Consider the following 56472-nt stretch of genomic DNA (forward strand, 5'->3'; position numbering starts at 1 on the left):
ATCTCGCCCTGCTGGAACGGCTCGAGGCCGTTCACGGTCTTGATCAGCGTCGACTTGCCCGAGCCGGACGGGCCGCACACGACCACCACCTCGCCTTTCTTGACCTCGGTCGTGCAATCGGTGAGGACCTGAAACTGGCCGTACCACTTGGAAACGTTCTTGATGGAAATCATCTTGTGACCTTTTTCTGGAGACCTTTGACGAGGGCAGACGCCACCGAGCAAATCACGAAATAGCATGCACCCGCGAACAGGACCATCTCGACGGTCGTGCCGTCGCGATCGCCGACGTTGGCGGCCGTGCGGAAGAAGTCCGCGAGACTGATCACGTACACGAGCGACGTATCCTGGAACAGGACGATTGCCTGCGTCAGCAGCAGCGGCACCATCGCGCGGAACGCCTGCGGCAGGATCACGAGGCGCATCGCCTGCGCGTAGTTCATGCCGAGCGCGAACGCGGCGTTGACCTGCCCGCGCGGCACCGCCTGGATGCCGGCGCGGATGATCTCGGAATAATACGCGGCTTCGAACAGCGAGAACGCGACCATCGCCGACGCGAGGCGAATGTCGATCGTCGGCGACAGCCCGAGCACGCCCTGCAGCACCTGCGGCACGATCAGGAAGAACCACAGCAGCACCATCACGAGCGGGATCGAGCGGAACACCGTCACGTACGCCTTCGCGAACCACGCGAGCGGCTTCACGCCCGACAGCCGCAGCAGCGCGAGCAACGTGCCCCAGACGATGCCGACGACGATCGCGATCAGCGTGATCTTGAACGTGACGATCGCCCCCGTCCACAGCGTCGGTATCGCGCCGGGAATACTACTCCAGTCGAACTGATGCATCACTTGCCTCCGATGTAGCCGGGCAGCCGCGTGCGGCCTTCGATCCAGCGCATGAACGCCATCACGACGAGGTTGATGATCACGTACGCGAGCGTGACCGCGATGAACGACTCGTAGGTCTGCGCGGTGTAGTCGACGAGCTGGCGCGCCTGCGCGGACAGGTCGAGCAGGCCGATCGTCGACGCGACCGCCGAGTTCTTGAAGATGTTCAGGAACTCGGACGTGAGCGGCGGCACGATGATCCGGTACGCAACCGGCAGCAGCACGTAGCGGTACGTCTGCCATTGCGTGAAGCCCATCGCGAGGCCGGCCGCGCGCTGGCCCTTCGGCAGCGCGTTGATCCCCGAGCGCACCTGTTCGCACACGCGCGCGCCCGTAAACAGGCCGAGACAGATGATCGACGAGGTGAAGAACTGCGTGGTCGGCGGCAACTGCTTGATCCAGGTGCCGATCGACGCGGGCAGCAGCTCGGGCACGACGAGGTACCAGATGAAGAACTGCACGATCAGCGGAATGTTCCGGAAGATCGACACGTACACGGTGCCGATCGCGGACAGCCATTTGTTCGGCACCGTGCGCAGCACGCCGAACAGCGAGCCGACGATCAGCGCGATGACCCAGGCGACGAGCGACACCTCGATCGTCACCCAGAAGCCGGACATCAGCCATCCGAAATAAGTCGTCGGCTCGCCGGTCGAGACGGGGCTCAGGAAGACGCCCCAGTTCCAGTGGTAAGACATGGGCAAGACTCCAGCAAAAAGAAACGGAAGAAGCGTGGCCTCTTCCGTTTCAGTAGCGTCATTTCTGCGTCAACGGCCGCGTGGTCAGTCGAGCGCCTTGTCGTTCGGGTTCGCGTACAGCTTCTTCATCGAATCGGACAGCGGGAAGTTCAGGTTCAGCCCCTTCGGCGGGATCGGGTTCTCGAACCACTTCGCGTAGATCTTCGCGGCTTCGCCCGACTTCTCGACTTGCGAGATCGCGTCGTCGACGACCTTCTTGAAGTCCGCATCGCCCTTGCGCATCATGCAGCCGTACGCCTCTTCCGACTGCGGCGTGCCGACGATCACCCATTCGCCCGGCTGCTTCGCCTTCGCGCGCTCGCCCGCGAGCAGCGCGTCGTCCATCATGAACGCGACCGCGCGGCCCGACTCGAGCGTGTTGAACGAGTCGCCGTGGTCCTTCGCGCTGATGATGTTCATGCCCAGCTGCTTGTCGTTGTTCATCTTGCGCAGCAGGCGCTCGGACGTCGTGCCGGCAGTGGTCACGACCGTCTTGCCCTTCAGGTCGGCGAAGTCCTTCACGCCCGAATCCTTCTTCGTCATCAGGCGCGTGCCGATCACGAAGATCGTGTCGGAGAATGCGGCCTGCTGCTGACGCTCCAGGTTGTTGGTCGTCGAGCCGCACTCGATGTCGACCGTGCCGTTCTGCACGAGCGGGATGCGGTTCTGCGACGTGACCGGGATGTTCTTGACCTGCAGGTTCGGCAGGTTCAGCTTCTTCTTCACCGCGTCCACGACCTTCAACTGGAATTCGCGCGAATAGCCGACGACCTGCTGGTTCTGGTCATAGTAGGAGAACGGAATCGACGATTCGCGGTGGCCCAGCGCGATCACGCCCGTGTCCTTGATCTTCTTCAGCGTGCCGGTCTCCTGTGCGTGCGCGCCGCTCGCGAACGCGCACAGCGCCGCGACCATCAGGACTGCCTTCTGGTATTTCATTTTGGTCATCTCCTTGGCTAAAACCCGCGCCAGTGTATCAAAGTAATATTTTTGAAAGTACTGGTTGTTAACCGCACTACGAATCGCGCTGTGCGAAGCCGTCCGCCCGGCTCCGGGCGCCCGTTTCGGCACCTGAATGCGCGCGCGGGCGATGCCGGATTCGGCATCGCCCGCGAGGGTTCATGCACGCAATCGGGTGGATTGCGTCATGCTTTGATCGTAGTCAACCGATCGGCGATCGGCAACGACCGATCAGGGGTACAGGCCGCGCATTTCGCGCGCCATCAGGATGCGCTTGCACGCGACGATGAACGCCGCCGTACGCACCGTCACCTTGTGCTCTTCCGCGACCGCCCACACGCCGGCGAACGCTTCGCGCATCACGCGCTCGAGACGGTGGTTGATCTCGTCTTCCGTCCAGAAGAAGCTCGAGAAGTCCTGCACCCACTCGAAGTACGACACGGTCACGCCGCCCGCGTTCGCGATCACGTCGGGGATCACGAGCACGCCGTTCGCGCTCAGGATGTCGTCCGCCGCCGTCGTCGTCGGGCCGTTCGCGCCTTCGACGATGATCTTCGTGCGGATCTTCGCCGCGTTCTTTTCGGTGATCTGGTTTTCCAGTGCCGCCGGGATCAGGATGTCGGTCTCGACCGTCCAGAACTCGTCGTTCGGCATCGGCTCGGCGCCTTCGAAGCCCGCGACGCCGCCCGTGCGTGCGACGTGGTCGAGCAGCTTGTTCGAATCGAGGCCGGCCGGCTGGTAGATCGTGCCCGTGTGATCCTGCACCGCGATCACCTTCGAGCCCGCTTCCTGGAACAGCTTCGCCGCGATGCCGCCGACGTTGCCGAAGCCCTGCACCGCGATGCGCGCGCCTTCGATTTCCAGGCCCTTCTTCTTCGCCGCTTCGGAGCCGACGACGAACACGCCGCGGCCCGTTGCTTCCTTGCGGCCGAGCGAACCGCCGAGCGCGATCGGCTTGCCGGTCACGACGCCGGTCGACGTCTGGCCCTGGTTCATCGAGTACGTGTCCATCATCCACGCCATCACCTGTTCGTTGGTGTTGACGTCCGGTGCCGGAATGTCGGTGTTCGGCCCGATGATGATGCCGATTTCGCTGGTGTAGCGGCGCGTCACGCGCTCGAGCTCACCACGCGACAGCTTGCGCGGGTCGACGCGGATGCCGCCCTTCGCACCGCCGTACGGCACGTTCACTGCGGCGTTCTTCACCGACATCCATGCCGACAGCGCCATCACTTCCGACAGCGTCACGTCCTGGTGGTAGCGCACGCCGCCCTTGCCCGGGCCGCGCGACACGTTGTGCTGCACGCGATAGCCTTCGAAGTGCGCGACGGTGCCGTTGTCGAGCTCGATGGGGCAGTCGACGATCAGGATGCGCTTCGGACGCTTCAGCGTCTCGAGCCAGCGCGACAGCGAGCCGAGGTACGGCGCGACGCGATCGACCTGCTGAAGGTAGTTGCCCCACGGGCCGAGATCGTCGGCGTGAAGGTAGGACGGGATGGACTGCAGTTGCGAAGACATGGACACTCCAACGTTCAACGGATTGCGCACATTGTCGAAAAACCCGTTTTTTTTATCCAATGCCGTTTGCTTATTCGATTATGCGTTTCTTGCATGATCGTGATTTTTCGCAAATCCGCGGTCGATTTGCGCAAGAACGCCCGCGATCGGCCGTGCATCGCGGGCGTGAAAAATCGTCGTGAAAGTCGCGGGACGCCCGCCGGACGGGCGTCCGACAGGCGCCGAAAGCGGCTCGTCAGTCGCTCGCGCCCGACCGGCCCGGTTAACCGCCCACGGTTAACCGGTGGTTTCGCGCAGTTCGTCGCGCACGACGTCCCACAGCGCGCGCACGAGTTTCTGGTGCGGATCGTCGCCCTGCAGCGCGAGCTTGTCGCAGTACAGGCGGATCTCCATCGTCAGCGTGAACGGATGGGTGCCGCCGCGCGCGGAACGGTCAAGCCGGATCAGGCGGCCGCTCGCCACCGCGTCCTCGACCGCGCTGTGCGGCAGGAACGCGACGCCGTGGCCCGCGAGCGCCATCGCCTTCAGCCCTTCCGCCATGTCGGTTTCGTAAACACGATCGAGGAACAGCGACGTCGGTGCATTCGCCACGATGACTTCGGTCATCCGGCCGAGATACGCGTTCGGCGTATACGACAGGTACGGCACGCGCGCCTCGGCCGTGCCCGGCAGCGTATAGCGCGGCCGGCCCGCGCGGCCCGGCGCCGAAAACGCGCTGATCGGCTCGCTGCCGAGCACCAGCATGTCGTAGCGGGCCGGGTCGAGCGCGACCGGGTGGCTCGGGTGGTGGTAGCCCATCACGAGATCGCAGCCGCCCTCGACGAGCGACAGCACGGCATCGTGCACGTTCAGCGCGCGCAGCCGCGTGTGGACCTGCCCCATCTTCGCCTCGATCCGCTGCAGCCAGCGCGGAAAATACGTGAGCGACAGCGTGTGCGGCACCGCGAACTCGATCGTCGGCACCGGCGCGCCGACGTGGCCGCGCAGCAGCGTGCGCGCCTCGTGCGCCTGCGACAGCATCGTCAGCGCCTGCTCGTAGAAGATCTGGCCGGCCTGCGTGAGCCGCGTCGGATAGACCGAACGATCGATCAGTTCGGTCGCGAGCCACGCCTCGAGCGCCTGGATACGCCGCGAGAACGCGGGCTGCGACACGTGCCGCAGTTCGGCGGAGCGGCTAAAGCTGCGCGTTTCCGCGAGCGAGACGAAGTCTTCGAGCCATTTCAGTTCCATGCAGGCGGGCGCGGCGGGCGGCGGTCGGGAAGAAGCCTGCATTCTACCGGCGGGCGGGCCGGCCCGGCGGCGTGGCGGGCGCCCCGGCGAGCCGGCGCGGGCGCCTGCCGGCAGGCCGGTCGCGCGCCGCCCGGGCGCCGGGCGCGTGCCGATCGCCCGCGGCGGCCGCGGCCGGACCGGTTCGGCCGGGATCGCCCCGCGGCGATGGTAAAATGCCGGATTCTTCCCCCCTCGCTCGACCCGGCCCCAAGGCCCGCCCGATCATGTCCGACACTCGTCCCGATACGCTTTTCGCCCTCACCGCGCTCTCGCCCATCGATGGCCGCTACGCCAGCAAGACCGAAGCGCTGCGCGACTGGCTCTCCGAAGCCGCCTTCATGCGCCACCGCGTCACCGTCGAGGTGCACTGGCTGATCGCGCTGTCGCGCGCCGGCTTCGCGGAAGTCCCGCGCTTCTCCGACGCGTCCGAACAATTCCTGCTGCAGCTCGCGGAGCGCTTCACCGCGCACGACGCCGCGCGCATCAAGGAAATCGAGCGCGTGACGAACCACGACGTGAAGGCCGTCGAATACTGGCTGAAGGAATCGGTCAAGGGCCAGGCCGAACTCGAGAAGGCCAGCGAATTCATCCACTTCGCGTGCACGTCCGAAGACATCAACAACACGTCGCACGGGATGATGCTCGCCGGTGCGCGCGAGCACGTGATCGTGCCGGCGCTGCGCACGGTCCACCAGCGCCTCGTCGCGCTGTCGCACGCGCTCGCCGAGCAGCCGATGCTGTCGCGTACGCACGGGCAGCCGGCCAGCCCGACGACGCTCGGCAAGGAGCTCGCGAACGTCGCCGCGCGCCTCGCACGCGCGATCACGCGCATCGAGAAGGTCGAGATCCTCGGCAAGATGAACGGCGCGGTCGGCAACTTCAACGCGCACCTGTCCGCGTATCCGGAATTCGACTGGGAAGCGTTCTCGCGCGACGTGATCGAGAACCGCCTGAAGCTCACGTTCAACCCGTACACGATCCAGATCGAACCGCACGACTACATGGCCGAGCTGTTCGACGCGGTTGCGCGCGCGAACACGATCCTGCTCGACCTCGATCGCGACGTGTGGGGCTACATCTCGGTCGGCTACTTCAAGCAGAAGACGAAGGCCGGCGAAATCGGCTCGTCGACGATGCCGCACAAGGTCAACCCGATCGACTTCGAGAACTCGGAAGGCAACCTCGGCCTCGCGAACGCGACGCTGCGCCACCTCGCCGACAAGCTGCCGGTGTCGCGCTGGCAGCGTGACCTGACCGACTCGACGGTGCTGCGCAACATGGGCGTCGCGCTCGGCTATTCGCTGCTCGCGTACGACTCGCTGATCCGCGGCCTCGACAAGCTCGAAGTCAACCCGCAGCGCCTGAACGAAGATCTCGACAACTGCTGGGAAGTGCTCGCGGAGCCGGTGCAGACGGTGATGCGCCGCTACGGCATCGAGAACCCGTACGAACAGCTGAAGGAACTGACGCGCGGCAAGGGCATCACGCGCGAAGCGCTGCAGGAATTCGTCGCCACGCTCGCGATCCCGCAGGATGCGAAGGACCGCCTGCTCGCGATGACGCCGGCGTCGTACATCGGCAAGGCCGTCGAACTCGCGAAGCGGATCGCGTAAGCGCCGCCGTCGCCGGACGGAAAAAAGCCCGATGCGAAATTGCTCGCATCGGGCTTTTTCTTTGGCGGCTCGCGCGCGCTCGACGAAAAAAGGCGCCCCGAGGGGCGCCTGTCTCACTGCGGCATCACGATTGCCGCGAATCGCGCTCAGTGCGCGTGGCCGATCTTCGCCATCACCTGATCGACGATCTGTTCGGGCGTCAGCTCGATGCTGACCTCGATCGCCTCGTCCGGGCCCGGCTCCTCGAGTGTGTCGAGCTGGCTCTTCAGCAGCGACGGATCGAAGAAATGGCCGGTGCGGCTTTTCAGGCGCTCGTGCAACACCTCGAACGAGCCCTTCAGATACACGAACCGCACGTCGGTGTCGGTGCCGCGCAGCACGTCGCGGTACGACCGCTTCAGCGAAGAGCACGTGAACACGGCCGTCTCGCCGGCACGCTGCTTTTCCTCGATGGCCGCGCGGATCGTGCGCAGCCACGGCCAGCGGTCGTCGTCGGTCAGCGGAATGCCGTTGTGCATCTTTTCCTTGTTCGCCGCGCTGTGAAACGCGTCGCCGTCGGTATAGCTGCACGACAGGCGTTCTGCCAGCATTTCGCCGATTCGCGATTTGCCCGCGCCCGACACGCCCATTGCGATCAGAATCATTGACTACCCCTTGTTACAAAACCACGCTCAGCAGCAGCGTAAAGCTCAGACCGAGCACCGAGATGATGGTTTCAAGCAGCGACCAGGTCTTGAACGTCTGACCAACTGTCATCCCGAAGTATTCCTTGATCAGCCAGAAGCCGCCGTCGTTCACGTGCGAGAAGATCAGCGAGCCCGAGCCCGTCGCGAGCACCAGCAGCTCCGGACGAACCGCCGCGCCCGACGCCGCCGCGATCGGCGCGACGATGCCGCAGGCCGTCGTCATCGCGACCGTCGCCGAACCCGTCGCGAGACGCATCAGCGCCGCGACGAACCAGCCGAGCAGCAGCGGCGACAGGTGCGCGTGCTTCGCGGTCTCGACGATCTGCTGCGAGATCCCGCTGTCGCGCAGGACGCCGCCGAAGCCGCCGCCCGCACCGACGATCAGCGTGATGCCGGCGATCGGCGCCAGGCACTCGCCGCAGAACTTCTGGATCTGGTCGCGGTTGAAACCCTGCAGCTTGCCGAACGTGAAGAAGCTCACCAGCACGGCGATCAGCAGCGCGACGTCGGAGTTGCCGGCAAAGCGCAGCAGGCTGTTCGGCAGCGACTTCGGCGTGAAGATCAGGTCGGCCCAGCTGCCGACCAGCATCAGGATCACCGGCAGCAGGATCGTGAACAGCGTGATGCCGAAGCTCGGCAGTTCGCGCTGCTTGCCTTCCGTGTGCGATTCGACGAACTGCGCGGCGAGCGGATTGTTCTCCGGCAGCTTGACGAACTTCGAGATCATCAGCGCGAACAGCGGGCCCGCGACGATCGCGGTCGGCACGCCGACGATCAGGCCGAACGCGATCGTCTTGCCGATGTCGGCACCGTATTGCTGGACGGCCAGCAGCGCGGCCGGGTGCGGCGGAATCAGCCCGTGCACGACGGACAGGCCCGCGACCATCGGCAGGCCGACGACGAGCAGCGACTTGCCGGTGCGCTTCGCGACGTTGAACGCGATCGGGATCAGCAGCACGAAGCCGACTTCGAAGAACACCGGCAGGCCGACGATGATCGCGACGAACATCATCGCCCAATGGATGTTCTTCTCGCCGAACCAGTCGATCAGCGTGGTCGCGATCCGCTCCGCGCCGCCCGATTCGGCCATCATCTTGCCGAGCATCGTGCCGAGGCCGACGACCACCGCGATGTGGCCGAGCGTGTTGCCGTTGCCGGTCTCGAACGACTTGACGATCTTGTCCATCGGCATCCCGACCACGAGGCCGAGGCCGAGCGACACGATGATGAGCACCAGGAACGGATAGATCTTGAACCGCGCGATCATCACGATCAGCGCGACGATCGCGATCACGGTATAAATGAGCAGCATGCTGCCTTGGACAGCCCCCATGTGGCACTCCTCCTAGGATTGTTCGAACCGGGCGAGTTGTTGCGAGTATGCTCGGCTATGCAGGTCTCCGAAACACGGGGGTTCCCACCCCGCGAGGACGCTGAATTTTACTTATCTTTACGGTCCGCGGATAGAACCGGTTCCATCAGCAAAAACCCTCGGTAAAACAAGCACTAAGCGCTCGCTTACCGAGGGTCAAACGTTCGTTTCGTACAAGTCTTAACGGGGCAGCTGGCTCGCGGCTTGCGCGAGGCGCGTGACTTCGGCCCAGTCCTGCGCGGCGAGCGCGGCCTTCGGCGTGAGCCACGAACCGCCGACGCATACGACGTTCGGCAGCTTCAGGAAATTCGGCGCGGTGTCGACCGTGATGCCGCCCGTCGGGCAGAACTTCAGCGCCGGGAACGGACCGTGGAACGCCTGCAGCATCGGCACGCCGCCGGCTTGCTGCGCGGGGAAGAACTTGACGATCTCGTAGCCGAACTCGAGCGCCTGGATGATGTCGCTCGGCGTCATCACGCCCGGCAGCAGCGGCAGGCCGGCGTCGAGGGACGCGAGGTGCAGGTCCTTCGTCAGGCCCGGCGACACGCCGAACTTCGCGCCCGCGCGCTTCGCCTGCTCGCAGTGCTCGGGCTTCGTGATCGTGCCGACGCCGACGACGATGTCGTCCGCGAGCTGGCTCGCGCGCTGGATCGCCTCCAGGCCGGCCGGCGTGCGCAGCGTGATCTCGAGCACCTTGACGCCGCCCGCGTGCAACGCGCGCGACACGTGTTCGCCCTGCTCGACCGAGTCGAATGCGAGCACCGGAATCACCGGGCCCAGCTTCACGATTTCAGCAATCGTCTTCATCTGGAACACTCCTTGAAATTCATGCAGCGACGCTGACGGCCGTTTCGCCGACCAGCGTCCCGAAAACCGATGCGCCCTGCTCGGCCGGCGCGGCCGCCGCGCGGAACACGCCGAACAGTTCGCGCCCGAAACCCGTTTCGTTGTCGGTTTGGTGCAGCGGCTGCGCGACCGGGCGCGCCTGCCACTCGGCGTCGTCGACCTCGATGTCGAGGATGCCGGCTTCCGCGTCGATCACGAGCGTGTCGCCCGTCTTCACCTTGCCGAGCGGGCCGGCCAGCAGCGCTTCCGGCGACACGTGGATCACGGCCGGCACCTTGCCCGACGCGCCCGACATGCGGCCGTCGGTGACGAGCGCGACATGGAAGCCCTGATCCTGCAGCACGCCGAGCAGCGGCGTCAAACGATGCAGCTCGGGCATCCCGTTCGCGCGCGCGCCCTGGAAGCGCACGACCGCGACGAAATCGCGCTTCAGCTCGCCGCGATCGAAGGCCTCCTGCACGGCTTCCTGCGAATCGAACACGATCGCGGGCGCCGTCACCTTGCGGTGCTCGGGCGCGACCGCCGAGATCTTGATCACGCCGCGGCCGAGCCGGCCCTGCATCAGGCGCAGGCCGCCGTCCGGCTGGAACGGGTCGCGAATGCCGCGCAGCACCTTCGTGTCGTGGCTCTCGGCTGTGCCGTCGACCCACGTCAGCTTGCCGTCGATCAGCTTCGGCTCCTTCGTGTAGTGCGACAGGCCCTTGCCCGCCACGGTCGTCACGTCTTCGTGCAGCAGCCCGCCCTCGAGCAGGTTGCGCACCAGGAACGCGACGCCGCCCGCCGCGTGGAAGTGGTTCACGTCGGCCTTGCCGTTCGGGTAGATCTTCGCGAGCAGCGGCACGACCGCCGACAGCTCGTCGAAATCGTTCCAGTCGATCAGGATGCCGGCCGCGCGCGCGATCGCGACGAGGTGCAGCGTGTGGTTGGTCGAGCCGCCCGTCGCGAGCAACGCGACGATCCCGTTGACGATCGCCTTCTCGTCGATCACGTGGCCGATCGGCGTGTAGTGGCCGCGCTCGACCGTCAGGTCGAGCACGCGGCGCGCGGCTTCGGCGGTCAGCGCGTCGCGCAGCGGCGTGTGCGGATGGACGAACGCCGAACCCGGCAGGTGCAGGCCCATCAGCTCCATCAGCATCTGGTTGCTGTTCGCGGTGCCGTAGAACGTGCAGGTGCCGTGGCCGTGATATGCCGCCGATTCCGCTTCGAGCAGCGCGTCGCGGCCGACCTGGCCGGTCGCGAACTGCTGGCGGATCTTCGCCTTGTCGTCGTTCGACAGGCCGCTCGTCATCGGGCCGGCCGGCACGAAGATGGTCGGCAGATGGCCGAACTGCAGCGCGCCGATCAGGAGGCCCGGCACGATCTTGTCGCAGATGCCGAGGCAGAGCGCCGCGTCGAACATGTTGTGGGTGAGCGCGATCGCGGTGCCCATCGCGATCGCCTCGCGCGAGAACAGCGACAGCTCCATGCCCGGGTTGCCCTGCGTGACGCCGTCGCACATCGCCGGCACGCCGCCCGCGAACTGCGCGACGCCGCCGTTCTCGCGCGCGGCGGCCTTGATGATGTCGGGGAAATCCTTGTACGGCGCGTGCGCGGACAGCATCTCGTTGTACGAGGACACGATGCCGATGTTCGGCTCGCGGATCGCCTTGATCTGGAACTTGTCGCTGCCTTCGAGACCCGCGAAGCCGTGCGCGAGGTTCGCGCACGACAGCGCGCCGCGCGCCGGGAACTTGCCTTGCGCGCCGTCGATGCGCTGCAGATAGGCGGAACGGGTCGATTGGCTGCGGGCGATCACGCGATCGGTGACTTTCGCCAGGGTGGGGTGCAGCGACGTCATGCTGGGCGCTCCTGTATGCCGGACGGACACCGGCGGTTGGAATCGTGGGGACGGTCGAGTGCATCGAACGAACGAAGTCAGTCTAGTAGAAAAACTACAAGCGCGCAATGCGGATCAGCATACGCGCAACTCATACCGCCGCCACCAGCAAGGCTTTCCTAGTGAAAACCCTAACCAACGGCATCGTCCACTGCAGAAATTGCCGACGATAGAGCTAGCATTTTCATGTAGATTTTCTACAATTCGATTGCGATACACTCGCTCATCCGAACCCGATTTCCATCCGCCGTCCCATGCTGCCTCGCATTGAAGCGATCCGCGCCGACCTGCGCCCGTCCGAGCGCAAGCTCGCCGACTACATCCTCGCCGCGCCGCGCGAGGTGCTCGACCTCGCGATGACCGAGCTGTCGACCCGCGCGGGCGTCAGCCAGCCGACCATCGCGCGCTTCTGCCAGGCGCTCGGCTGCAGCGGCTTTCGCGAATTCAAGATCCGGCTCGCGCAGAGCGTCGCGCCGGGCGTGTCGTCCGTGTATCGCGACGTCGAGCCCGACGAGCCCGCGCCCGGCATCATCGGCAAGGTGTTCGACCGCACGATCGGCGCGCTGATCGAGGTGCGCAACAGCCTGTCGGCCGGCAGCGTCGCCGACGCGATCGCGCTGCTGTCGAACGCGTCGCGCATCGAGTTCTACGGCGCCGGCGGCTCCGGCATCGCCGCGCAGGACATCCAGCACAAGTTCTTCCGGCTCGGCGTGCCGAGCGTCGCGTATTCGGACCCGCACACTTTCTCGATGTCGTCGGCGCTGCTCGGGCCGCACGACGTCGTCGTCGCGATCTCGAACACCGGTCGCACGCGCGACATCGTCGAGGCCGCGCGCTCCGCGCTGGCGTGCGGCGCGAAGGTCGTCGCGATCACGCAGAGCCATTCGCCGCTCGCGAAGCTCGCGACGGTGAGCCTCGCGTCGAACGTCGCGGAGGAAACCGACGTGTTCTCGCCGATGACGTCGCGCATGTCCCATCTCGCGATCGGGGATATCCTCGCTGTCGGCGTCGCGCTGTCGCGCGGGCCCGCATTGATGGAGCGCGTCGGCCGCGCGAAGGAAGCGATCACGCGCCGCCGGATCGACGACGGCACGAAGGATTGACCCACGCACGGCGCCCCGCCGGCGCATGAGCGATGCAGAACCGACGCACGGTCCGGCGCATCAGCCGCTACCCGGCACGCACGTAAACGAAGAACGGCGCCCCGCGGGGCGCCGTTGCGCTTGGGTCGGTGCGGCCAACCGGCCGCTCAGCTCAAAACGGCTTGATCACGACCAGCGCGACCGCCACGAGCATGCCGAGCACCGGCAGTTCGTTGAACACGCGATACCACTTGTCGGTGCGACGGTTCTCGCCGCGCTCGAACACCTTCAGCAGATGCCCGCAATACGCGTGGTAGATGACGAGCAGCAGCACCACCGTCACCTTCGCATGGATCCAGCCCTGCCCCTGGCCGATGCCGATCACGAGCCACAGCCACAGCCCGCATGCGAGCGCCGGCACGGCGATCATCGTCATGAAGCGGAACAGCTTGCGCGCCATCAGCAGCAGGCGCCGCACCGCGGCTGGATCGGTCTCCATGGCCAGGTTCACGTAGATGCGCGGCAGGTAGAACAGTCCCGCGAACCACGCGGCGATCAGAACGACATGGAACGTCTTGACCCAGAGCATTGCCATCGGTTGTGCGCCTCGCTTTACTGGCGGCCTTCGCCGTGCCCGAGCACGACGTACTTCAGCGACGTGAGCCCTTCCAGGCCGACGGGGCCGCGTGCGTGCAGCTTGTCGTTCGAGATGCCGATTTCCGCGCCGAGGCCGAATTCGAAGCCGTCCGCGAAGCGCGTCGACGCATTGACCATCACGCTCGCCGAATCGACTTCGCGCAGGAAGCGCATTGCGCGGTCGTGATCCTCGGTGACGATCGCATCGGTGTGGTGCGAGCCGTAATGGTTGATGTGCTCGATCGCGGCGTCGAGGCCGTCGACGACCTTGATCGCCAGCACCGGCGCGAGATATTCGGTGTGCCAGTCTTCGTCGGTCGCGTCGACGAGCGGACCGACGCCCGCCTCGGCGAGCACCGCGCGCGCGGCCGCATCGACGCGCAGCTCGACCTGCTTGTCGCGATACAGCTTGCCGAGCGGCGGCAGCAGCGCGGCTGCGATGCCGCCCGACACGAGCAGCGTTTCCATCGTGTTGCAGGTGCCGTAGCGGTGCGTCTTCGCGTTGTCGCACACCGTCAGTGCCTTGGCGAGATCCGCGCGATCGTCGACGTACACGTGGCAGATGCCGTCGAGGTGCTTGATCATCGGGACGCGCGCCTCGTTGATCAGCCGCTCGATCAGGCTCTTGCCGCCGCGCGGCACGATCACGTCGACGTATTCGGTCATCGTGATCAGCTTGCCGACCGCCGCGCGATCGGCGGTCGCGACGACCTGCACCGCGTCCTGCGGCAGGCCGGCCGCCTCGAGCCCTTCGCCGATCAGTTTCGCGAGCGCCGCGTTCGATTCGAGCGCCTCGGAGCCGCCGCGCAGGATCGTCGCGTTGCCCGACTTCAGGCACAGCGCGGCCGCGTCGATCGTCACGTTCGGACGCGACTCGTAGATGATGCCGATCACGCCGAGCGGCACGCGCATCTGGCCGACCTGGATTCCGCTCGGGCGATACTTGAGATTGCCGATCTCGCCGATCGGATCGGCCAGCGACGCGACCTGGCGCAGGCCCTCGACCATCGTGTTCAGCGCCTTGTCCGACAGCGTCAGGCGGTCGATGAACGCCGCATCGAGCCCCTTTTCGCGGGCACGGGCGACGTCGCGCGCATTCGCGTCCTTCAGCGCCTGCGCGTCGCGCTCGATCGCGCGGGCCACGGCGTCGAGCGCCGCGTTCTTCGCCGCCGTGCTGGCGCGCGCCATCGCGCGGGAAGCGTGCCGGGCACGGCGGCCCAGGTCCGTCATGTACTGGTCGATATCCATCGTGTGACTCGAGAAGCGAGCCGCTTGGCGCGGCATGAATTCGTGGAGAAGCGTGAGGCGCGGCGGCAGGAAGACCGCGCCGGCTATCGAAATATTGTAAGCGGGTTGCGATGCGTGCGCTGAAGGCCCGGACGGGGCTTAACGCCGCACACGACCCGCGGTCGGCGGTCGTTCGCCGCGCGCGCCCGCCACCGTCATCGCGAGCTGGAACAGGCCGTCCCACGGATCGGGCGGCGGCTCGTCCTGCGTGCGGCGGCCCGGCGTGACGGCCGACAGCCCCTTCACCTGCCGGTCGAGCTTCGCGGCGAACGCGAGCGCCTTCTCGAGCACGCCTTCCGACACGCGGTTCAACGCGGGGCCGATCAGCCGCTCGCGCGGCCCCCACACGCGGTTCTCGCGCAGCAGCGTGGCCAGCGGCTTGCCGGCCGTCGTGCCGCGCTTGATCCGCAGCAGCGTGCGCAGTTCCTCGACGACGGCCCACATCACGAGCACGATCGCCTCGCCCTCGCCCTTCAGCCCGTCGATCATCCGCGCGAGCCGCGCGGCGTCGCCCGCGAGCATCGCCTCGTTCAGCTTGAACACGTCGTAGCGCGCGACGTTCAACACCGCGTCGTGCACCTGCTCGAACGTCAGCACGCCCTGCGGATAGAGCAGCCCGAGCTTCTGGATTTCCTGGTGCGCGGCGAGCAGGTTGCCCTCGACGCGCTCCGCGATGAACTGCAGCGCGCGCCGGCCGTCGTCGCCGGGCGCGACGCGCTGGCCCTGCATCGACAGACGCTGGCCGATCCAGTTCGGCAGCTGCGCGCGGTCGACCGGATCGATCTTCAGCGCCACGCCGCCGTTCTGCAGCGCGGTAAACCACGCGGATTTCTGCGTGGCCGCGTCGAGGCGCGGCAACGTGACGAGCATCAGCGCATCGGGGTTCGGTGCGGCCGCGAGCGTCTTCAGCGCGTCGGCGCCTTCCTTGCCGGGCTTGCCCGACGGAATGCGCAGCTCGATCAGCTGACGCTCGCCGAACAGCGACATCGCCTGGGTCGTGCCGAGCAGCACGCTCCAGTCGAAACCGCGCTCGACCGTGTGCACCGAACGCTCGGTGAAGCCGGCCGCGCGCGCGGCCGCACGAATGCGGTCGCACGCTTCCTGCGCGAGCAGCGGCTCGTCGCCGTAGACGGTGTAGAGCCCGGCCATCCCCTTCGCGAGGTGCGGCTCCAGCGCATCAAGTCGCAATTGCATCGATACGTGCGCCGGCGATCAGAGCGGCGGCGGCGGCAGCGGTGCGCCCGGTGCAACGCCCGGCACCACGTCTTCCGGCGCCGGCGTCAGCGAGTGGACGATCGCGAGACGCCGCATCAGCTGGTCGACCGCGTCGTTCTCCATGTCGCCGTACAGGATCTCGGCTTCCTGCGCCTTCGCGTTCGTGTACTGGTCGCTGTACGTCATCGCGCGGTTCAGCGCGATCGCGCTCGGCGGGATCAGCACGGTGCCGTCCTTGCTCGTCAGCGTGTAGTTCAGCGTATAGAACAGCGCGTATTCCTGCGCCGAGCCGTACTTGTTGAGCGTCAGCGTGTTCTGCCCACGCGACTCCCACATGCGCAGCACGGCATCGGCGTCGTCCGCCGACTTGACGATCTTCGTGTCGCTGCCGGCCTCGACGAGGCGCACCAGGCGCGCCTCGACGGGCGCCGGCGCGCCGGCCACCAGCAGGCGCTTGAACGCGTAGTCCTGCTGGCCGCGCAACTGGAAACCGCATGCCGACAGCGCGAGCGCGCTGCCGACGGCGAGCATCAAAAACGATCTGCGGATCACCTTCGCTCCTTCTGTGTGCGCCCGGCGGCCAACGGCCGTCAGACGACGATGTTCACGAGGCGGCCCGGCACGACGACGATCTTCTTCGCCGGCTTGCCGTCGCCGAACTTCGCGAATGCTTCGTCGGCCACCGCCGCCGCTTCGATCGCCTCGCGGCTCGCGTCCTTCGCGACCTTCAGCGCGCCGCGCACCTTGCCGTTCACCTGCAGCACGAGTTCGATCTCGGCCTGCTCGAGCGCGGCCTCGTCGACCTTCGGCCACGGGGCGTCGAGCAGCGGGCCGAATTCGTCCGCGTAGCCGAGCGCCTTCCACAGTTCGAACGTGACGTGCGGCACGACCGGGTACAGCACGCGCAGCAGCACGCCGTACGTCTCGCGCAGCACGCCAGGCGTCGCGCCCTTCGCGCCGTCGATCGCGTTCAGCATCTTCATCGCGGCCGACACGACCGTGTTGTACTGCAGGCGCTGGTAGTCGAAATCGGCCTGCTTCAGCACGCTGTAGATCTCGCGGCGCAGCGCCTTGTCGGCATCGCCGAGCGCGGCCGCGTCGAAGCCCGCGCGCGCGGCGAGCGCTTCGCGGTTCGTCGCGCCGAAGCTCCACACGCGGCGCAGGAAGCGGCTCGCGCCTTCGACGCCCGCGCCCGACCATTCGAGCTGCTGCTCGGGCGGTGCGGCGAACATCGTGAACAGACGCGCGGTATCGGCGCCGTACTGGTCGATCAGCACCTGAGGATCGACGCCGTTGTTCTTCGACTTCGACATCTTCTCGATGCCGCCGAGCACGACCGGCTGGCCGTCGGCGTTCAGCGTCGCGCCGACCGGGCGGCCCTTCTCGTCGAACGCGACGGTCACGTCGGCCGGGTTGTACCAGGTCTTCTTGCCCGATGCGTCTTCGCGGTAGAACGTCTCGTTCAGCACCATGCCCTGCGTCAGCAGGTTCTTCGCCGGCTCGCCGAACTTCACGAGGCCGAGGTCGCGCATCACCTTGGTCCAGAAGCGCGAATACAGCAAGTGCAGGATCGCGTGCTCGATGCCGCCGATGTATTGATCCATCGGCATCCAGTAATCGGTGCGCGCGTCGACCATCGTCTCGGCGTCCGGCGCCGTGTAGCGCGAGAAGTACCACGACGAATCGACGAAGGTGTCCATCGTGTCGGTTTCACGCTTCGCGGCCGCGCCGCACTTCGGGCACGAACAGTTCAGGAACGCTTCCGACTTCGCGAGCGGGTTGCCCGAGCCGTCCGGCACGAGGTCTTCCGGCAGCACGACCGGCAGATCCTGCTCCGGCACCGGCACGTCGCCGCACGACGGGCAGTGGATGATCGGGATCGGCGTGCCCCAGTAGCGCTGGCGCGACACGCCCCAGTCGCGCAGGCGCCACGTGACCTGCTTGTCGCCGAAGCCGCCGGCCTTCAGGTCGGCCGCGATCGCGTCGACCGCCGCGCCGTACGCGAGGCCGTCGTACTTGCCGCTGTTGATGCAGGTCGCGACTTCCTTGTCGCCGTACCACTCCTGCCATGCGTCGAGCGAGTACGTCTGGCCTTCGGCCGCGATCACCTGCTTGATCGGCAGGTCGTATTTCTTCGCGAATGCGAAATCGCGCTCGTCGTGCGCCGGCACGCCCATCACCGCGCCTTCGCCATAGCTCATCAGCACGTAGTTGCCGATCCACACCTCGACCGGCTCGCCCGTCAGCGGGTGCTTGACCGAGAAGCCCGTCGCGACGCCCTTCTTCTCCATCGTCGCGACATCGGCCTCGGCGACGCCGCCGCGCTTGCATTCGTCGATGAACGCCTGCAGTTCCGGCTTGCCCTGCGCGAGGCGCGTCGCGAGCGGGTGCTCGGCCGCGATCGCGCAGAACGTGACGCCCATGATCGTGTCGGCACGCGTCGTGAACACGCGCAGCAGCTTCTGCTCGCCGTCGAGTTCGTACGGGAAGCCGAAGTTCACGCCGAAGCTCTTGCCGATCCAGTTCTGCTGCATGATCTTCACGCGCTCGGGCCAGCCGAGGCCGTCGAGGTCGTTCAGCAGCTCATCCGCGTACTGCGTGATCCGCAGGTAGTACATCGGGATCTCGCGCTTCTCGACGAGCGCGCCCGAACGCCAGCCGCGGCCGTCGATCACCTGCTCGTTCGCGAGCACGGTCTGGTCGACCGGATCCCAGTTCACGGTGCCCGTCTTCTTGTACGCGATGCCCTTCTCGAGCATCTTCAGGAACAGCCACTGGTTCCACTTGTAGTAGTCGGGCTTGCACGTCGCGATCTCGCGCGACCAGTCGATCGCGAGGCCCATCGACTGCATCTGGCCCTTCATGTAGTCGATGTTGTCGTAGGTCCACTTCGCGGGCGGCACGCCGTTCGCCATCGCGGCGTTCTCGGCCGGCATCCCGAACGCGTCCCAGCCCATCGGCATCAGCGTGTTGTAGCCGTTCATCCGCAGATAGCGGTACATCACGTCGTTGATCGTGTAGTTGCGCACGTGACCCATGTGCAGCTTGCCGGACGGGTACGGCAGCATCGACACGCAGTAGAACTTCGGCTTCTGCGAATCTTCCTTCGTCTTGTAGGCATCGGCTGCGCGCCAGTCGCCCTGAGCGGCGGCTTCGACGTCGGCGGGTACGTATCTCTCGTGCATGGTGTGGTTCGGACTAGGCTTTAAGCGGCGCGCCACGAGGCGGGCACGCGGAAGTGGACGAAATCGGGCAGCCCGGCGGCGGGGGAAGGCTCACGGTTCTCGTGCCTGCCTCATGATCCGGATATTCGCCGGATAACCCGGAGGGTCTCCAGGTTACCCGGCGAAACCCTGCCAACCGGGCGAAAACGACGATTATACCGTTCGTGGCGGGCGGTACGGCCGGTCTCGCCGGCCGGCCCGCATTCTTGCCTGCGGGACGACACGGATGGCGCGAGCGCCCGGTGCGTCAGCCGGTCAGCCGGTCAGCGGGTCGCGCCCGCGGCGGCCGGCGCGGCGGCGCCCGCCGGCGGCACGTCGGTGACGAAGCCGATCCGCGTGAGCCCGGCGGCCTGCGCGGCGCCCATCACCTGCGCGATCACGTCGTAGCGGGTCGCGCGCGAGGCGCGCAGCCGCAGCTCGGGCGGCGCGGCGCCCGCGGCGGCGGCCCGGAAGCGCGCCGGCAGCGCGTCGAGTGCGACGGGCGCGTCGTCCCAGTAGAGCTTGCCAGCGTCGTCGATCGACAGCGTGACCGACTGCGGCGTGTCGCGCGCGACGCCGGCCGCGACCTTCGGCAGGTCGAGCCGGATCGCGTGCGTCATCAGCGGCGCGGTGATGATGAAGATGACGAGCAGCACGAGCATCACGTCGATCAGCGGCGTCATGTTGATCTCCGCCATCGGCGCGGACGTCTTGTGGTGCTCCAGCCCGCCGAATGCCATGGTCGCTCCTCCCGGCCGCGCGTCAGGCGCCCTGCGCGCACACGAATACGTGCAGGTCGCGCGCGAAGCCGTCGAGTTCCTCGGCGAGCTGCCGCACGAGCCGCCCGAGGATGTTGTAGGCAAGCACCGCGGGGATCGCGACGACGAGCCCGAACGCGGTCATGATCAGCGCCTCGCCGACCGGCCCCGCGACGTTCTCGATCTGCGCCTGCCCGCTCGCGGCGATGCTGCCGAGCGCGTGGTAGATGCCCCATACGGTGCCGAGCAGCCCGACGAACGGCGCGGTGCTGCCGATCGACGCGAGCAGCACCTGGCCGAACTCGAGGCGCCGCTGCGAGCGCAGCATCGCGTGACGCAGCGCGCGCAGCACGCGTTCGCTGCGCTCGACACGCGCGGCCAGCGCGGCCGGATCGTGTTCGTCGGCCGCATCGCGCGCGGCTTCGGCGAGCGGCACGAACACGCGCTCGCGATCGGTGCCGGCGAGCGCGGCGATGCCCGCATCGAGCGACGGCGCGCGCCAGAACGCGGCGAGCGCGCGCGGCCCCTGCCGCTTCGCACGGACCAGCAGCCAGGCTTTCATGAGGAGGAAGCACCAGCTGGCGACGGACATCGCCAGCAGCACGTAGGCGACGGCGTGCGTGATCGCATCGCCGCTTTCGAGGTAGTGGACAACGCCGGTGGGAATCGCCATCGGAGTTTCCCCGTGAGGGTCAGCGCAGGCCGAGCACGTCCTGCATGTCGAACAGGCCGGCGCCGCGCGCCGACAGGAAGCGGACCGCACGCAGCGCGCCCTGCGCGTAGGACACGCGGCTCGACGACTTGTGCGTGATCTCGATCCGTTCGCCGATCCCGGCGAACAGCACGGTGTGATCGCCGACGATGTCGCCGCCGCGCACGGCCGCGAAGCCGATCGTCGACGGGTCGCGTTCGCCCGTCACGCCCTGTCGGCCGTACACCGCGCAGTCGTCGAGCGAGCGCCCGAGCGCGCCGGCCACGGCCTCGCCCATCATCAGCGCGGTGCCCGACGGCGCGTCGACCTTGTGACGGTGGTGCGCCTCGATGATCTCGATGTCGTAGCCGTGCGAGAAATGCTTCGCCGCGAATTCGAGCAGCTTCAGCGTGACGTTCACGCCGACGCTCATGTTCGCCGCGAACACGATGCCGATCTTGCCTGCCGCGGCCTGCAGCTCGGCCTTCTGCTCGGCGGTGAAGCCGGTCGTGCCGATCACGAGCTTCACGTCGTGGCGCAGCGCGGCCGCGACGTGCGCGATCGTGCCTTCCGGCCGCGTGAAGTCGATCAGATAGTCGGCCTGCGCGAACACGGCGTCGAGGTCGTCGGTCAGCTTGATCCCGGTTTCCTTGCCGAGGAACGCGCCCGCGTCCTGGCCGAGGAACGGCGAATCGGCGCGGTCGAGCGCGCCGACGAGCTGCGCGTCGGAATCGTTGAGAACGGCTTCGATCAGCATCCGGCCCATACGGCCCGATGCACCGGCAATCGCAATCTTCATGGCTTTCTACACGACAGGTCTAAAGGCGGGCGGCGCATGCCGCCCTGTTTCCGCACGCCGGCCGCTTACTGGGCCGGCGCGGTGAGCGGCTGGTTCTGCAGGTTGTCCGAGCCTTGCGGGCCGACCGGCGGCGACGCCTCGTTCGACGCGTTCGGCTGCGGCGGGCGATGGAACTGGAACTGCGGCTGGATCGCCGGCGCGGCGCCCGGCGGCTGGCCGCCCGGCACCGGCGCGCCGCCCGAGGCCTGCGCGGACGGCGTGAAGCGGCGGGCGGTCGTGCCCTGCCCGGACACCTGGTTGGTCGCGCGGTTCGCCGCGCGCGCCGCCTGGGCGTTCGCATCCTGGTCGACCGCCGCGCCGGAAACCGGCTCGACGGACGGGCTCGCGGCAGCGGTCGCCTGCGCGGCGCTCGCCGCAGCCGCGGCAGCGGCGGCTTCGGACGCCTTCTTCGCCGCGGCCGCGGCCTTCGCCTTCTTGCCGCCGCGGTCGCCGTCGATATCGGCCAGCAGGTCGAGTTCGGACGGCAGGTTGTCGGCGCCCGTCCAGCTCGCGAGGCGATCGCCCGAGAACGTCAGCACGAGGTCGCGCTGCTGGACGACGGACGTCGAGCCGCGCTTGAAGTAAAAGAGGTAATCCCAGCGGTCGGCATGGAACATGTCCGACAGCAGCGGCGTGCCGAGCAACGCGCGCACCTGCTCGCGCGTCATTCCGGCCTGCAGCTGCGCGGCCTTCTCCTGCGACACGAAGTTGCCCTGCACGACAGTGATCCGATAGGGCGTGATGCTCTGCGCGATGCGCTGCGTCACGCTGTCGTACGACGAACAACCAGCCAGCGCGGCAACGGCGGCGGCAGCGATGATGGCACTCCGCATGCGACTCCTCTGATAGTGCGAAAGGGATTCCGGGAACATTTCCGTCACCGAGCTGGCCCGCGTCGCGGGTCGCGCGTGTTTCTGGAACGGCGAAAAGCCGGTAACATTGAAGCCCTGCATTGTACTCTAGGGATGCCTAGCCATGACCAATCCGACGGATCTCAAGAATATCGGGCTAAAGGCCACCCTACCGCGCCTCAAGATTCTCGAGATCTTCCAGCAAAGCCCGGTGCGTCACCTGACGGCCGAAGATGTCTACCGCAACCTGCTCAACGAGCAGCTCGACATCGGGCTCGCCACCGTTTACCGCGTGCTGACGCAGTTCGAGCAGGCCGGCCTGCTCACGCGCAGCAACTTCGAATCCGGCAAGGCCGTGTTCGAGCTCAACGAAGGTTCGCACCACGATCACCTCGTCTGCCTCGATTGCGGCCGCGTCGAGGAATTCTTCGATGCCGAGATCGAAGGCCGCCAGCAAGCGATCGCAAAGGAACGCGGCTTCCGGCTCCAGGAACACTCGCTCGCGATGTACGGCTCCTGCACGACCGAGAACTGCCCGCACCGCAAGCACTGATCCGCACCCTGCGCGCACGCGCGACGGCCCGGCCGGCAGCTCGCCGCCCGGGCCGTGTTGTTTTCGGGATGGAAAAACGGCCCGCACGTCGCGTGCGGGCCGGGTCGGGAACGTTTTCGGTCGATCGTGCGGGACGAGGCGCCGCGTGTCGCCGGCGCGCGGCGCTCGATCCACTCGAATCCGCTCAACCCCTGACCCTACCTTCGCGCGTCAGGCCGTGCTCGCGCACGCGGGCTCGAACTCGAGCGCCCACGCGTCGTCGAGCGGAATCTCGTCGCAGTTCGGCTGCGGGCCGCCACGGTCGACGATCACGAAGTCGCTGACCGCGTCGAGCGCGAGCAGCGGATGGTGCCAGACGCCCTTCGCGTAGTTCACGCCCTGCCAGCCTTCGGCGAGGAACGCGCGCATCGCGTCGGGCCGGAACTCGCCGGCCGGCGCGACGACGATCGCATAGCGCGACACGGCCGCCAGCGGGATGAACGCCTGGCTGCCGTGCGGATGGCGCTCCATCAGCGTGATCGCCACCGGCAGCGCGCGCGGCTGCGCACGAAACACGCTGACGAGCGGCCGGCCGCCGTCCGCGCAGACGTCGATCGTCGCGAGATCGTGGAAGCGCTCGGTCGTGCCGCCGTTGATCGGGAAGTGCCGCGCCCCTTCGAGCGCGATCACGTCGCCGAACGGCGCGAAGGCCTCGCGGGTCAGGCGCTCGACGCGCAGGATATGTGGTCCGCTCATGCCGATGCCCTCCTTCAAGCCGGCTCGCCCCACAGACGCAGGCGCGACACGCCGCCATCCGGGAAGATGTTGAAGCGCACGTGCGTGACGGGGCCGAGCGTTGCGAGCTGGTCGAACGTATGCACGTGGTCCATCTGCAGCTTCTGCTCGCCGAGCAGTTCGGCCCAGAACATCGCCTGCGTGACGAGCGAATCGTCGGTGCCGCCGGCGACGTGGGTGGCCTGCAGCGAACAGCGGTCGGGGAAGTTGCCCTTGAAGAACGCCGTATCGACCTCGACGCGCCGGATGATGCCCGGCCGCGCCAGCGCGACGATCGCCCAGTCGTTGCCGGGCTCGCGGCGGCGCCGCGTTTCCCAGCCGTCGCCCATGTTCGCGCCGCGCCCCGGCATCAGCATCTGCGAGGCCGGACCGAAGTGCTGGTTGTTCGCGGCCACCAGGTAGCCGCCGTTCTCGATCGCCGCGAGATCGACGAGTTCGCCCGCCGGCACGTGGCGCCAGTCGCGCTGCGGCTGGCCGTACACGCGCAGCCGCGCGAGCCCGCCGTCCGGATACAGGTTCACGCGCAGGTGCGTGACCGGCTGCGCATCGTCGACGCTCACGTAGTGATGCGAATTGCCCTGCAGCGTCGTCGCGGGGACGATCGTGCGCCATTCGGTGTCGTCCGGCGGCGTGTCGCCGTCCACCGCACAGGCCTCGATCGACGCGGCCGGCGGAAAGTTGCCGGTGAAGTGACTCGTATCGAGATCGACGCCGTAGATCACGCCCGGCCGCGCGAGCCGGACCACGCAGAAGTCGTGGCCGGTGGTGCGCTTGCGGCGCGTTTCCCAACCGTCCATCCACTTGCCGTGGTCGTCGTACTTGCCGGGAATGAAGACGGCCGGCTCGGGATTCAGCATGCGCTCCTTCGGCGCGAAGAATTCGTCGCTGGCGAAGAGCGCCTGCGCGCCCAGGCGCGGGTCGGCGAGGTTCATGTAGCGCCGCGTGAAGGCCGGCGCGTTCGGATCGAGGATGGGGGCTGCCATGTCGTCTCCATTATTTTGGCAAGGACCGGCGCATCGACGCGCCGGCCGCGGGACATTCGTTCGCGCGAAGCAGCCCGGGAGGCCGCCTCGCGCGCGGGTGCGCTCAGAGCGCGTGGGCCTGGTCGCCGGCGACCGGCGCGGCGCTGCCGGCTTCGTCGGCCACGTAGCGCAGTTCGCGGTTCAGCACGCGCTTCGCACGGGCCCGGTCGATGTCGTTCTCCCACACGGCGACGACCACCGTCGCGACGCAGTTGCCGATCAGGTTGGTCAGCGCGCGGGCAATGCCGACGAACCAGTCGACCGGCAGGATCAGCACGAGGCCGAGCACCGGAATCGCGGGAATCGCCGACAGCGTCGCCGCGAGGATCACGATCGCCGAACCGGGAATCCCGTGCGCGCCCTTCGACGTGACGAGCGACACGAGCAGCACGACGATCAGGTCGTGCGTGGACAGCGGCGTGTTGGTGGCCTGCGCGATGAACAGCACCGCGAGCGTCAGGTAGATCGAGAAGCCGTCGAGGTTGAACGAATAGCCGGTCGGGATCACGAGGCCGACCGTCGAATCCTTGATGCCCATGTATTCGAGCTTGCTCATCACCTGCGGCAGCACCGCGTCCGACGACGCCGTGCCGAGCACGATCGACAGTTCCTCGCGCAGGTAGCGGATCAGCTTGAACACCGAGAAGCCCGCGAGACGCATCACCGCGCCGAGCACGACCGTGACGAACACGAAGCAGCTCAGGTAGAACACCGCGACGAGGTAGCCGAGCTGCTTGAGCGACGCGACGCCGTACTTGCCAGTCGTGAACGCGATCGCGCCGAGCACGCCGAGCGGCGCGAGCTTGATGATGAAGCCGATGATGCGGAAGAACACGTGCGACAGTTCCTCGATCAGCGAATTGACGCGCTGCGCCTTGTCGCCCAGCAGCGACAGCGCCGAGCCGAACAGCACCGCGAACACGAGGATCTGCAGGATGTCGCCCTTCGCGAACGCGTCGATCGCGGTCTCGGGGATGATCTTCATCAGGTAGCCGGCCGTGTCCTTCAGGCTTTCGGCGTTCTTCGCGTACGTCGAGAGCGAGGCCGCGTCGAGCGAGCGCAGGTCGATGTTCATGCCGACGCCGGGGCGCGTGAGCCACGCGAGGACGAGCCCGATGCCGAGCGCGAGCGTCGTCATGATCTCGAAGTAGACGACCGCCTTCAGGCCGACCCGGCCGACCTTCTTCAGGTCGCCCGCATTGGCCATCCCGCTGACCACGACGCAGAACACGATCGGGCCGATGACCATCTTGATGAGCTTCAGGAAGCCGTCGCCGAGCGGCCGTAGCGACTCGGCGAAATGCGGGAAGAACGCGCCGAGCGCGACCCCGAGGATCAATGCGACGACTACCCGGCCAAACAGCGAATTGAGGAATTTCGACACGGCGCTCTCCCGATCCAACGGTTGCAGTTTCGTCTGTTCATACTGGTAAGACCAGTGATGTTATGGTGGATAGTAGGAAGCCGATATAGTCGAGTCAAGGACGGACAAAATAGGGATTTCCCGCCCCTGTGCCCCGCACCGTACGGGGGCGGATCGTGGCTTTCCCGTAGGCCGGTCGTGCACCGCGCGCGTGCGGATTACAATGCCGGTCAGACCGGCCATCGTTCACATCATGAAAAACGTTCCGCACACCGTGACCGACGCCGCCATCGCGACGATCCGCGACCGGATCGAGGCAGGCGTGTATCCGGTCGGCAGCCTGCTGCCGGCCCAGCGCCAGCTCTCCGAGGAGCTGGAGATCAGCCGCGCGTCGCTGCGCGAGGCGTTGTCGACGCTCGAGGCGCTCGGGATGCTGCGCATCCGCGCCGGCAAGGGCGTGTATGTCGAAAGCGCGCAGGCGTCGGCCGCGCATCCGTGGCAATTCGCCGAGCAGTCGTCGCCGCCCGATACGTACCAGATGCGCTATGCGCTCGAAGGGTTCGCCGCGCGGATGGCCGCGCACGTCGTCACCGACGACGACATCGCGTGGTTCGAGGACAACCTCGCCGACCTGCACGTCGCGCTGACCGACAGCGCGCTCGACGAAGCGTCGCAGCTCGACTTCGACTTCCACATGCGGATCATCCATCTCGCGGGCAACGCGGCGATCGAGTCGGTGCTGCGCAGCAGCGCCGACATCATGAAGGAAAGCCAGCGCATGCCGTTCTACCGGCGCGAGCTGCTGCTGTCGACGTGGCACGAGCACCGCGCGATCGTCGACGCGCTGATCGCCCGCGATGCGGCCGCGGCCGGCACCGCGATCGAGACGCACATCGCGAACGCCGCGCAGCGCGCGGGCATCTTCTTCCCGACGCCGGGCACCTGACGCAGCCGCCGGCCTACGGTCGCGGCCGGCGCGACAGCGGTTCGCCGGTCGTACCGGTCATCCCCCCGAAGGATCGCGATACGCGAGCGCGCGCTCGATGAACGCGCGCGCCGCGACGCTGCGGTATGCGCCCTTGCGCGTGAGCAGCGCGGCCGTGCGCGACGGCAGCGGCGGATCGAGTTCCAGCGCGCACAAGTCGCCGCTCTCGCGCGCGATCGCGTCGGGCAGCACCGTCGCGAGCCGCCCGCGGCGCACGAGTTCGAGCACCGCGCTGACCGTATTCGTCTCGATCGCGATCCTCGGCTGCACACCCTGCTCGATGAAATACCGGTCGATGCTCGCGCGCGTCGCGAACGCGCGGCTCAGCAGCACCAGCGGCTCGCCGGCGAGTTCGGCCGGGCTCAGCGCGCGGCGGTGGCGGGCGAGGCGGTGCGCGCGGCCCGTCACCAGGGCAAGCGGCTCGTCCCACAGCGGCAGCGCGTCGATGTCGGGCGCGCGCGGCGGCATGAACGCGAAGCCCGCATCGAGCCGGTCGTCGGCAAGCTGCGCCTCGATGCGCTCCTGCGACATCGCGTCGATCGTCAGCGCGACGTTCGGGAAATCCGCATGGAACGCATCGATCAGCGAGCCGCTCAGGTAGGCCGCGAAGGTCGGCATCATCGCGAGCCGCAGCGAGCCGCTGCCGAGATCGGCAACGTCGTGCAGCGCTCGCTGCCCGGTGTCGAGCTCGTGCAGCGCCGCGCGCGCGTGGCGCGCATAGACCTCGCCGAATTCGGTGAGCCGCACCGTGCGGCCCGAGCGGTCGAACAACTGCACGCCGAGCATGTCCTCGAGCTGGCGGACCTGCTGCGACAGCGTCGGCTGCGACACGTGCAGCGCATCGGCCGCGCGCGTGAAGCTGCGCTGCTCGGCGACGGCCAGGAAATAGCGGATGTGGCGGAGTAGCATGGCGGCCCGGGTATTGGTAGAACCAATGGATACCATAAGGATCCAGTCTTGGACGCTATGGTTCGGTTCCCGCATCATACGCACATCCGCTCCCGCGCACGCCGCCTGGCCGCCGCACCGGAGCGGCCCGCCCGGGCCCGCCCTCTCCCGCCCGCCGCACGACGTTGCGCCGCCGCCTCGACCGGGCGCCGGCCACGCGCCGCCCGGCGCGCATCGCCGATCCGCTGACGCCGGGCCCGATTTCCCGCAACCCCGCGTTGCCGACGGCCCGCGCCGCCGGCCGGCACCGCTGCTTCTTTCGCGACCATGGAACTGCATCAAGACAACCATCCTCCCCTGACCCGCGCGATGACGCTGCTGTTCGCCTGCGCGTGCGGCATCGTCATCGGCAACATCTACTACGCGCAGCCGCTGCTCGCCGCGATCGCGCACAGCTTCGGCCGCCCGCCCGCCGAACTCGGCTATCTCGTCACGCTGACGCAGCTCGGCTATGCGGCGAGCCTGCTGCTGATCGTCCCGCTCGGCGACGCGGTCAACCGCCACACGCTGATCGTGCGGCTGCTCGTGCTCAACGTGATCGCGCTGGCCGCCGTCGCGTTCAGCACGAACTTCACGATGTTCGTCGTCGCGAACATCGCGCTCGGCTTCGTCACCTGCTCGACGCAGCTGCTCGTGCCGTTCGCCGCGTCGCTCGCCGACGCGCGCACGCGCGGCCGCGCGGTCGGCACCGTGATGAGCGGGCTGCTGCTCGGCATCCTGCTCGCGCGCGTCGCGGCCGGCGCGATCGCCGACGGGTTCGGCTGGCGCGCGGTGTACGGCATCGCCGCGGCGATGATCCTCGCGCTGACCGGCGTGCTCGCGGTGAAGCTGCCGAAGGATCGACGCCACGCGCGGCTCGACTACGCGGCGCTGATGCGCTCGCTCGTCGCGCTGCTGCGCGCGCAGCCGCTGATCGCGCTGCGCTCGGCCTACGGCGCGCTCGTGTTCGCGTGCTTCAACCTGCTGTGGACCGGCCTCACGTTCCTGTTGAGCCAGCCGCCGTACAGCTATTCCGAAGGGCAGATCGGCCTGTTCGGGATCGTCGGCGCGGTGGGCGCGCTCGCGGCGACGTCGGCCGGCCGGCTCGTCGATCGCGGCCACGGCAACGCGGCGACCGGCCTGTTCGCGGCGGCCGTGCTCGCGTCGTTCGCGCTGATCGCGGCCGGCGCGCATTCGCTCGTCGCGCTGATTGCGGGGATCCTGCTGCTCGACGTCGGCGTGCAGGGCATGCACATCTCGAACCAGAGCGTGCTCTATGCACTCGCGGGCCACGCGCGCAGCCGAGTGACGACCATCTACCTGACGAGCTACTTCATCGGCGGCGCATTCGGATCGTTCGCGGCGAGCGTCGCGTACGGCATCGACGGCTGGCGCGGCGTGTGCATCGCGGGCGCGGCGCTCGCGGGCGTGCTGATCGCCCTGTGGCTCGCGTCGCAGCGCATCGGCGCGCGGCAAGTCACGCAATGATCCGGTTTCGCTCCAGCCGATGAAAAAGGCACGCCCCACCAATCGCGGGCGTGCCTTCTTTGCCTTGCACGCCGTCGCGCGCCATCAGCGGACGATCAAGCCGCCGCGTCCGCGAAATCGATCAGCACCTTCATCGCGCGCTGCCGGTCGCCGGCCAGCTCGAACGCGCGGTTCGCGTCGCGCATCGGGAACACGCCCGTCACGGCCGGGCGCAGGTCGACGCGCTCGGCATTGATCAATTGCACCGCGAGCGCGAATTCCGCATGGAAGCGGAACGAGCCGCAGATCGACAGCTCCTTCGCGACCACGACGTTCTGCGGCAGGCTGACGTCGCCGCCGAGCCCGAGCTGCACGACGACGCCGCGCGGCCGCATCACGTCGAGGCCGTCGCGCAGCGCGCGCGCATTGCCCGAACACTCGATCATCACGTCGAACGTGCCCTTGTCGGCACCGTAGCGCGCGACCCAGCCGGTGTCGGCCGCCGCGTTGATCGTATGGTCGGCGCCGAGCGCGCGGGCGATCTCGAGCGGCGCATCGACCACGTCGGTCGCGACGATCTCCGCCGCGCCGTGCACCCGCGCCGCCGCGACCGCCAGCACGCCGATCGGCCCGCACCCCGACACGAGCACGCGCCGCCCGATCAACGGGCCCGCGCGCGACACCGCATGCAGCCCGACCGCGAACGGCTCGGCGAGCGCCGCGAGCGACAGCGGCACATGGTCCGCCACCTTCACGCACTGCGCGGCATCGCAGACGAGCACGTTGCGAAACGCGCCCTGCACGTGCGGCATGCGCATCGCGCTGCCGTAGAAGCGCATGTCGAGACACTGGTTCGGCAGCCCTTCGAGGCAGTAGCGGCATGCGCCGCACGGGCGGCTCGGATTCACCGCGACGCGATCGCCGACCTTCACCGACGTCACGTCCGGCGCGACCGCCGCCACCGTGCCGGCGACTTCATGGCCGAGCACCATCGGCTGCTGCAGCCGGATCGCGCCGAAGCCGCCGTGCCGGAAGTAATGGAGATCGGAGCCGCAGATGCCGCCCATCGCGACCTCGACGCGCACCTAGCCCGGGCCGATCTCGCCCGCGTCCTGCTCCTCGAGCCGCAGGTCGTTCGGCCCGTGGATCACGAGACACATGCAACGCATACGCATGATGTTCCTCCTTTTCTAGACGGCGCTGGTCAGCCCGCCGTCGACGAACAGCGTCTGACCGTTCACGAAATCCGATGCGGCCGACGCGAGGAAGATCGCCGCGCCGCACAGCTCGTCGACCTGCCCCCAGCGGCCGGCCGGCGTGCGCTTGCACAGCCAGTCGGAGAACGCCGCGTCGTCGACCAGCGCGCGATTCAGCTCGGTCTCGAAATAGCCGGGCGCGAGGCCGTTCGCCTGGATGCCGTGGCGCGCCCAGTCGGCGCACATGCCTTTCGTCAGCATCCGCACCGCGCCCTTGGTCGCAGCATACGGCGCGATCGTCGGCCGGGCGAGCTCGCTCTGCACCGAGCAGATGTTGATGATCTTGCCGCGGCCGCGCGCGATCATGTGGCGCGCCACCGCCTGCGCGACGTTGAACACGCCGTCGAGGTTCACGCGCATCAGCGCGTGCCAGTCGTCCGGGTCGAACGCGTCGAGCGGCGCGCGGCGCTGGATGCCCGCGTTGTTCACGAGGATGTCGATCGCGCCGACGCGCGCCTCGAAATCGTCGACCGCCGCGCGCACCTGCGCGTGCTCGGCGACGTCGAACACCGCGTAGTCGGCCGCGAAGCCTTCCTCGCGGAAATGGCGCGCGAGCGTCGCGGCCTTCTCCTCATTGCGATCGTTGATCACGATCGCCGCACCGGCCTCCGCGAGCCCGCGGGCGAGCGTCAGGCCGATCCCGCGTCCGGAACCCGTGATCAGTGCGCGGCGGCCATCCAGGCGGAACCGGTCAAGCGCGTTGTTCATCCATCTCTCCTCGTGCCATCGAGCCGACCGCCGGTCGCGGCCGGTCTCGCGTCGAGGGTATCTTCGACGCTCGGCCGGGTGTCGCGCCAATGGTCTTTTTTGATCCGGCTATCATGAAATCCGATCACCGTTCTCTTCACCGTTTGCCGCCGCCCGCCCACCATGGAACTCAAGCAATTGCGCGCCTTCGTCACGCTCGCGGAAGAACTGCATTTCGGGCGCGCCGCGCAGCGCCTGTTCATCGTGCAGTCCGCGCTGAGCATGCAGATCAAGGCGCTCGAGGAGGAGCTCGGCGCACGCCTGTTCGAGCGCGACCGTCACAAGGTCGAGCTCAGCGATACGGGGCGAGTGTTCCTGCCCGAAGCGCGGGCGACGCTGCAGCAGGCCGCGCGCGCGGAGCAGATGGCGCGGCTGTCGAGCCGCGGCGAGATCGGCACGCTGCGCATCGCGTTCGTGTCGTCGGTGCTGCCGGCGCTGCTGCCGGCCGTGCTGCGCACGATGCGCGAGCGTTATCCGCTGATCGCGCTCGAACTGAAGGATTTGCCGACGCCCGACCAGATCGCCGCGCTGCGCGACCGGCGCATCGATTTCGGGATGATCCGGCTGCCGGCCGCGTATGCGGGCATCGACACGCGCGTGGTGCTCGAGGAAGGCTTCGTGGTCGCGCTGCCGCTCGACCACCCGCTCGCCGCGCACGACACGATTTCACCGTCCGCGTTGCGCGGCCAGCCCGCGTTCGTGCTCGCGCGCCGCTACGCGCCCGGCTTTCACGACGACATGCTGCTGGCACTGAGCCGCGCGGGCACGACGCTCGAGATCGCGCAGGAGTTCGGGGAATTCACGACGATGCTCGCGCTCGTCGCGGCCGGCATGGGGATTGGGCTGATCCCGGCGGAAGCCGCGAGCGCACTGCCGCCGAACGTGCTCGCGCGGCCGCTCGACCTGGCCGGCCACCGCAGCGGCATCGGCCTCGCGTGGACCGACCTCGACAGCCCGCTGAAGCGCGCGTTCGTCGACGCGCTCGAGCAGGTGACGGCGAACGCCGCGCAATAAAAAACCCGGCCGGGAAAATTCCGGGCCGGGCTCGTTCGCCACGCAGGCCGCCGTGCGGCGGCCGCGCGACGTGCGGGATTTACTTCGCGTTCGCGAATGCGACTGCCGTATCCAGCATGCGGTTCGAGAAACCCCACTCGTTGTCGTACCAGCTCGACACCTTGACGAGGCGGCCCGACACCTTGGTCAGCGTTGCGTCGAACGTCGACGAAGCCGGGTTGTGGTTGAAGTCGATCGACACCAGCGGTGCGTCGTTGTAGCCGAGGATGCCCTTCAGCGCGCCTTCCGATGCTTCCTTCATGATCGCGTTGACTTCCTCGACCGTCGTGTCGCGCTTCGCGATGAACGACAGGTCGACGATCGACACGTTGATCGTCGGGACGCGGATCGCGTAGCCGTCGAGCTTGCCGTTCAGTTCCGGCAGCACGAGGCCGACGGCCGACGCAGCGCCCGTCTTGGTCGGGATCTGGCTGTGGGTGGCCGAACGCGCGCGACGCAGGTCTTCGTGGTAGACGTCCGTCAGCACCTGGTCGTTCGTGTACGCGTGGATCGTCGTCATCAGGCCGGTTTCGAGGCCGATCTTGTCGTTCAGCGGCTTGACGAGCGGCGCGAGGCAGTTCGTCGTGCACGATGCGTTCGAGATGACGGTGTGCTCGGCCTTCAGCACGTTGTGGTTCACGCCGTAGACGATCGTCGCGTCGACGTCCTTGCCGCCCGGCGCCGAGATGATGACCTTCTTCGCGCCGCCCTTCAGGTGCGCGCTCGCCTTTTCCTTCGTCGTGAAGAAGCCCGTGCATTCCATCACGACGTCGACGCCCAGCTCGCCCCACGGCAGTTCGGCCGGGTTGCGGTTCGCCAGCACGCGGATCTTGTCGCCGTTCACGACGAGGTAGTCGCCGTCGACCGACACTTCGCCCGGGAACTTGCCGTGCGCGGTGTCGTACTGGGTCAGGTGCGCGTTGGTCTTCGCATCGCCCAGGTCGTTGATCGCGACGATCTCGAGATCGTGCTTCTTGCCGTTTTCATAGAACGCGCGCAGCGTGTTGCGGCCGATACGGCCGTAGCCGTTGATTGCGACGCGAATCGTCATGGTCTATCTCCTGATGGCTGAAAAAATTCGTTTCGTGCAGCTTCACGGTGCGACGCGCGCGAGGGGTGGCGCGCGTCGCGAATGCTTTTAGGCCAGCACGGCCTTGGCGGTCTCGACGACGTGCTCGACGGTGAAGCCGAAGTACTTGAACAGCACGCCGGCCGGCGCCGATTCGCCGAACGTGTCGATCCCGACGACGCCGCCTTCGAGGCCGACGTACTTGTGCCAGAACGCGGTCACGCCCGCTTCGATCGCGACGCGGCGCACGCCGTGCGGCAGCACGCGTTCGCGGTATTCGGCGTCCTGGCGGTCGAACACGTTGGTCGACGGCATCGACACGACGCGGGCCGCGATGCCCTGCTGCGCGAGCGGCTCGACGGCCTTCATCGCGAGTTCGACTTCCGAGCCCGTCGCGATCAGGATGATCTTGCGCGCGACGATCTCTTCGTCCCAGTCCTTCAGCACGTAACCGCCCTTCTCGATGTTGGCGATCTGCGCGTCGGTGCGCGGGTTGAACGCGAGGTTCTGGCGGCTGAAGATCAGGCTCGACGGACGGTCGGCGGCGACCGCGTGGGTCCAGGCGACGGCCGTCTCGACCGTGTCGGCCGGACGCCAGACGTCATGGTTCGGGATCAGGCGCAGGCTCGACACGTGCTCGATCGACTGGTGCGTCGGGCCGTCTTCGCCGAGGCCGATCGAGTCGTGCGTGAACACGAAGATCGACGGGACCTTCATCAGCGACGCGACGCGCAGCGCGTTGCGGCTGTAGTCGGAGAACGTCAGGAACGTGCCGCCGAACGGCTTGTGGCCGCCGTGCAGCGCGAGGCCGTTGATCGCGGCGCTCATGCCGAATTCGCGCACGCCGTAGTTGATGTGGTTGCCGAGCAGCACGCCCGCGCCTTCCGGATTCGCGCGGACCGCCTTCGATGCCTTCCAGTTGGTCAGGTTCGAGCCGGTCAGGTCGGCCGAGCCGCCGAGCAGCTCCGGCAGTGCGGCAGCGAGCCCTTCGATCGCCTGCTGCGACGCCTTGCGGGTCGCGACCGTCTCGGCGCGCTCGTTCGCACCGGCGATGATCGCCGCCGCCTTCTCGGCCCAGTCGGCCGGCAGCTTGTTGGCCATCCGGCGCTCGAATTCGGCGGCTTCTGCCGGGAACTTCGCGCGATAGGCGGCGAACGTCGCGTCCCATTCGGTCTCGGCGCGCTTGCCGGCTTCCTTCGCGTCCCATGCCGCATAGACTTCCTGCGGAATCACGAACGGCTCCCAGGTCCAGCCGAGCGCCGCGCGCGTCTTCGCGATTTCTTCCGCGCCGAGCGCCGCGCCGTGCACGTCGTGGCCGCCCGCCTTGGTCGCGGCGCCCTTGCCGATCACCGTCTTGCAGCAGATCAGCGTCGGCTTGTCCGACAGCTTCGCCTTCGCGATCGCCGCGTCGACCGCGTCGACGTCATGGCCGTTCACGTTCGGGATCACGTTCCAGCCGTACGCTTCGAAGCGCTTCGGCGTGTCGTCGTGGAACCAGTTCACGACGTCGCCGTCGATCGAGATGCCGTTGTCGTCGTACAGCGCGATCAGCTTGTTCAGCTTCAGCGTGCCCGCGAGCGAGCAGGCTTCGTGCGAGATGCCTTCCATCAGGCAGCCGTCGCCGAGGAACACGTACGTGTGGTGATCGACGATCTTCGCGCCGTCACGGTTGAACTCGTCGGCCATCAGCGCTTCGCCGAGCGCCATGCCGACCGCGTTCGCGAGACCCTGGCCGAGCGGGCCGGTGGTCGTCTCGACGCCCGGCGTGATGCCGTATTCCGGGTGGCCCGGCGTCTTCGAGTGCAGCTGGCGGAAGTTCTTCAGCTCTTCCATCGGCAGGTCGTAGCCGGTCAGGTGCAGCAGCGAGTACAGCAGCATCGAGCCATGGCCGTTCGACAGCACGAAGCGGTCGCGGTCCGCCCAGTGCGGGTTCGTCGGGTTGTGCTTCAGGTGCCGCGACCAGAGCGCGACGCCGATTTCGGCCATGCCCATCGGCATGCCGGGGTGGCCGGAGTTCGCTTGCTGGACGGCGTCCATCGCGAGCGCACGGATCGCATTGGCCATCAGGGTGGTGGAGGCGGGAGACGAAGTCGTCATGTCGAGTCCGGAGAACGAGTCGAGGAAACGGGGGCACGGCGGCATCCGGAAGCTCGAGCGTCAATCGTTCCCGGCGCGCAGTGCGGCGCCTGACGGACGCGAAGCGGACGGAGCCTACGGACGGGGCTGCAAAGCTCGTCATTTTAACAGATGGGCTGACATTTCCCTTGTCGGCGCGTAGTGTTCCGGCACGGTTTTCCGCCAAACCGCCCGCCTCCTATAATTCAGACGTCGGAACTGTCTGCCCGAGCGGCCCGCCCGTGAACACGACCCTTCTCTTCCATCCCACGCCCGACGTCGCGTACGGCTTCCCGAACGCACGCCGGCTCGCGCACGTCGCGTCGCCGCACCAGCACATCGAGGTCTGGGAAACCCCGCAGCTCGGCCGCCTGTTCACGCTGGACGGCCGGCCGATGACGTCGGTCGGCGACGAATACGTGTACCACGAGTGCATGACGCACCCGGCCGCGCTTGCGCACCCGTGCCCGAGGAAGGCGCTCGTGCTCGGCGGGGGCGACGGCGGCGCCGCGCGCCAGTTGCTCAAGCACGCGTGCATCGAGCGGATCGTCGTCGCGGAGCTCGACGACGAGGTGGTCGGCATGGCGCGCCGCTATCTCGACGACGTGCACCAGGGCGCGCTCGACGACCCGCGCGTCGCGATCGTGATCGGCGACGCCGCGCATTTCGTCGCATCGACCGTCGAGCATTTCGATCTCGTCGTGTTCGACCTCACGCCGCCCGACTCGCCGGCGGCCGGCCTCTATACGCGCGAGTTCTACGCGCGGCTCAAGCGGATCCTCACGCCGTGCGGCGCGATCTCGATGCATCTCGGCTCGCCGGTGTTCCACACGGCGCGCATCGCCGCGCTGCTCGACGATCTGCGCGCGAGCTTCGCGGTCGTTGATCCGCTGTCCGCGCACGTACCGCTGTACGGATCCCAGTGGCTGATGGCGATCGCGAGCGACACGCTCGACGCGGCCGCGCTGTTCGCACACGACATCGACGAACGGCTCGCCGCACGCCGAGTGCAGGGCTTGCGCTACTACGACGCGCGACTCCATGCGGCCCTCTTTGCCCTGCCGCGCGCGCTGCGCGATACACTGGGCGTTCGCCGCTGAGCTTCCGGGCGGAGCATCGCTTCGCGGGCGGGCCGCGCTTTCTGCCGGGCCCGACCCGCCACGCGCGGGCCCGGCGCGACGCAGGCGGCCCGCCTGCGTATCCTCTGCACGGCGCGGTGCCGCCCCGGGCACCCGCGCGCCAATATTCGTTGGACTGCAAAGCATGGGACCGGAGTCACCGCTCAAGCGCCACCCCGTTCGACAGGAGATTTCATGACCGATCCACGTCCGGCCAACGTGCCTTGGTTGACGCCTTACCTGGCCGTGCGCAATGCGCACGCGACCATCGAGTTCTTCAAGGCCGCTTTCGGCTTCGAATTGCGCGACGTCCTCGACGAGGACGGCGCGATCATGCACGTCGAGATGACCTACCGCGGGCAACTGATCGTGATGTTCGCGCCCGAAGGCGCCTTCGGCTCGATCGCGCTCACGCCGAAGAGTGCGCACGCAACCGCTCCGCAGTCTTTCTACCTGTATGTCGACGACGTCGACGCAACCTGGCAGCGCGCGCTCGACGCGGGCGCGCAATCGCTGACCTCGCCGCAAGATCAGTTCTGGGGCGACCGCTTCGCCCAAATCGAGGATCTCGACGGCTACCGCTGGGCGCTCGCGCGCCGCCTGGCCGCATGAACGGAGCCGCGATACGCATGAGTGAAGCCACCACCACCGCGGCCGTGCCGCGTTTCTTCGTCGAAGCGGCGCTGCGCGCCGATACGACGCTCGCGTTGCCGGCCGACGTCGCGCGGCACGCGCAAGTGCTGCGGCTGCAGCCCGGCGACGCGCTCGCGCTGTTCGACGGCAGCGGCGGCCAGTACCGCGCGCGGCTCGTCGAGATCGACAAGCGCGGCGCGCTCGCGCAGCTCGAAGCGTTCGATCCGGCCGAGGCCGAGCCGCCCTATCGCGTGACGCTGGCGCAAGGCATCGCCGGCGGCGACAAGATGGACTGGGTGATCGAGAAGGCCGTCGAGCTTGGCGTCGCGGCGGTCGTGCCGCTGTCGACGGCGCGCGGCGTCGTGAAACTGTCCGGCGAGCGCGCGGACAAGCGCGTCGCGCACTGGCGCGGCGTCGTGCGCGCGTCGTGCGAGCAATGCGGGCGCAACCGCGTGCCCGACGTCGCGCCGGTACGCGGCTTCGGCGCGTGGCTCGATACGCTGCCGGCCGCGCCGGCCGACGGCGAGCTGCGGTTGCTGCTGTCGCCGCGCGCGAGCATCCCGTTTGCGTCGCTGCCCGACGCGCCGCCCGCGGCGGCCGTCACGCTGCTGATCGGGCCCGAAGGCGGGCTGTCGCCCGACGAGGAACACGCGGCCCGCGCGCACGGGTTCACCGCGTTGTCGCTCGGCCCGCGCGTGCTGCGCACCGAGACGGCCGGCGCGGCCGTGCTGGCGGCGCTGGCCGCGCGCTGGGGTGGATGGTGATGCGTCGGGGCGCGGCCGGCGTGGCATGCGCCCGAAACGACCGACGCCGGCCCGATGCCTGACGCACGTTCGGACCGACGCCGCGCGTGACTTCCCGGCGCCCATCGGCCGGAACGCAGACGCAAAAAAGCCCGCGCGATGCGGGCTTTTTGCCGAATCGGCCGCGCTCGGGCGGCCAGTGGATCCGCGCTTTACGCGAACGAATAGAACACGCGGAACGCGACCTTGCGCTCGGCCCAGAACTCGGCGGCTTCGCGGAACACGTCGAGCAGCGTCTCGCGCCCTTCCTTGTCGAATTTCTGCGCGATCGGCAACCCTTCGAGAACGATCACGAAACCTGGCTGCGCGCCGGCCTTCGCGACGAGGTCGGTCAGGCAGTCGTACAGCGCGTCGTAGTTCTTGCCGAAATGCTTCGGAAACAGGAACGACGTCGCGATCGTCTCCATCACTTCCTGCTTCGACTGCGCGGCACCGCAATACGCGTACAGGAAATGCTGGCCGAGCCGGCCGGCTTCGTCGGCGAGATCCTGCACGCGGAACGCGCGGATCGACTGCACGAGATTGGGTCGCACGGTCGTGAAAAGGCTCATAGGCTCCTCGTTCGATGAAAGCCCGGGCTCGGCTTCCTGTTGCTCCGCCGCGACGCCTGCCTGTGCCGCCGCGTGAAGTTGGATCACGCGCTGAAACAGGTTGCCGTCGCCGGCCGCGAACAGTTCCGCCGCCGCCGTATCGTGCGCGTAGATGGAGTCGCTCATGCCGTTCATCCCGAAGTCATTCAACAATACGTTTAAAACTGTTGTAGTGGTCGTCCGTGTAATAACAGTTGTCGATCCGGCGCAATGGCCCGCCACAGACGATCCGGCGCGCGCCGCGATTGCGCGCGCGCGGCGTCGGCACCGTGTACTCGTGGTAGTAGCCGCGCTTCGCCTTCGGCAGGATCCGCTCGCGGTTGCCGAAGACGACGCCGTCCTTCTCGTACGGATAGGGGCCACCGGCGCCGATCAGGCCAAGCGTGGTCACGGCCTCGCGCGGCAGGCGGGCGGTCGGGATCGTATCGACCCCGCCGACGGCCAGGTCGGCCGAAACGGCCTGCCGTGCGTAAGCGGCGGAAACCAGACTGCCCGTCGGTGTACCGACGATACCCATCGCGAACATCGCGAAGACGGACGCGAGCGCGCCGTTGCGGAGCCACTTGCGTGCCATGAACCAGGGTTCCCGCTGTTAAATCAAGTAGTTGACGACCAACCAAAGGCGTTAGCGTAGCGCTATTGTCCGCGCGAATCAATGTTCGTTTGGGAACCGAAAGGCTGGCTCCGCCCGGAATCGCGCATTTTTTACCGAAAAAAGACTACATTTATCTTACATGAGATAAAATATCCGCGGCATCTCTCGCATGGCAAGACCTGCCTCCTTGCCACGCTCGCTAGCCTAGGGGGAGAGATGCCGCTGTTGCTTATGGGAAGCGCGTTTGCGCCCTGCCCGCGGCGTGCCCATTGCGGGCACGCCTCTTTTTGCTTTTGTTTACAATTTTGCCCGCCGCGCGGCAGCGGTTCGACCGGCGCCGCGCGTTCATTCCGCTCAGCGTGCGGCGTTCACGTCGGCGACCAGCAGCGCCGCCATGTTGACGATGCGGCGAACGGTCGCCGATTCGGTCAGCACGTGCACCGGCTGGGCCGCGCCCAGCAGGATCGGCCCGATCGCGATGTTGTTGCCGGCCGCCGTCTTCAGCAGGTTGTACGCGATGTTCGCGGCATCGATGTTCGGCAGGATCAGCAGGTTCGCGTCGCCTTCCAGCGTCGATTCCGGCAGGATTTCCTTGCGCAGCGCCGCGTCGAGCGCGACGTCGCCGTGCATTTCGCCGTCGACCTTCAATTCCGGCGCACGTTCCTGCAGGATCGCGAGCGTATCGCGCATCTTCTGCGCCGAAGGCGCGTTGCTCGTGCCGAAGTTCGAGTGCGACAGCAGCGCGACCTTCGGTTCGATGCCGAAGCGGCGCACTTCCTCGGCAGCCATGATCGTGATCTCGGCGAGTTGCTCCGGGGTCGGATCCACGTTCACGTGCGTGTCGACCAGGAAGATCTGGCGACCCGGCAGCACGAGGCCGTTCATCGCCGCGTACACGCTGCAGCCCGGGCGCTTGCCGATCACCTGGTCGATGAAGTGCAGGTGGCGGTGCGTGGTGCTGATCGTGCCGCAGATCATCCCGTCCGCCTCGCCCTTCTTCACCAGCATCGAGCCGATCAGCGTCGTGCGGCGGCGCATCTCGACACGGGCCAGCTGCTCGCTGATGCCCTTGCGCGCCATCATCTTGTGGTACGTCTGCCAGAAATCGCGGTAGCGCTCGTCGTGCTCGGTGTTCACGACCGTGAAGTCGGTGCCCGGCGTGAGGCGCAGACCGTAACGCTGGATACGGTGCTCGATCACCGACGGACGGCCGATCAGGATCGGCTTCGCGAGTTTCTCGTCGACGATGATCTGGACGGCGCGCAGCACGCGCTCTTCCTCGCCTTCCGCGAACACGACCCGCTTCTTCTCCGCCGGCGCGCTGCGCGCGAGCTGGAAGATCGGCTTCATCGTCGTGCCGCTGTGATACACGAATTGCTGCAGGTGCTGCTTGTAGGCTTCCATGTCCTCGATCGGGCGCGTCGCGACGCCGCCGTCCATCGCGGCCTGCGCGACGGCCGGCGCGATCTTGACGATCAGGCGCGGATCGAACGGCTTCGGAATCAGGTATTCGGGCCCGAACGACAGGTCCTGGATGCCGTAGGCGGTCGCGACGATGTCGCTCTGCTCGTGCTGCGCGAGTTCGGCGATCGCGTTGACGACCGCGATTTCCATTTCACGCGTGATCGTCGTCGCGCCGACGTCGAGCGCGCCGCGGAAGATGAACGGGAAGCACAGGACGTTGTTGACCTGGTTCGGGTAGTCGGTGCGGCCGGTCGCGAGAATCGCGTCGGGGCGCACTTCGAGCGCCAGTTCCGGCAGGATTTCCGGCGTCGGGTTCGCGAGCGCGAGGATCAGCGGGCGCTCGGCCATGCCCTTCACCATCTCCTGCTTCAGCACGCCGGCGGCCGACAGGCCGAGGAAGATGTCCGCACCGTCGATCACCTCGGCCAGCGTACGGGCTTCGGTTTCCCGGGCGAAACGCTCCTTGTCCGGATCCATCAGCTCGGTGCGGCCCTTGTAGACCACGCCGGCCAGGTCGGTCACCGTGATGTTCTCGAGCGGCAGGCCGATGTCGACCAGCAGGTCCAGGCACGCCAGCGCGGCCGCGCCCGCGCCCGACGCGACGAGCTTCACCTTCTTGATGTCCTTGCCGACGACCTTCAGGCCGTTCGTGACGGCCGCGGCCACGACGATCGCGGTGCCGTGCTGGTCGTCGTGGAACACCGGGATCTTCATCCGCTTGCGCGCTTCGCGCTCGACGATGAAGCAGTCGGGCGCCTTGATGTCTTCCAGGTTGATCCCGCCGAAGGTCGGCTCCAGCGCGGCGATCACGTCGACCAGCTTGTGCGGGTCCGACTCGTTCAGCTCGATGTCGAACACGTCGATGCCGGCAAACTTCTTGAACAGTACCGCCTTGCCTTCCATCACCGGCTTCGACGCGAGCGGGCCGATGTTGCCGAGCCCCAGCACCGCCGTGCCATTCGTGACGACGCCGACCAGGTTGCTGCGCGCGGTGAAGCGCGCGGCGTTCAGCGGGTTCTCGACGATCTCCTCGCACGCATACGCGACACCCGGCGAATACGCGAGCGCGAGGTCGCGCTGGTTGATCATCTGCTTGGTCGGTGCGATCGCGATCTTCCCCGGAGTCGGGAATTCGTGATAGTCGAGAGCGGCTTCGCGGAGCTTGGCTTTGGAGGAGGCTTGGGTCGACATGTGTCTCGTGGCGGGCGGATTAGAATGACTGTTCGACGGCATTGTAGCGCCAATCGAAGGCCGTCAGACCTGCGATTCGGGTGCGACAGCCGCGACATAAATGTACTGAACGGTGCAGGAACGGCACCGCTCGCTGCGTACAATGCCATTCCTTTCACCGCTTCCGGGTTCCTCCGCCGTGCCAGCCGCCCTGTCCGAGTTTTCGCTGATCGATCGCTTCTTCGCGCGCCGCGCGGCCCGGGGGGCGCGTGCGTCGACGCTCGGCATCGGTGACGATTGCGCGCTGATCGCGCCGCGATCCGGAAAATTGCTGGCCATTTCGACGGACATGCTGGTCGAGGGCCGCCATTTCTTCCCCGATGTCGCGCCCGACGCGCTCGGCCACAAGACGCTCGCGGTCAACCTGTCGGATCTCGCGGCGATGGGCGCCGAGCCGCGCGCGTTCACGCTCGCGTGCGCGCTGCCGCGCGCCGACGCGGCGTGGCTCGAGGCGTTCAGCAACGGCCTGTTCGCGCTCGCCGAGCGGTTCGGCTGCGAGCTGATCGGCGGCGACACGACGAGCGGGCCGCTGAACCTGTGCGTGACCGTGTTCGGCGAAGTCGCGCCGGATGCGGCGCTGCGGCGCGACGCCGCGCGCGACGGCGACGACGTCTGGGTGTCCGGCACGCTCGGCGACGCGCGCGCGGGGCTCGGGCTCGCGCGCGGCGAATGGAGCGCCGGCGCGGCCGAAGCCGCCGCGTTCCGGCACGCACTCGAGCGCCCGGAGCCGCGCATTGCGCTCGGGCTCGCGCTCGCGGGCGTCGCGCATGCGGCGCTCGACATCTCGGACGGCCTCGCCGGCGACCTGCGGCACATCCTGACCCGCTCGAACGTGCGCGCCGAGATCGACGCCGACGCGGTGCCGCGCTCGGCCGCGCTCGCGACGCTGCCGCCCGACGTGCAGCGAAGCTGCACGCTGGCCGGCGGCGACGACTACGAGCTGTGCTTCACCGCGCCGGCCGCGGCCCGCGCCGCGGTCGAGGCAGCGGGCGCGAGCGCCGGGGTTCCGGTCACGCGAGTCGGTACAATACATGCGTTGTCCTCGCCGTCGGAGCAGCCCGCGATCGCGTGGCGCGACGCCGCCGGCGCGCCCCTGACTCTCACGTTGCACGGTTTCGACCACTTCCATGCAGACTGACCCGACGACCGCGCAATCCGCGGCCGCGCCAGGCGCCGCCCGCAACGCGCCGCGGCGCGCCACCGTGCGCTTCATGCTGTCGCACCCGGCGCACATCGTGTCGCTCGGCTTCGGCAGCGGGCTCGCGCCGTTCATGCCCGGCACGTTCGGCACGCTGTTCGGCTGGCTCGCGTTCGTCGTGCTCAACCGCTACCTGACGGTGCCCGAATGGTGGGCGCTGATCGCGGTCGGTTTCGCGGCGGGCACGTGGGTCACCGGTTTCACCGCACGCAGGATGGGCACGAGCGATCCGGGCGCCGTCGTCTGGGACGAGATCGTCGCGATCTGGCTCGTGATGCTGTTCGTCACGCCCGCGACCTTCATCGGCCAGTTGTGGGCGTTCGTCGTGTTCCGCTGCTTCGACATGCTCAAGCCGCCGCCGATCCGCTATTTCGACCGTCGCGTGAAAGGCGGGCTCGGCATCATGGTCGACGACCTGATCGCCGCGTTCATGACGCTGCTCGTGATCGCCTTCTGGCGCTCCGTCGTCGGCTGACCGATTTCCCGACTCCCGTTTCCCGACGCGCATGCCAACCGATTCCGTCGTCCATCAGCTTGCGATCCGCGCAGGCAACAAGCTGCGTGACGAGCACCTGTCGCTCGCCACCGCCGAATCCTGCACGGGCGGCATGATCGCCGCCGCGATCACCGACATCTCCGGCAGCAGCCAGTGGTTCGAGCGCGGCTTCGTCACCTACTCGAACCAGGCCAAGATCGAGATGATCGGCGTGCCGCCCGACCTCATCGAGAAACACGGCGCCGTCAGCGAGCCGGTCGCGCGCGCGATGGCCGAGGGCGCGCTGCGCAACAGCCGCGCGCAGGTCGCGCTGTCGGTCACCGGCATCGCCGGCCCGGCGGGCGGCAGCGAGAAGAAGCCGGTCGGCACCGTGTCGTTCGCATGGAGCAACCGGCTGCATACCGACGTCGAAACGCTCGTGTTCAAGGGCGACCGCGAGCAGATCCGCACGCAGGCGGCCGCGCACGCGCTGCGCGGGCTGCTGAAGCTGCTCGACGAGCGCGAAGGCTGATTCCCCCGCGCGACGGCAGGGGCGGCCGCCGCCCCTCGCCGCTTACTGGATCGCGTCGGGCTTCACGACGATCCAGTTCTTGTCCGCCGTGACCGGCTGGCCGAGCGCCTTCTGCTGCGCGGCCGATTCGTCCGACCATGCGCGGATCTGCGCCATCTGCTTGTCCTTCTTGTTCACCCACACGCGCACGCCGCCGCGCGCGACGTCGGTCGCGTTCAGCAGCATGTAGCCGTCGGATTTCGGCGTGTCGCCCGCGACGAGCACCGGCTTCTTCCACTGGTCGATCCAGCCGGCGATCGAGCCGAGCTTGCCTTCGTACCACGTCATCGGATTCATCAGGAACGGCGTGATCACGAGATTGCGGTTCGCGGCCTCGTCGTACTTGCCGGCCTTGATCTGCAGCCGCGACGTGGTCAGCGCGCCCGTCGCCGGGTCGCGCAGCAGCGTCGTCACGCCGATCACGTTCTGCGGCTTCACGTTGTAGCCGTATTTCGGATCGGACAGCACGAGCCGCGCGAGCTCCTCGTGCGCGGCGGTCATCACGTACACCTCGATCCCGTTCTCGCGCAGCGCGTTGTACAGCTCCTGCATGCCGCGGAAGAAGCGCGGCGGGTTCGCGGTGCCGTCGACGACCTTGTCGCCCTGCCAGTAGCGGATCGGCACCGGCTTGCCGTCGGCGAGCATCGCGTCGACATGGCGCTTCAGGTCGGCCAGCGACAGCCCCGCGAACGCCTGCGCGATCCACGGGTAGCAGACCAGGTCGTCGATCTCGCAGAGCCGGTAGTAGTAGCTCGTCAGCGACTCCTTGTAGTCGGCCGAATCCTTGAACGGGATCAGCTTCAGCGACGGATCGAGCGAGTCGCGCGTCAGCACGCCGCGGTTCTCGAGATACGGCAGCAGCGACTCCTCGAGATCGTAGCGATAGGTCGTGTTGTCGGCGTCGAACACCGCGTAGTCGCCGCGGTTCGCGTGCGCGGCGATCATCGCGTTCAGCGCCTTCGCGCTGTCCGCCGGCCAGTGCGACAGGTCCGCCGCGTGGGCGAACGACATGCACAACGACGCGGCAAGCGCGCTCAGAAGACGTCGGGACAGCTTGGGCATGGCGCCGCTCCTTTTATGACATTCTGGTGACGGATCGATGACAAGCGGCAGCATCGCGCGATTGTGGCGCGGGCATGCGGTGCGCAAGCGACGGGAAGTTGTTCGCGTGCGCCAGGACGGCAAACACGCGAGGCAGGCGCGCGGCCCGCAGATGCGGGTTCGCCATTGAAAGGCCGCCCGGGCGGGCGGCCTGTGGCTCAGCGATATTTCAGCGATGCGCGTTGATCGTATCGCGCGTCTTCTGCGCGGCGAGCGCGGCGGCTTCGGCGAAATCCTCGCCCTTGCTCGCGTACAGGATCGCGCGCGACGAGTTGATCATCATCCCGCTGCCGTCGGCGGTGCGGCCCGCGTTGACGGTCGCCTGCACGTCGCCGCCCTGCGCGCCGATGCCGGGGATCAGGAGCGGCATGTCGCCGACGATCCCGCGCACGATCTCGATCTCCTTCGGGAAGGTCGCGCCGACCACGAGGCCGAGCTGGCCGTTCTTCGCATTCCACTTGTTCGCCGCGAGGTCGGCCACGACCTGGTACAGCGGCCGGCCACCCGTTTCGAGGAACTGCAGGTCCGACCCGCCCGGGTTCGACGTGCGGCACAGCACGATCACGCCCTTGCCTTCATGCTCGAAGTACGGCTCGACCGAGTCGTAGCCCATGTACGGGTTCACGGTGACCGCGTCCGCGCGATAGCGCTCGAACGCTTCGCGCGCGTACTGCTCGGCGGTGCTGCCGATGTCGCCGCGCTTCGCGTCGAGGATCACGGGCAGGCCCGGATGCTGGAGGTGGATGTGCGCGATCAGCCGCTCGAGCTGATCTTCCGCGCGATGCGCGGCGAAGTACGCGATCTGCGGCTTGAACGCGCTCGCGTACTGCGCGGTCGCGTCGACGATCTGCCGGCAGAACTCGAAGATCGCGTCGGGCTGGCCGTCGAACTGCACGGGAAAACGCGACGGCTCGGGATCGAGGCCGACGCACAGCAGCGAATTCGTGCGCTGCCACGCGGCGCGCAGCGATTCGATGAAAGTAAGCGGGGAAGACATGGCGGATACTCGCGGCAAACCGTTGATAGACCGCGTATTTTACCCGCGTCGCCGGCGGCCTTCGCGCACGGCGGCGTCGACCCGTGCATCGGCCCGCTCGACGGTGAACGCGAAACGCCGCGTGAGCCGCTCGCCCGGCGCGAGCAGCGTCATCCCGTGCGCGGCCGCGCCGCCCGGCAGGTTCACCGCATTGATCGGATGATCGACCGGCTCGAAGCAGAAGAACGGCTCGCCGGGCGGCGTATAGAGCACGTACGCATCGGCGTCGGCCGCGATCGTCAGCAACAGCCCGCGGCGCGGCCAGCTCACCGTCGCGTGGCCGCCCCAGCCGGTGAACGCGTGATTGACGAGCGTCGCCGGCAACGGATACGCGACGCCGAACTGCCAGGCCGGCGGCACGCACACGTGCCGCACCGGCAGGAAATCCGCGCCTGACAGCCACAGGCCGCCCGCGGCCGCGGCCAGCTCGGTCGCGTCGTCGCGCACCAGGAACGGGTGCAAGCCGAGCCCGAACGGCAGCCGTGCGCGCCCAGCGTTCTCGATCGTCAGCGCGATCGACAGCGTCGTGTCGTCGAGCGCGAACGACTGGATCGCACGAAACGCGTACGGCGCGCCGCTCGCGCGATCGAGCGACAGCTGCAGCGTGGTGTCGGTCGCGTCGTCCACCTGCCACGGCGCGAGCCAGCCGTCGCCGTGGATCGGCAGCGGCTCGTCGCGGCGGTTGCGCGGCACCGCGACGCTGCGCCCGTCGCATTCGAAGCGGCCGTTGCCGATCCGGTTCGAATACGGCAGCAGCGGATAGCACGCGAGTGCGTTCGGGTCCGTCGCCGTCTCCGGGTGTTCGCAGCGTCGGAACACCGGCACCAGCGCACCGTGGTCGCCGCGCCAGTCGAAGCGCGCGATGCCGCCGCCGAGGTGGGGCAGCACGTCGAGCCGCAGCGCCGCGTTCGACAGCGTGACGGCCGCCGCATGCGCGGCGCCGACGCCCTGCGCGAACGTGGCGGTCTGCGGGCCGGCGCTGACCGGCTGCGCGGCGGCAGCCAGGCGCGCACGGCGCGACTGGCTCGTGGACGACGACGATGCGCGCGAGGACGTGGCGGTCATGGTGAACTCCTTTGCTTCGTCGATGAAGCGATACGGATCGTCGCGCGGTGCCGCGCGAACACGGACATCGGCAATCAGGCCCAGCCGCCGTCGACCACCACGTCCTGCGCGGTGATCATCCGGCTGTCGTCGGCCGCGAGAAACAGCGCCATCCGGGCGAGATCGTTCGGCAGCAGCTCGGCGTCGATGCACTGGCCGGCCTTGATCGCCGCCCGGCCCGCGTCGTCGAGCCACAGCCTGCGCTGCTTGTCGGTCATCACCCAGCCGGGCACCAGCGAATTCACGCGGATCCCGAACGGGCCGAGATCGCGCGCGAGCCCGCGGGTGAGGCCCTGCACGGCTGCCTTCGCCATCACGTAGACGGGATAGCCGCCGTTCTTCAGCATCCAGCTGATCGAGCCGAGATTGATGATCGCGCCGCCGCCGCGCTGCTTCATGTCGTCGATCACCGCCTGCGCGGCGAAGAACTGGTGGCGCAGGTTCACCGCGATGCCCGCGTCGAACGACGCGGGCGTCACGTCGCCGATCGCGTGGCGCGTGTCGTTCGCCGCGTTGTTCACGAGCACCGCGATCGCGCCGATCCGTGCGCGGATCGTGTCGATCGCATGGCGCAGCGCGTCGATGTCGGTGAGGTCGCACGGGAGGAACAGCGGCGCGTGACGTACGTCCGGCGCCTGCGCGAGGCTTTCCGCGAGCGCCTGGCCCGCCTGTGCGTCGAGATCGACGAATGCCACGCGCGCGCCCTGCCGCGCGAAGTGCTCGACGAACGCCGCGCCGATGCCGGTCGCGCCGCCCGTGATCAGCACCGCGCGATCCTCGAGGCTCGGGTAGCGCGCATAACGCGCGTCGCTCGCGGCGCGCGGATCCGGCGCGGAAGTTTCGATGGTCATGCGAATCGTCTCCGTGGAATCGGTCAGTCGCGTACGCCGCGGTTCTTCAGCTGGTCGAGCAGCACGGCCGCGAGCAGGATCGCGCCGCGCACCAGGTACTGGTAGAACGCGTCGATGTTCAGCAGGTTCATCACGTTCTCGACGGTGCCCATGATCAGCACGCCGATCACGACGCCCGAGATCGTCGCGCGGCCGCCCATCAGCGACACGCCGCCGAGCACGCACGCGGAGATCACGTTCAGCTCGAAGCCCTGCGCGGCGTTCGGCTGGCCCGACGTGATGCGCGACGCGAGGATCACGCCGGCGAGCGCCGTCACCGCGCCCTGGATCAGGAAGATGTACACGCGCGTGCGTTCGACGTTGATCCCCGCGAGACGCGACGCCTCAGGGTTGCCGCCGATCGCGAGCGTGTTGCGGCCGTACACGGTCTGGTTCAGCAGCACGCCGAACACGATGAAGCACAGCAGCGTGACCCAGATCGGCAGCGATACGCCGAAGAGCGTGAGCCCGCCGAGCGCGATGAAGGTATCCGACGACACGCCGACCGCCTGCCCCTTCGACACGATGAAGCCGAGCCCGCGCACGATTTCCATCGTCGCGAGCGTCGTGATCAGCGCGTTGATGCGCAGGTACGCGATCACCGCGCCGTTCACGAAGCCGATCGCGGCGCCTGCCGCGACCGCCGCGACGATCGCGACGAACGTGTTGTCGGTCGCGTTCAGCACCATCGCGCACAGCACGCCCGAGAACGCGACGGTCGAGCCGATCGACAGGTCGAAGTCGCGCGACGCCAGACAGAACATCATCGTGCACGCGACCATCCCGATCTGCGAGATCGACAGCGCGAGGCCGAGCATGTTGTCGATCGAGAAGAAGTGATCGACCGTCAGCGACATCGTCAAGAACATCACCGCGAAGATCGCAATGAGGCTGTATTCGGTGAGGTGCTGCCACCACTTCTGGCGGTCGCTCTGCTGTGGAACCAGCGCGTCGGCCGACGGCTTCACGGCTGCGCTGGCGAGGTTTTCCCTGACTTGCATGGTTGTGTCTCCTGCTCCTGCATCGCGCGGCCCGCGCCGCGCGTGATCGATTCGAATGTCCTGCGTCGCCCGCGGCGACCTCACACTGCGTCAGCCGCCTCGACGACGCTCGTCTGCGGCAGCGCGAGGCTCAGCACCGCATGCTCGTTCGCCCGTTCGCGCGGCAGCTCGCCCGCGATCCGCCCTTCGCGCATCACGACAATGCGGTCGGACACGCCGAGCACTTCCGGCAGCTCCGACGACACCATCACGATCGCGCAGCCGCGCTCCGCGAGCCGGTAGATCACGTCGTAGATCTCGTGCTTCGCACCGACGTCGATGCCGCGCGTCGGCTCGTCGAGGATCACGACCTTCAGGTCGGGCTCCGCGAGCCAGCGCGACAGGATCGCCTTCTGCTGGTTGCCGCCCGACAGGAAGCGGATCTTCTGCCGCCGGTTCGGCGTCTTGATCTTCAGCCGCTGGATGAAGCGGTCGGCCGTTTCGCTCTCGGTCTTGCGGTCGATGAACAGGCCCGCGCGCAGCGAATGACGGCGGCAGCTGATGTTGATGTTCTCCGCGACCGACGCCATCGCGATGATCCCTTCCTCCTTGCGGTCTTCCGGACACAGCACGATGCCGTGACGGATCGCGTCGCCGGTGCGCTTCACGTCGATACGCCGGCCGTCGAGCGTCAGCGTGCCCGCGCGCCGGCGGTCGGCGCCGTATACGAGCCGCATCAGTTCGCTGCGTCCCGCACCGACGAGGCCGAAGAACCCGATGATCTCGCCCGCGCGCACCGAGAAGCTCGCGGGTTCGCGCAGCGCCGGACCATCGACGCCTTCGGCCGACAACCGCACGTCGCCGAGCGCGCGCGGCGCGTAATGGTAGATATCCGAAATTTCACGCCCGACCATCTCGGCGACCAGCCGCTCGCGCGGCACGTCGGTGAGCGATTCGTGCGACGCGATCTTGCGCCCGTCGCGAAAGATCGTGCACGCATCGCACAGCCGGTAGATCTCGTCCATCCGGTGCGAGATGTAGATCAGCGCGCGACCCTGCGCGCGCAGGTCGTCGACGAGCTTGAACAGCACCTCGGTCTCGCGATGCGACAGCGAGCTCGTCGGCTCGTCGAGCGCGATCACGCGCGCATTGCGCATCAGCGCCTTGCAGATCTCGACCATCTGCCGCTGCGCGATCGACAGCCGGCCGAGCTTCGCATCCGGATCGAGATCGACGCCCATCGCCGCGAGCCGCTCGCGCACGTGGCGCTTCGCCTCGCCCTTCCTCACCCAGCCGAGCGCATTCGGCAGGCGGCCGAGCAGCAGGTTCTCCGCGACCGTCAGGTCGGGCACGTACTGCAGCTCCTGGTGAATCACCGCGATGCCGGCCGCGATCGACGCGGCCGCACTCGAGAAATGCACGGGCTGGCCGTCGACCAGCACGCTGCCCGCATCGGGCTGGTATTCGCCGCCGAGAATCTTCAGCAGCGTCGACTTGCCCGCGCCGTTCTCGCCCATCAGGCCATGCACCTCGCCCGCGTGCACGTCGAACGAGATGCCGTCGAGTGCGCGCACGCCAGGAAATACCTTGCCGATATTGTCAAAACGCAGTGCCGCTGACACGTCGTCTCCCCACTTGCAGATCCATCGATCGCCGGCCGCCGCATCGCCGCGGCGGCCGGCGTGCCGCTTACTTCGAGGCAAGCCCCATCTCCTCGCGCACCTTCGACACGTTGTCGCGCGTCGCGAGCATGCCGGTGGTCAGCGTGAGCGGCGCCGGCGCCTTGCCCTGCGTGATCCACGTGTACATCAGCTCGGAGGTTTCCTCGCCGTGGCGCTTCGGGCTGATGATCACGGTGCCGTAGAAGCCCGTCGGCTGCGGCTTCTTGAACTCGTTCAACGCCGAATCGGAACCGCCGATGCCGATGCCGATCATGTTGTCCGTCTTGAAGCCGCGCCCTTCGGCCGCGCGCACGGCGCCGAGCACGGCCTCGTCGTTCAGGCCGTAGGCGACCCAATGCTTGAACTGCGGGTTCTTGGTGAGCGCGATGTTCGCCGCGTTGAACGCATTCTCGGTATCGGTCTTCGCCTGCGGCGCCGCGATCACGTTCGCCTTCGGAAAGCCGGCGGCCACCAGCGCATCGGTCGCGCCGCTCGTGCGGTCGTGCGCGGTCGGCAGTTGCTCGTAGGTGATGTCGATCGCGCCGACGTCCTTCATGTTCCAGCCGCGCTTCTTGATCTCGGCCGCGATGCCGTCGCCGACCTGCTTGCCGATGTTGTACGCGGAGATCCCCATGTGCGGCACCGCCTCGATCGGCTTGCCCGCGCCGTCGACGAGGCGGTCGTCGACCGTCATCATCTTCAGGTTGTGCGACTTCGCCTTCGCGACGATGCCCGGCCCGAGCTTCACGTCGGGCGTGCAGATGATGAAGCCCTGCGCCTTCTGCGCGGACAGGTTGTCGATCGCGCTCATCACCTTCTCCCCCGACGGCGCGCCGATCTTCACGAGCGTGAAGCCCTTGTCCTTCGCCGCGATCTCGGCGAACTTCCATTCGTCCTGGAACCACGGCTCTTCCGGCTGCTTCACGAGGAAGCCGATCTTGACCGGGTCGGCCGCGTGCGCCACCGGGCTTCCCATCACCACCGCGGCCGCGGCGGCCAGCGTTACGAACGTTCTGCGTTTCATCTCCAGTGTCTCCTTGTCTTCATCGAACGGAATGCAGCCGCTTGTTGGTTTCGACGCAGCGTGCGCGCGGCCGTCGCACGTGCGGTCTGTCGAATCGTTGCGTCAGTCGTGGTACAGCGCCGCGCGCCCGCCGTCGACGGTGATGCACGCGGCATTGATGAACGGCGCCTCGTCGGACGCGAGGAATACGGCCGTCATCGCGACTTCCTCCGGTTTGCCGATCCGCTTCATCGGCTGCAGCGCGAGCGTCTCGGCGCGCGCCGCGGCCGGGTCGGCCTGCGCATCCCACCAGTCGCGCGTGAGCTGCGTCTCGATGTAGCCGGGCGCGATCGCGTTCACGCGCACGTTGCGCGCCGCGTATTCGATGCCGAGCGCACGCGTGAGGCCCAGCACGCCGTGTTTCGCGACCGGGTACGGAAAGCAGCCCGGGATGATCCGGAACGCATGCGTCGACGCGATGTTCACGATGCTGCCGCGGCCGCGCTCGACCATGCCCGGCAGCGCCGCGCGGCAGCCGTGCCACACGCCGTCTAGGTCGACCGCGAAGCAGCGGCGCCAGTCGTCGTCCGTCATCGTCAGCGGATCGGCGAACACGTTGATGCCCGCGTTGTTCACCAGCACGTCGAGCGTGCCGAAAGCCGCTTCGGTCTGCGCGAGCGCGTCGCGTACCGAGTCCTGCCGCGCGACGTCCGCATGCAGCGCCAGCACGCGCGCGCCGTCGATGTCGTCGGTGATCGCCGCGGCCGTGCGCTGCGCCTGCGCGAAGTCGAGGTCGACGAGCGCGACGGCCGCGCCCTCGCGCGCGAACGCCTGCGCGATCGCGGCGCCGATCCCGCGGCCCGCGCCCGTCACCATCGCGACCTTGCCCGCGAGGCGTTCCATCATGCGGCTCCGCCGCGCGCCGCGCGCAGGCCGGCCTGGAACGCGCGTGCGTTCGCCGCGGTCGTGTCCGCCGACTGGCCGGGCCGGTACAGCGCCGAACCCAGGCCGAAGCCGTTGGCGCCTGCCGCGAGGAACGGCTGCATGTTGTCCGGCGTAATCCCGCCGACCGGAAGCAGCGGCACCGCGCGGTCGATCACCGCGCGCCACGCCTTCACGACGGGCACGCCGAGCTGCTCGGCCGGGAACATCTTCAGCACGTCGGCGCCGTTCGCGAGCGCGGCGAACGCCTCGGTCGGCGTCGCGACGCCCGGTGCGCTCGCGAGCCCGCGCTCGCGCGCGCGGCGGATCACCGCCGCGTCGCTGTGCGGCATCACGATCAGCGTGCCGCCCGCATCCTGCACGCGGTCGACGAATTCGGCGCGCAGCACGGTGCCCGCGCCGACGATCATGTCGTCGGGCAGCGTGCGGCGCAGCGCCGCGATGCTGCCGAACGGATCGGGCGAGTTCAGCGGCACCTCGACGATCCGGAAACCGGCTTCATGCAGCGCAAGGCCGTGGTCGACAGCTTCCGCGGGCGCGATGCCGCGCATGATCGCGATCAGCGGGCACGCGTCGAACGCGCGCATCAGCGCGGCGTGCGGCGTGTACGGCGCGGGCAGCGTAAGGTCGGACGACATCGGCAGTTCCTCTTCAATCGGTTCATTGGTCGGCGCAGACGGGTTCGCCGTCCGCGCGCACGAGTCCGGCGCGCGACGCGATCCACCACAAGCCGCGCTCGGTCGCCTGTGCGACGACGCGTGCATGCGTGCAGCCGAATACGCTCAGCGCGTCGACGTAGCGCGCGCACAATCCGTCGTCGCCGATCAGCAGCAGCGGCTGGTTCGCGAGCGCGACACCGCGCTCCGCGAGCATCGCGTCGAGCGCGTTCAGCTCATGGCCGATCAGCAGCCCGGACAGATAGTCGCCCTGCGCATCGGGCGCGAGCCGGTCGGTCAGGCCGAGCGTGCGCGTGCTGAAGATCGTCGCGAGCAGTCCCGCGCGCTGCGCGCCGCGGGCCACCGCGACGCCGCGGGCGAACGCCGCGCGGTCGGGCGACGCGCTCGCGCGCATCGTGCGGCCGAGGATCGTGTGATCGCGCAGCGCCGCGAACAGCTCGCCCGTCATGAAGGTCTGGAAGCGCTCGATGAGCCCGTCCTTCACCCATGCCCACTTCGCATGCGTGCCCGGCAAGCCGATCAGTACCCCTGAACGATCGGCATCAAGCATGGGATCGTTCGCGAGTGCGCCGAATATCTGCGTTTCTTCGCCGCGCATCACGTCGGGCAATTCGCCCGTCGCGATCACGCCCGGCACGATCGATACAGTCGTGCCGCGCGCCGTCGTCACCGTGACGAGCCCCGCGACGAGCGCGTCGGCGCCGGCCGGCACCGCGACGTACGGCGCCTCGCGCCAGCCCTGCGCGCTGCCGACCATCCCGGCCGCCAGCACCGGCACGCCCGGCGCGCGGTCGAGCCAGTCGCCGCACGCTTCCTCGAACACGACGTCGAAGGCACGCGCGCCGCCGGCCGGCACGTGCATCACGCCTGCCGCGCGGCTGCGCGTGTCGAGCAGCGCGCCGTGCGCGTCGAACAGATACGCGCGCAGCGACGTCGTGCCCCAGTCGAGCGCGATCAGCGACGGGGTGGCGGTGTTGGCGTCCGGAGCGGTCCGGGTCGAGTGGGTCATCGTTTGATCCTGCGGGTACCCTGCGGCGGGCTCCAGCCCAGTTCCGCGGAAATGGCTCGCGCTTCGCGCTGCACGAGCGGAATCAGTTCGTCCATCCGGTCGTGCGGCATGTACGGGATCGTGCTCGCGACCGATACGGCGGCGACGATCGCGCCCGACGCGTCGCGGATCGGTGCGGCCACGCAACGGATCGATGCTTCGTTTTCCTCGAGGTCGAACGTGTAGCCGCCGGCCGCGTAATGCGCCATGCGCTGCAGGAACGCGCTCGTCTCGGGCCGGTTGTCCGGCTTGAAATTGACGCCGGCCAGCGCGCGCCGCGCGGCTTCGAACAGCGAGCGCCACCGGTCCGGATCGAGGTCGAGCATCATCGCCTTGCCGATGCCGGTCGACGCGAGCGGCATCCGGTGGCCGACGCGCGAACGCATCTCGAGGCCGCGCGTGCCGGGAATCTTGTCGATGTACAGCACGTCGTCGCCGTCGCGCACACCGAGGTGGATCGTGTCGAGCGTCGCTTCGGCGAGCGCCTCGAGGTGCGGCCGTGCAACCGCCGTGAGCGGCATCTGCTCGAGCGCGATCGTGCCGAGTTCGATCAGCTTCGGGCCGAGCAGGTAGCCGCCCTGCACCTGGCGCAGGTAGCGCGCCTGCACGAGGCTGCTGACGAGACGGTGCGTCGTGCTGCGCGTCGTGCCGAGCGCGGCGCCGATCGCGCGCATGTCGCGCGCGCCGTTCGCGATCGCTTCGAGGATCGCGAGGCCGCGCAGCAGCGTCTGCGTGCCGGCCTGTTGCGCGGCGAGGTCGAGCGGCGTGCTGGTCGCGCCGATGCTGTCGGTCAGCGGCGCATCGTCCGGCGTCGCGCGCCGGGCGTCGAGAGCAAGGGTATCGGGCATCTTGGTCATGGAACGGGCTTCTTCAGCGGAATCGGTCTAGCCGCTGTCGCGAGGCCGGAACGAAGTCCGGCGTCGCGGCAACGCGGCGGTCGATGCACCGAGGAAAGCGCCCGGCGAACGTCATGGAAGGTGTCTCCGTGTGCGTCGGGCGCCGCGCGATGCGTGGGTCCGAAGCTGTCGATGTGCTTCGGATTGTAGGAGCGCACGCACTCGCCTCCAATATTTGAGTGCGTTGTCCAGATAATGAGAAAAGCGACGGAAGCCGCGGCATTCGGCGCGGAACCGCCGCGCCATGCGCACGGGGGCGGAACCCGACACGTTGCGGGTCCCGCCCCCGTTATCCGCGCGCGGCGCGCTTACTGCTGGTTCGTGCTGCGCGCCTGCATGTAGCGCTGCACGTCGGAGAACGACACGCGGCCGCTACCGTTCGCGTCGATCTGCCGGAAGTGGTTCGCGACGTAGCCGAGGCCGGCCGCGCGCGCCTGCGCTTCGGTGATCGAGCCGGTGTTCTGCGTGTCGGCCGCGCCGAACTGCCGCGCGAGCTTGCGCACCACCTGCGCGTGCAGCGCGGCGCCCGTCGTCTGCGTGCCGGCGGTCGGCTTGCGCGCGGCCGGCGGCACGTATGGATCGCCGAGCTGCGCCTGGCGCGCGCGCGCCGGGGTGGCGGCGTCGCTCGCCTGCGCGAACGCGGGCACCGATGCGGATGCTGCAACCCCGGCGCATGCGAGCGCCGCGGCAACGACGATGAAACGTTTCTTCATGTCAGGCTCCAGTCTGGAATGAGGTCGTCGACGGCCGGCGAACGGCGCCGCCGCGGGCGCGCGTCGCCAGGCCCGCACATCGCATC

General features: G+C 68.1%; 54 protein-coding genes and 1 pseudogene (1 of these 55 only partly in view). 12 read left to right on the forward strand and 43 right to left on the reverse strand.

All coding sequences use genetic code 11. The features are described from left to right. The 6 genes from DIE16_RS16685 to DIE16_RS16715 all read right to left on the reverse strand — a co-directional run. The coding region (locus tag DIE16_RS16685; RefSeq protein WP_124892821.1) for an ATP-binding cassette domain-containing protein at window positions 1-173 on the reverse strand (173 nt) is incomplete at its 3' end. Then, on the reverse strand, window positions 170-847 hold the full coding sequence (gltK, locus tag DIE16_RS16690) for a glutamate/aspartate ABC transporter permease GltK (RefSeq protein WP_014898078.1): 678 nt from the start codon (window positions 845-847) through the stop codon (window positions 170-172). The genes DIE16_RS16685 and gltK, both read right to left, overlap by 4 nt. Further along, window positions 847-1587 carry an amino acid ABC transporter permease gene (locus DIE16_RS16695; RefSeq protein WP_044848294.1) on the reverse strand — a complete coding sequence of 247 codons (741 nt, stop codon included), beginning with the start codon at window positions 1585-1587 and terminating at the stop codon, window positions 847-849. Before DIE16_RS16695 ends, gltK begins: the two co-directional genes overlap by 1 nt. An 84-nt stretch (window positions 1588-1671) precedes the next feature. After that, a complete protein-coding gene (locus DIE16_RS16700; protein WP_185500314.1) occupies window positions 1672-2565 on the reverse strand; it encodes a glutamate/aspartate ABC transporter substrate-binding protein in 894 nt (297 codons plus the stop codon). A 252-nt stretch (window positions 2566-2817) separates the two neighbouring features. Beyond that, entirely contained in the window at window positions 2818-4104 is a 1287-nt protein-coding gene (locus tag DIE16_RS16705) for a Glu/Leu/Phe/Val dehydrogenase (RefSeq protein ID WP_044848295.1), read from the reverse strand. A gap of 276 nt (window positions 4105-4380) precedes the next feature. Further along, window positions 4381-5334: a LysR substrate-binding domain-containing protein gene (locus DIE16_RS16715; protein WP_044848296.1), complete on the reverse strand. Its 954-nt coding sequence runs from the start codon at window positions 5332-5334 to the stop codon at window positions 4381-4383. A gap of 263 nt (window positions 5335-5597) precedes the next feature. Here DIE16_RS16715 and purB point away from each other — a divergent pair, with 263 nt between their 5' ends. Further along, entirely contained in the window at window positions 5598-6986 is a 1389-nt protein-coding gene (gene purB / locus DIE16_RS16720; RefSeq protein ID WP_044844148.1) for an adenylosuccinate lyase, read from the forward strand. Between the two features lie 146 nt (window positions 6987-7132). Here the strand turns inward: purB and DIE16_RS16725 are convergent, their stop codons facing one another. The 4 genes from DIE16_RS16725 to edd form a co-directional block, all read right to left on the reverse strand. Continuing rightward, on the reverse strand, window positions 7133-7630 hold the full coding sequence (locus DIE16_RS16725; protein WP_044844149.1) for a gluconokinase: 498 nt from the start codon (window positions 7628-7630) through the stop codon (window positions 7133-7135). 13 nt (window positions 7631-7643) lie between these two features. Beyond that, window positions 7644-9005, reverse strand: coding sequence for a GntP family permease (locus tag DIE16_RS16730; protein WP_044844150.1), 1362 nt, complete (start codon window positions 9003-9005; stop codon window positions 7644-7646). A gap of 219 nt (window positions 9006-9224) precedes the next feature. Beyond that, entirely contained in the window at window positions 9225-9851 is a 627-nt protein-coding gene (eda, locus tag DIE16_RS16740) for a bifunctional 4-hydroxy-2-oxoglutarate aldolase/2-dehydro-3-deoxy-phosphogluconate aldolase (protein ID WP_044844151.1), read from the reverse strand. A 19-nt stretch (window positions 9852-9870) separates the two neighbouring features. Then, entirely contained in the window at window positions 9871-11727 is a 1857-nt protein-coding gene (gene edd / locus DIE16_RS16745) for a phosphogluconate dehydratase (RefSeq protein ID WP_124892823.1), read from the reverse strand. A gap of 293 nt (window positions 11728-12020) precedes the next feature. Here edd and DIE16_RS16750 point away from each other — a divergent pair, with 293 nt between their 5' ends. Then, the gene (locus DIE16_RS16750) at window positions 12021-12869 is read left to right on the forward strand and encodes a MurR/RpiR family transcriptional regulator (RefSeq protein ID WP_044844153.1); all 849 of its coding nucleotides are present in this window, start codon (window positions 12021-12023) and stop codon (window positions 12867-12869) included. A 151-nt stretch (window positions 12870-13020) separates the two neighbouring features. Here the strand turns inward: DIE16_RS16750 and DIE16_RS16755 are convergent, their stop codons facing one another. From DIE16_RS16755 to DIE16_RS16795, 9 genes are all read right to left on the reverse strand, one after another. Continuing rightward, on the reverse strand, window positions 13021-13443 hold the full coding sequence (locus tag DIE16_RS16755) for a CopD family protein (RefSeq protein ID WP_124892825.1): 423 nt from the start codon (window positions 13441-13443) through the stop codon (window positions 13021-13023). A gap of 17 nt (window positions 13444-13460) precedes the next feature. Continuing rightward, window positions 13461-14732 (reverse strand): glutamate-5-semialdehyde dehydrogenase, encoded by a 1272-nt coding sequence (locus DIE16_RS16760; RefSeq protein ID WP_044844155.1) that lies wholly within the window; start codon window positions 14730-14732, stop codon window positions 13461-13463. A gap of 138 nt (window positions 14733-14870) precedes the next feature. Further along, window positions 14871-15965, reverse strand: a complete 1095-nt coding sequence (gene holA, locus DIE16_RS16765) for a DNA polymerase III subunit delta (RefSeq protein WP_124892827.1) — start codon at window positions 15963-15965, stop codon at window positions 14871-14873. An 18-nt stretch (window positions 15966-15983) separates the two neighbouring features. Beyond that, complete coding sequence (lptE, locus tag DIE16_RS16770) at window positions 15984-16538, reverse strand: LPS assembly lipoprotein LptE (RefSeq protein WP_044844157.1); 555 nt, start codon at window positions 16536-16538, stop codon at window positions 15984-15986. Between the two features lie 38 nt (window positions 16539-16576). Then, window positions 16577-19171: a leucine--tRNA ligase gene (gene leuS, locus DIE16_RS16775; RefSeq protein WP_124892829.1), complete on the reverse strand. Its 2595-nt coding sequence runs from the start codon at window positions 19169-19171 to the stop codon at window positions 16577-16579. Between the two features lie 302 nt (window positions 19172-19473). Beyond that, window positions 19474-19929, reverse strand: a complete 456-nt coding sequence (locus DIE16_RS16780; protein ID WP_044844159.1) for a biopolymer transporter ExbD — start codon at window positions 19927-19929, stop codon at window positions 19474-19476. A 22-nt stretch (window positions 19930-19951) separates the two neighbouring features. Continuing rightward, window positions 19952-20620 (reverse strand): MotA/TolQ/ExbB proton channel family protein, encoded by a 669-nt coding sequence (locus DIE16_RS16785; protein WP_044844160.1) that lies wholly within the window; start codon window positions 20618-20620, stop codon window positions 19952-19954. Between the two features lie 19 nt (window positions 20621-20639). After that, the gene (gene dapB / locus DIE16_RS16790; RefSeq protein WP_044844161.1) at window positions 20640-21437 is read right to left on the reverse strand and encodes a 4-hydroxy-tetrahydrodipicolinate reductase; all 798 of its coding nucleotides are present in this window, start codon (window positions 21435-21437) and stop codon (window positions 20640-20642) included. A 65-nt stretch (window positions 21438-21502) separates the two neighbouring features. Next, entirely contained in the window at window positions 21503-22309 is an 807-nt protein-coding gene (locus DIE16_RS16795; RefSeq protein ID WP_044844162.1) for an outer membrane protein assembly factor BamE, read from the reverse strand. A 142-nt stretch (window positions 22310-22451) separates the two neighbouring features. Between DIE16_RS16795 and fur the strand changes: the two genes are divergently transcribed. Beyond that, window positions 22452-22880 carry a ferric iron uptake transcriptional regulator gene (gene fur / locus DIE16_RS16800; protein WP_011350926.1) on the forward strand — a complete coding sequence of 143 codons (429 nt, stop codon included), beginning with the start codon at window positions 22452-22454 and terminating at the stop codon, window positions 22878-22880. 210 nt (window positions 22881-23090) lie between these two features. Here the strand turns inward: fur and DIE16_RS16805 are convergent, their stop codons facing one another. The 3 genes from DIE16_RS16805 to DIE16_RS16815 form a co-directional block, all read right to left on the reverse strand. After that, window positions 23091-23615 carry an ureidoglycolate lyase gene (locus DIE16_RS16805; RefSeq protein WP_044844245.1) on the reverse strand — a complete coding sequence of 175 codons (525 nt, stop codon included), beginning with the start codon at window positions 23613-23615 and terminating at the stop codon, window positions 23091-23093. A gap of 14 nt (window positions 23616-23629) precedes the next feature. After that, window positions 23630-24637 (reverse strand): allantoicase, encoded by a 1008-nt coding sequence (alc, locus tag DIE16_RS16810; protein WP_124892831.1) that lies wholly within the window; start codon window positions 24635-24637, stop codon window positions 23630-23632. 103 nt (window positions 24638-24740) lie between these two features. Continuing rightward, window positions 24741-26060: a C4-dicarboxylate transporter DctA gene (locus DIE16_RS16815; protein WP_124892833.1), complete on the reverse strand. Its 1320-nt coding sequence runs from the start codon at window positions 26058-26060 to the stop codon at window positions 24741-24743. Window positions 26061-26262: 202 nt separating this feature from the next. On the opposite strand from DIE16_RS16815, the gene DIE16_RS16820 reads away from it, so the two are divergent. Continuing rightward, a complete protein-coding gene (locus DIE16_RS16820) occupies window positions 26263-26985 on the forward strand; it encodes a FadR/GntR family transcriptional regulator (RefSeq protein WP_185735477.1) in 723 nt (240 codons plus the stop codon). Between the two features lie 57 nt (window positions 26986-27042). On the opposite strand, the gene cynR is transcribed toward DIE16_RS16820, so the two are convergent. Beyond that, window positions 27043-27933, reverse strand: a complete 891-nt coding sequence (gene cynR / locus DIE16_RS16825; RefSeq protein ID WP_124488260.1) for a transcriptional regulator CynR — start codon at window positions 27931-27933, stop codon at window positions 27043-27045. A 306-nt stretch (window positions 27934-28239) separates the two neighbouring features. Here cynR and DIE16_RS16830 point away from each other — a divergent pair, with 306 nt between their 5' ends. Continuing rightward, complete coding sequence (locus DIE16_RS16830; RefSeq protein WP_124892835.1) at window positions 28240-29439, forward strand: MFS transporter; 1200 nt, start codon at window positions 28240-28242, stop codon at window positions 29437-29439. A 95-nt stretch (window positions 29440-29534) separates the two neighbouring features. Here the strand turns inward: DIE16_RS16830 and DIE16_RS16835 are convergent. Beyond that, window positions 29535-30593, reverse strand: a pseudogene (locus DIE16_RS16835) (L-idonate 5-dehydrogenase). Window positions 30594-30608: 15 nt separating this feature from the next. Continuing rightward, window positions 30609-31382, reverse strand: a complete 774-nt coding sequence (locus DIE16_RS16840) for an SDR family NAD(P)-dependent oxidoreductase (RefSeq protein ID WP_124519987.1) — start codon at window positions 31380-31382, stop codon at window positions 30609-30611. Window positions 31383-31544: 162 nt separating this feature from the next. Here DIE16_RS16840 and DIE16_RS16845 point away from each other — a divergent pair, with 162 nt between their 5' ends. After that, entirely contained in the window at window positions 31545-32435 is an 891-nt protein-coding gene (locus DIE16_RS16845; RefSeq protein WP_124488256.1) for a LysR family transcriptional regulator, read from the forward strand. Between the two features lie 79 nt (window positions 32436-32514). Here the strand turns inward: DIE16_RS16845 and gap are convergent, their stop codons facing one another. Both gap and tkt read right to left on the reverse strand, forming a co-directional pair. Then, entirely contained in the window at window positions 32515-33525 is a 1011-nt protein-coding gene (gap, locus tag DIE16_RS16850; RefSeq protein WP_010091320.1) for a type I glyceraldehyde-3-phosphate dehydrogenase, read from the reverse strand. A gap of 87 nt (window positions 33526-33612) precedes the next feature. Next, window positions 33613-35685, reverse strand: a complete 2073-nt coding sequence (gene tkt, locus DIE16_RS16855; protein WP_044844173.1) for a transketolase — start codon at window positions 35683-35685, stop codon at window positions 33613-33615. Between the two features lie 215 nt (window positions 35686-35900). On the opposite strand from tkt, the gene speE reads away from it, so the two are divergent. From speE to DIE16_RS16870, 3 genes are all read left to right on the forward strand, one after another. Further along, on the forward strand, window positions 35901-36758 hold the full coding sequence (gene speE, locus DIE16_RS16860) for a polyamine aminopropyltransferase (protein WP_044844174.1): 858 nt from the start codon (window positions 35901-35903) through the stop codon (window positions 36756-36758). Between the two features lie 213 nt (window positions 36759-36971). After that, on the forward strand, window positions 36972-37388 hold the full coding sequence (locus tag DIE16_RS16865; RefSeq protein ID WP_044844175.1) for a glyoxalase/bleomycin resistance/extradiol dioxygenase family protein: 417 nt from the start codon (window positions 36972-36974) through the stop codon (window positions 37386-37388). Between the two features lie 17 nt (window positions 37389-37405). After that, window positions 37406-38173, forward strand: coding sequence for a 16S rRNA (uracil(1498)-N(3))-methyltransferase (locus DIE16_RS16870; protein WP_044844176.1), 768 nt, complete (start codon window positions 37406-37408; stop codon window positions 38171-38173). A gap of 191 nt (window positions 38174-38364) precedes the next feature. Here DIE16_RS16870 and DIE16_RS16875 read toward each other — a convergent pair whose 3' ends face one another. The 3 genes from DIE16_RS16875 to DIE16_RS16885 all read right to left on the reverse strand — a co-directional run bounded on the left by DIE16_RS16875 (window position 38365) and on the right by DIE16_RS16885 (window position 42094). Further along, window positions 38365-38928, reverse strand: coding sequence for a barstar family protein (locus DIE16_RS16875; RefSeq protein WP_044844247.1), 564 nt, complete (start codon window positions 38926-38928; stop codon window positions 38365-38367). Window positions 38929-38944: 16 nt separating this feature from the next. Further along, window positions 38945-39376, reverse strand: a complete 432-nt coding sequence (locus DIE16_RS16880) for a ribonuclease (protein WP_006760307.1) — start codon at window positions 39374-39376, stop codon at window positions 38945-38947. 375 nt (window positions 39377-39751) lie between these two features. Beyond that, window positions 39752-42094 (reverse strand): NADP-dependent malic enzyme, encoded by a 2343-nt coding sequence (locus tag DIE16_RS16885; protein WP_311769724.1) that lies wholly within the window; start codon window positions 42092-42094, stop codon window positions 39752-39754. Window positions 42095-42230: 136 nt separating this feature from the next. Here DIE16_RS16885 and thiL point away from each other — a divergent pair, with 136 nt between their 5' ends. The 3 genes from thiL to DIE16_RS16900 are packed head-to-tail and all read left to right on the forward strand — an operon-like array spanning window position 42231 to window position 44296. Continuing rightward, window positions 42231-43229 (forward strand): thiamine-phosphate kinase, encoded by a 999-nt coding sequence (gene thiL, locus DIE16_RS16890; RefSeq protein ID WP_185735478.1) that lies wholly within the window; start codon window positions 42231-42233, stop codon window positions 43227-43229. Then, complete coding sequence (locus DIE16_RS16895) at window positions 43219-43764, forward strand: phosphatidylglycerophosphatase A (RefSeq protein ID WP_124488251.1); 546 nt, start codon at window positions 43219-43221, stop codon at window positions 43762-43764. Before thiL ends, DIE16_RS16895 begins: the two co-directional genes overlap by 11 nt. 31 nt (window positions 43765-43795) lie before the next feature. Continuing rightward, a complete protein-coding gene (locus DIE16_RS16900) occupies window positions 43796-44296 on the forward strand; it encodes a CinA family protein (RefSeq protein WP_044844180.1) in 501 nt (166 codons plus the stop codon). Between the two features lie 42 nt (window positions 44297-44338). On the opposite strand, the gene DIE16_RS16905 is transcribed toward DIE16_RS16900, so the two are convergent. The 13 genes from DIE16_RS16905 to DIE16_RS16970 all read right to left on the reverse strand — a co-directional run. Then, complete coding sequence (locus DIE16_RS16905) at window positions 44339-45397, reverse strand: hypothetical protein (RefSeq protein ID WP_044844181.1); 1059 nt, start codon at window positions 45395-45397, stop codon at window positions 44339-44341. A gap of 208 nt (window positions 45398-45605) precedes the next feature. Then, complete coding sequence (gene pyrF / locus DIE16_RS16910) at window positions 45606-46433, reverse strand: orotidine-5'-phosphate decarboxylase (RefSeq protein ID WP_124488249.1); 828 nt, start codon at window positions 46431-46433, stop codon at window positions 45606-45608. A gap of 39 nt (window positions 46434-46472) precedes the next feature. Next, window positions 46473-47537 (reverse strand): aldose 1-epimerase, encoded by a 1065-nt coding sequence (locus DIE16_RS16915; protein ID WP_124892839.1) that lies wholly within the window; start codon window positions 47535-47537, stop codon window positions 46473-46475. Between the two features lie 74 nt (window positions 47538-47611). After that, window positions 47612-48427, reverse strand: a complete 816-nt coding sequence (locus tag DIE16_RS16920; protein WP_124892841.1) for an SDR family NAD(P)-dependent oxidoreductase — start codon at window positions 48425-48427, stop codon at window positions 47612-47614. A 23-nt stretch (window positions 48428-48450) separates the two neighbouring features. Further along, window positions 48451-49467, reverse strand: coding sequence for an L-arabinose ABC transporter permease AraH (araH, locus tag DIE16_RS16925; protein WP_044844185.1), 1017 nt, complete (start codon window positions 49465-49467; stop codon window positions 48451-48453). A gap of 80 nt (window positions 49468-49547) precedes the next feature. Next, on the reverse strand, window positions 49548-51068 hold the full coding sequence (gene araG / locus DIE16_RS16930) for an L-arabinose ABC transporter ATP-binding protein AraG (protein ID WP_124892843.1): 1521 nt from the start codon (window positions 51066-51068) through the stop codon (window positions 49548-49550). A gap of 67 nt (window positions 51069-51135) precedes the next feature. Next, window positions 51136-52131, reverse strand: a complete 996-nt coding sequence (locus tag DIE16_RS16935) for an arabinose ABC transporter substrate-binding protein (RefSeq protein WP_124892845.1) — start codon at window positions 52129-52131, stop codon at window positions 51136-51138. Between the two features lie 102 nt (window positions 52132-52233). After that, window positions 52234-53013 (reverse strand): SDR family oxidoreductase, encoded by a 780-nt coding sequence (locus DIE16_RS16940; RefSeq protein WP_124892883.1) that lies wholly within the window; start codon window positions 53011-53013, stop codon window positions 52234-52236. Further along, on the reverse strand, window positions 53013-53690 hold the full coding sequence (locus DIE16_RS16945) for a 2-dehydro-3-deoxy-6-phosphogalactonate aldolase (protein ID WP_124892847.1): 678 nt from the start codon (window positions 53688-53690) through the stop codon (window positions 53013-53015). Before DIE16_RS16945 ends, DIE16_RS16940 begins: the two co-directional genes overlap by 1 nt. Window positions 53691-53712: 22 nt before the next feature. After that, the gene (locus DIE16_RS16950) at window positions 53713-54738 is read right to left on the reverse strand and encodes a 2-dehydro-3-deoxygalactonokinase (RefSeq protein ID WP_124571468.1); all 1026 of its coding nucleotides are present in this window, start codon (window positions 54736-54738) and stop codon (window positions 53713-53715) included. Then, entirely contained in the window at window positions 54735-55634 is a 900-nt protein-coding gene (locus DIE16_RS16955; protein ID WP_044844190.1) for an IclR family transcriptional regulator, read from the reverse strand. Before DIE16_RS16955 ends, DIE16_RS16950 begins: the two co-directional genes overlap by 4 nt. Window positions 55635-55981: 347 nt before the next feature. Then, on the reverse strand, window positions 55982-56386 hold the full coding sequence (locus DIE16_RS16965) for an EF-hand domain-containing protein (protein ID WP_124892849.1): 405 nt from the start codon (window positions 56384-56386) through the stop codon (window positions 55982-55984). Window positions 56387-56470: 84 nt separating this feature from the next. Beyond that, window positions 56471-56472, reverse strand: partial view of a S10 family peptidase gene (locus DIE16_RS16970; protein WP_124892851.1) — a 2-nt sliver only. 1609 nt of this gene lie beyond the right edge of the window; a 2-nt sliver of its 1611-nt coding sequence is all that appears in the window; its start codon lies off the right edge, out of view; only part of the stop codon is in view: it crosses the right edge, with 2 bases visible at window positions 56471-56472.

The organism is Burkholderia sp. Bp9090, assembly GCF_003857985.1.
GTDB lineage: Bacteria > Pseudomonadota > Gammaproteobacteria > Burkholderiales > Burkholderiaceae > Burkholderia.

Excerpts from the sequence above, each read along its gene's own strand:
- DIE16_RS16750 (WP_044844153.1), top strand. The coding sequence starts at position 12,021 with ATGCTGCCTCGCATTGAAGCGATCCGCGCCGACCTGCGCCCGTCCGAG.
- DIE16_RS16940 (WP_124892883.1), bottom strand. The coding sequence starts at position 53,013 with ATGGAACGCCTCGCGGGCAAGGTCGCGATGGTGACGGGCGCGGGCCGC.
- DIE16_RS16760 (WP_044844155.1), bottom strand. The coding sequence starts at position 14,732 with ATGGATATCGACCAGTACATGACGGACCTGGGCCGCCGTGCCCGGCAC.
- DIE16_RS16905 (WP_044844181.1), bottom strand. The coding sequence starts at position 45,397 with ATGCCCAAGCTGTCCCGACGTCTTCTGAGCGCGCTTGCCGCGTCGTTG.
- holA (WP_124892827.1), bottom strand. The coding sequence starts at position 15,965 with ATGCAATTGCGACTTGATGCGCTGGAGCCGCACCTCGCGAAGGGGATG.
- DIE16_RS16895 (WP_124488251.1), top strand. The coding sequence starts at position 43,219 with ATGCAGACTGACCCGACGACCGCGCAATCCGCGGCCGCGCCAGGCGCC.
- DIE16_RS16870 (WP_044844176.1), top strand. The coding sequence starts at position 37,406 with ATGAGTGAAGCCACCACCACCGCGGCCGTGCCGCGTTTCTTCGTCGAA.
- leuS (WP_124892829.1), bottom strand. The coding sequence starts at position 19,171 with ATGCACGAGAGATACGTACCCGCCGACGTCGAAGCCGCCGCTCAGGGC.
- DIE16_RS16725 (WP_044844149.1), bottom strand. The coding sequence starts at position 7,630 with ATGATTCTGATCGCAATGGGCGTGTCGGGCGCGGGCAAATCGCGAATC.
- DIE16_RS16705 (WP_044848295.1), bottom strand. The coding sequence starts at position 4,104 with ATGTCTTCGCAACTGCAGTCCATCCCGTCCTACCTTCACGCCGACGAT.
- DIE16_RS16830 (WP_124892835.1), top strand. The coding sequence starts at position 28,240 with ATGGAACTGCATCAAGACAACCATCCTCCCCTGACCCGCGCGATGACG.
- DIE16_RS16920 (WP_124892841.1), bottom strand. The coding sequence starts at position 48,427 with ATGACCATCGAAACTTCCGCGCCGGATCCGCGCGCCGCGAGCGACGCG.
- DIE16_RS16945 (WP_124892847.1), bottom strand. The coding sequence starts at position 53,690 with ATGTCGTCCGACCTTACGCTGCCCGCGCCGTACACGCCGCACGCCGCG.
- eda (WP_044844151.1), bottom strand. The coding sequence starts at position 9,851 with ATGAAGACGATTGCTGAAATCGTGAAGCTGGGCCCGGTGATTCCGGTG.
- gap (WP_010091320.1), bottom strand. The coding sequence starts at position 33,525 with ATGACGATTCGCGTCGCAATCAACGGCTACGGCCGTATCGGCCGCAAC.
- DIE16_RS16865 (WP_044844175.1), top strand. The coding sequence starts at position 36,972 with ATGACCGATCCACGTCCGGCCAACGTGCCTTGGTTGACGCCTTACCTG.
- DIE16_RS16900 (WP_044844180.1), top strand. The coding sequence starts at position 43,796 with ATGCCAACCGATTCCGTCGTCCATCAGCTTGCGATCCGCGCAGGCAAC.
- DIE16_RS16700 (WP_185500314.1), bottom strand. The coding sequence starts at position 2,565 with ATGAAATACCAGAAGGCAGTCCTGATGGTCGCGGCGCTGTGCGCGTTC.
- gltK (WP_014898078.1), bottom strand. The coding sequence starts at position 847 with ATGCATCAGTTCGACTGGAGTAGTATTCCCGGCGCGATACCGACGCTG.
- tkt (WP_044844173.1), bottom strand. The coding sequence starts at position 35,685 with ATGCCGCCGTGCCCCCGTTTCCTCGACTCGTTCTCCGGACTCGACATG.
- edd (WP_124892823.1), bottom strand. The coding sequence starts at position 11,727 with ATGACGTCGCTGCACCCCACCCTGGCGAAAGTCACCGATCGCGTGATC.
- DIE16_RS16695 (WP_044848294.1), bottom strand. The coding sequence starts at position 1,587 with ATGTCTTACCACTGGAACTGGGGCGTCTTCCTGAGCCCCGTCTCGACC.
- DIE16_RS16795 (WP_044844162.1), bottom strand. The coding sequence starts at position 22,309 with ATGCGGAGTGCCATCATCGCTGCCGCCGCCGTTGCCGCGCTGGCTGGT.
- pyrF (WP_124488249.1), bottom strand. The coding sequence starts at position 46,433 with ATGTCTTCCCCGCTTACTTTCATCGAATCGCTGCGCGCCGCGTGGCAG.
- purB (WP_044844148.1), top strand. The coding sequence starts at position 5,598 with ATGTCCGACACTCGTCCCGATACGCTTTTCGCCCTCACCGCGCTCTCG.
- DIE16_RS16785 (WP_044844160.1), bottom strand. The coding sequence starts at position 20,620 with ATGGCGATTCCCACCGGCGTTGTCCACTACCTCGAAAGCGGCGATGCG.
- dapB (WP_044844161.1), bottom strand. The coding sequence starts at position 21,437 with ATGAAGATTGCGATTGCCGGTGCATCGGGCCGTATGGGCCGGATGCTG.
- DIE16_RS16955 (WP_044844190.1), bottom strand. The coding sequence starts at position 55,634 with ATGACCAAGATGCCCGATACCCTTGCTCTCGACGCCCGGCGCGCGACG.
- DIE16_RS16755 (WP_124892825.1), bottom strand. The coding sequence starts at position 13,443 with ATGGCAATGCTCTGGGTCAAGACGTTCCATGTCGTTCTGATCGCCGCG.
- fur (WP_011350926.1), top strand. The coding sequence starts at position 22,452 with ATGACCAATCCGACGGATCTCAAGAATATCGGGCTAAAGGCCACCCTA.
- DIE16_RS16840 (WP_124519987.1), bottom strand. The coding sequence starts at position 31,382 with ATGAACAACGCGCTTGACCGGTTCCGCCTGGATGGCCGCCGCGCACTG.
- DIE16_RS16915 (WP_124892839.1), bottom strand. The coding sequence starts at position 47,537 with ATGACCGCCACGTCCTCGCGCGCATCGTCGTCGTCCACGAGCCAGTCG.
- araH (WP_044844185.1), bottom strand. The coding sequence starts at position 49,467 with ATGCAAGTCAGGGAAAACCTCGCCAGCGCAGCCGTGAAGCCGTCGGCC.
- DIE16_RS16715 (WP_044848296.1), bottom strand. The coding sequence starts at position 5,334 with ATGGAACTGAAATGGCTCGAAGACTTCGTCTCGCTCGCGGAAACGCGC.
- alc (WP_124892831.1), bottom strand. The coding sequence starts at position 24,637 with ATGGCAGCCCCCATCCTCGATCCGAACGCGCCGGCCTTCACGCGGCGC.
- DIE16_RS16950 (WP_124571468.1), bottom strand. The coding sequence starts at position 54,738 with ATGACCCACTCGACCCGGACCGCTCCGGACGCCAACACCGCCACCCCG.
- DIE16_RS16880 (WP_006760307.1), bottom strand. The coding sequence starts at position 39,376 with ATGGCACGCAAGTGGCTCCGCAACGGCGCGCTCGCGTCCGTCTTCGCG.
- DIE16_RS16780 (WP_044844159.1), bottom strand. The coding sequence starts at position 19,929 with ATGGCATTCGGCGGGCTGGAGCACCACAAGACGTCCGCGCCGATGGCG.
- DIE16_RS16935 (WP_124892845.1), bottom strand. The coding sequence starts at position 52,131 with ATGAAACGCAGAACGTTCGTAACGCTGGCCGCCGCGGCCGCGGTGGTG.
- DIE16_RS16730 (WP_044844150.1), bottom strand. The coding sequence starts at position 9,005 with ATGGGGGCTGTCCAAGGCAGCATGCTGCTCATTTATACCGTGATCGCG.
- DIE16_RS16805 (WP_044844245.1), bottom strand. The coding sequence starts at position 23,615 with ATGAGCGGACCACATATCCTGCGCGTCGAGCGCCTGACCCGCGAGGCC.
- DIE16_RS16885 (WP_311769724.1), bottom strand. The coding sequence starts at position 42,094 with ATGCCGTCGAACAGTCATTCTAATCCGCCCGCCACGAGACACATGTCG.
- DIE16_RS16965 (WP_124892849.1), bottom strand. The coding sequence starts at position 56,386 with ATGAAGAAACGTTTCATCGTCGTTGCCGCGGCGCTCGCATGCGCCGGG.
- DIE16_RS16845 (WP_124488256.1), top strand. The coding sequence starts at position 31,545 with ATGGAACTCAAGCAATTGCGCGCCTTCGTCACGCTCGCGGAAGAACTG.
- DIE16_RS16875 (WP_044844247.1), bottom strand. The coding sequence starts at position 38,928 with ATGAGCGACTCCATCTACGCGCACGATACGGCGGCGGCGGAACTGTTC.
- cynR (WP_124488260.1), bottom strand. The coding sequence starts at position 27,933 with ATGCTACTCCGCCACATCCGCTATTTCCTGGCCGTCGCCGAGCAGCGC.
- DIE16_RS16820 (WP_185735477.1), top strand. The coding sequence starts at position 26,263 with ATGCCGGTCAGACCGGCCATCGTTCACATCATGAAAAACGTTCCGCAC.